The organism is Bacillus sp. FSL K6-3149 (assembly GCF_038630515.1).
In the GTDB taxonomy this organism is placed as follows: domain Bacteria; phylum Bacillota; class Bacilli; order Bacillales; family Bacillaceae; genus Bacillus; species Bacillus pumilus.
The window spans coordinates 2,593,811-2,651,481 of record NZ_CP152034.1 but is presented as its reverse complement, the minus strand read 5'-3'; the positions used below and the strand labels follow the sequence as shown (position 1 = coordinate 2,651,481).

The 57,671-nt window shown below is 41.1% G+C and carries 49 protein-coding genes (2 of these 49 running past the window's edge); 5 read left to right on the top strand and 44 right to left on the bottom strand.

What is annotated here, in order from left to right:
• Window positions 1-120, top strand: partial view of a multidrug efflux SMR transporter gene (locus tag MHB83_RS13350; protein WP_003211368.1) — the 3' end only. It extends 198 nt beyond the left edge of the window; 120 of the gene's 318 nt are visible here — the last part of the coding sequence; the start codon falls outside the window, past its left edge; it ends in the stop codon at window positions 118-120.
• A 15-nt stretch (window positions 121-135) separates the two neighbouring features.
• Window positions 136-504, top strand: coding sequence for a multidrug efflux SMR transporter (locus tag MHB83_RS13345; protein ID WP_034662159.1), 369 nt, complete (start codon window positions 136-138; stop codon window positions 502-504).
• 47 nt (window positions 505-551) lie between these two features.
• On the opposite strand, the gene MHB83_RS13340 is transcribed toward MHB83_RS13345, so the two are convergent.
• On the bottom strand, window positions 552-1,001 hold the full coding sequence (locus MHB83_RS13340; protein ID WP_342496389.1) for an OsmC family protein: 450 nt from the start codon (window positions 999-1,001) through the stop codon (window positions 552-554).
• Between the two features lie 77 nt (window positions 1,002-1,078).
• A complete protein-coding gene (locus MHB83_RS13335) occupies window positions 1,079-1,813 on the bottom strand; it encodes a poly-gamma-glutamate hydrolase family protein (protein ID WP_003211920.1) in 735 nt (244 codons plus the stop codon).
• Between the two features lie 585 nt (window positions 1,814-2,398).
• On the opposite strand from MHB83_RS13335, the gene MHB83_RS13330 reads away from it, so the two are divergent.
• Window positions 2,399-3,724 (top strand): S8 family peptidase, encoded by a 1,326-nt coding sequence (locus tag MHB83_RS13330; RefSeq protein WP_050944956.1) that lies wholly within the window; start codon window positions 2,399-2,401, stop codon window positions 3,722-3,724.
• 91 nt (window positions 3,725-3,815) lie between these two features.
• Here MHB83_RS13330 and MHB83_RS13325 read toward each other — a convergent pair whose 3' ends face one another.
• The 3 genes from MHB83_RS13325 to MHB83_RS13315 all read right to left on the bottom strand — a co-directional run bounded on the left by MHB83_RS13325 (window position 3,816) and on the right by MHB83_RS13315 (window position 6,665).
• On the bottom strand, window positions 3,816-4,964 hold the full coding sequence (locus MHB83_RS13325) for a Rap family tetratricopeptide repeat protein (RefSeq protein ID WP_003211287.1): 1,149 nt from the start codon (window positions 4,962-4,964) through the stop codon (window positions 3,816-3,818).
• 165 nt (window positions 4,965-5,129) lie between these two features.
• Entirely contained in the window at window positions 5,130-5,879 is a 750-nt protein-coding gene (locus MHB83_RS13320; protein ID WP_253622592.1) for a poly-gamma-glutamate hydrolase family protein, read from the bottom strand.
• 312 nt (window positions 5,880-6,191) lie between these two features.
• The gene (locus MHB83_RS13315) at window positions 6,192-6,665 is read right to left on the bottom strand and encodes a CarD family transcriptional regulator (RefSeq protein ID WP_050944959.1); all 474 of its coding nucleotides are present in this window, start codon (window positions 6,663-6,665) and stop codon (window positions 6,192-6,194) included.
• A gap of 567 nt (window positions 6,666-7,232) precedes the next feature.
• Between MHB83_RS13315 and MHB83_RS13310 the strand changes: the two genes are divergently transcribed.
• Both MHB83_RS13310 and bslA read left to right on the top strand, forming a co-directional pair.
• A complete protein-coding gene (locus MHB83_RS13310; RefSeq protein WP_342496388.1) occupies window positions 7,233-7,631 on the top strand; it encodes a hypothetical protein in 399 nt (132 codons plus the stop codon).
• Between the two features lie 125 nt (window positions 7,632-7,756).
• Window positions 7,757-8,293: a biofilm surface layer hydrophobin BslA gene (gene bslA / locus MHB83_RS13305; RefSeq protein WP_050944961.1), complete on the top strand. Its 537-nt coding sequence runs from the start codon at window positions 7,757-7,759 to the stop codon at window positions 8,291-8,293.
• Between the two features lie 208 nt (window positions 8,294-8,501).
• Here the strand turns inward: bslA and mutL are convergent, their stop codons facing one another.
• The 39 genes from mutL to MHB83_RS13110 form a co-directional block, all read right to left on the bottom strand.
• Window positions 8,502-10,403, bottom strand: coding sequence for a DNA mismatch repair endonuclease MutL (gene mutL / locus MHB83_RS13300; RefSeq protein ID WP_050944963.1), 1,902 nt, complete (start codon window positions 10,401-10,403; stop codon window positions 8,502-8,504).
• A 20-nt stretch (window positions 10,404-10,423) separates the two neighbouring features.
• Window positions 10,424-13,000, bottom strand: a complete 2,577-nt coding sequence (gene mutS, locus MHB83_RS13295) for a DNA mismatch repair protein MutS (protein WP_212045874.1) — start codon at window positions 12,998-13,000, stop codon at window positions 10,424-10,426.
• A 124-nt stretch (window positions 13,001-13,124) separates the two neighbouring features.
• Entirely contained in the window at window positions 13,125-13,670 is a 546-nt protein-coding gene (gene cotE / locus MHB83_RS13290) for an outer spore coat protein CotE (protein WP_003212450.1), read from the bottom strand.
• Window positions 13,671-13,935: 265 nt separating this feature from the next.
• Complete coding sequence (locus MHB83_RS13285; protein ID WP_003211238.1) at window positions 13,936-14,370, bottom strand: RicAFT regulatory complex protein RicA family protein; 435 nt, start codon at window positions 14,368-14,370, stop codon at window positions 13,936-13,938.
• 1 nt (window position 14,371) lies between these two features.
• Window positions 14,372-15,898 (bottom strand): tRNA (N6-isopentenyl adenosine(37)-C2)-methylthiotransferase MiaB, encoded by a 1,527-nt coding sequence (miaB, locus tag MHB83_RS13280; RefSeq protein ID WP_012010025.1) that lies wholly within the window; start codon window positions 15,896-15,898, stop codon window positions 14,372-14,374.
• Window positions 15,899-15,988: 90 nt separating this feature from the next.
• Window positions 15,989-17,095: a DUF3578 domain-containing protein gene (locus tag MHB83_RS13275; RefSeq protein WP_342496387.1), complete on the bottom strand. Its 1,107-nt coding sequence runs from the start codon at window positions 17,093-17,095 to the stop codon at window positions 15,989-15,991.
• 110 nt (window positions 17,096-17,205) lie between these two features.
• Window positions 17,206-18,387, bottom strand: a complete 1,182-nt coding sequence (locus MHB83_RS13270) for a glycine C-acetyltransferase (protein ID WP_342496386.1) — start codon at window positions 18,385-18,387, stop codon at window positions 17,206-17,208.
• Window positions 18,384-19,448, bottom strand: coding sequence for an L-threonine 3-dehydrogenase (gene tdh, locus MHB83_RS13265; RefSeq protein WP_106035501.1), 1,065 nt, complete (start codon window positions 19,446-19,448; stop codon window positions 18,384-18,386). The genes MHB83_RS13270 and tdh overlap by 4 nt, the downstream gene beginning before the upstream one ends.
• A gap of 174 nt (window positions 19,449-19,622) precedes the next feature.
• Entirely contained in the window at window positions 19,623-22,667 is a 3,045-nt protein-coding gene (locus MHB83_RS13260; RefSeq protein WP_342496385.1) for an efflux RND transporter permease subunit, read from the bottom strand.
• Window positions 22,668-22,869: 202 nt separating this feature from the next.
• Window positions 22,870-23,130: a stage V sporulation protein SpoVS gene (spoVS, locus tag MHB83_RS13255; RefSeq protein ID WP_003211281.1), complete on the bottom strand. Its 261-nt coding sequence runs from the start codon at window positions 23,128-23,130 to the stop codon at window positions 22,870-22,872.
• Window positions 23,131-23,331: 201 nt separating this feature from the next.
• On the bottom strand, window positions 23,332-24,126 hold the full coding sequence (locus MHB83_RS13250; protein ID WP_003212177.1) for a TIGR00282 family metallophosphoesterase: 795 nt from the start codon (window positions 24,124-24,126) through the stop codon (window positions 23,332-23,334).
• A gap of 88 nt (window positions 24,127-24,214) precedes the next feature.
• Window positions 24,215-25,777 (bottom strand): ribonuclease Y, encoded by a 1,563-nt coding sequence (gene rny, locus MHB83_RS13245; protein WP_003211958.1) that lies wholly within the window; start codon window positions 25,775-25,777, stop codon window positions 24,215-24,217.
• A 233-nt stretch (window positions 25,778-26,010) separates the two neighbouring features.
• Window positions 26,011-27,186, bottom strand: coding sequence for a serine hydrolase domain-containing protein (locus MHB83_RS13240; RefSeq protein WP_335355776.1), 1,176 nt, complete (start codon window positions 27,184-27,186; stop codon window positions 26,011-26,013).
• A 141-nt stretch (window positions 27,187-27,327) separates the two neighbouring features.
• The gene (recA, locus tag MHB83_RS13235) at window positions 27,328-28,365 is read right to left on the bottom strand and encodes a recombinase RecA (protein ID WP_050944976.1); all 1,038 of its coding nucleotides are present in this window, start codon (window positions 28,363-28,365) and stop codon (window positions 27,328-27,330) included.
• A gap of 176 nt (window positions 28,366-28,541) precedes the next feature.
• Window positions 28,542-29,792: a competence/damage-inducible protein A gene (locus tag MHB83_RS13230; protein WP_034620034.1), complete on the bottom strand. Its 1,251-nt coding sequence runs from the start codon at window positions 29,790-29,792 to the stop codon at window positions 28,542-28,544.
• Between the two features lie 16 nt (window positions 29,793-29,808).
• The gene (gene pgsA, locus MHB83_RS13225) at window positions 29,809-30,390 is read right to left on the bottom strand and encodes a CDP-diacylglycerol--glycerol-3-phosphate 3-phosphatidyltransferase (RefSeq protein ID WP_003211136.1); all 582 of its coding nucleotides are present in this window, start codon (window positions 30,388-30,390) and stop codon (window positions 29,809-29,811) included.
• Window positions 30,391-30,465: 75 nt separating this feature from the next.
• The gene (locus MHB83_RS13220; protein ID WP_003212257.1) at window positions 30,466-31,377 is read right to left on the bottom strand and encodes a helix-turn-helix domain-containing protein; all 912 of its coding nucleotides are present in this window, start codon (window positions 31,375-31,377) and stop codon (window positions 30,466-30,468) included.
• 23 nt (window positions 31,378-31,400) lie between these two features.
• Window positions 31,401-32,192 carry a DUF3388 domain-containing protein gene (locus MHB83_RS13215; protein WP_003211480.1) on the bottom strand — a complete coding sequence of 264 codons (792 nt, stop codon included), beginning with the start codon at window positions 32,190-32,192 and terminating at the stop codon, window positions 31,401-31,403.
• A 131-nt stretch (window positions 32,193-32,323) separates the two neighbouring features.
• Window positions 32,324-32,581, bottom strand: coding sequence for a DUF3243 domain-containing protein (locus MHB83_RS13210; RefSeq protein WP_003211590.1), 258 nt, complete (start codon window positions 32,579-32,581; stop codon window positions 32,324-32,326).
• A 73-nt stretch (window positions 32,582-32,654) separates the two neighbouring features.
• Window positions 32,655-33,383, bottom strand: a complete 729-nt coding sequence (locus MHB83_RS13205) for an SDR family oxidoreductase (protein ID WP_137054613.1) — start codon at window positions 33,381-33,383, stop codon at window positions 32,655-32,657.
• A 31-nt stretch (window positions 33,384-33,414) separates the two neighbouring features.
• Entirely contained in the window at window positions 33,415-36,534 is a 3,120-nt protein-coding gene (locus MHB83_RS13200; protein ID WP_050944982.1) for an MMPL family transporter, read from the bottom strand.
• Window positions 36,512-36,988 (bottom strand): MarR family transcriptional regulator, encoded by a 477-nt coding sequence (locus tag MHB83_RS13195; RefSeq protein WP_003212512.1) that lies wholly within the window; start codon window positions 36,986-36,988, stop codon window positions 36,512-36,514. The genes MHB83_RS13200 and MHB83_RS13195 overlap by 23 nt, the downstream gene beginning before the upstream one ends.
• 152 nt (window positions 36,989-37,140) lie before the next feature.
• The gene (locus MHB83_RS13190; protein ID WP_106028935.1) at window positions 37,141-38,433 is read right to left on the bottom strand and encodes a pitrilysin family protein; all 1,293 of its coding nucleotides are present in this window, start codon (window positions 38,431-38,433) and stop codon (window positions 37,141-37,143) included.
• Window positions 38,430-39,710, bottom strand: coding sequence for a pitrilysin family protein (locus tag MHB83_RS13185; protein ID WP_342496384.1), 1,281 nt, complete (start codon window positions 39,708-39,710; stop codon window positions 38,430-38,432). Before MHB83_RS13185 ends, MHB83_RS13190 begins: the two co-directional genes overlap by 4 nt.
• Window positions 39,711-39,855: 145 nt before the next feature.
• The gene (locus tag MHB83_RS13180) at window positions 39,856-42,972 is read right to left on the bottom strand and encodes an MMPL family transporter (protein ID WP_321998952.1); all 3,117 of its coding nucleotides are present in this window, start codon (window positions 42,970-42,972) and stop codon (window positions 39,856-39,858) included.
• A 317-nt stretch (window positions 42,973-43,289) separates the two neighbouring features.
• Window positions 43,290-44,522: an MFS transporter gene (locus MHB83_RS13175; protein ID WP_342496383.1), complete on the bottom strand. Its 1,233-nt coding sequence runs from the start codon at window positions 44,520-44,522 to the stop codon at window positions 43,290-43,292.
• A 99-nt stretch (window positions 44,523-44,621) separates the two neighbouring features.
• Window positions 44,622-45,347: a GntR family transcriptional regulator gene (locus tag MHB83_RS13170; protein ID WP_050944992.1), complete on the bottom strand. Its 726-nt coding sequence runs from the start codon at window positions 45,345-45,347 to the stop codon at window positions 44,622-44,624.
• A gap of 164 nt (window positions 45,348-45,511) precedes the next feature.
• Window positions 45,512-47,884: a DNA translocase FtsK gene (locus tag MHB83_RS13165; RefSeq protein WP_003210839.1), complete on the bottom strand. Its 2,373-nt coding sequence runs from the start codon at window positions 47,882-47,884 to the stop codon at window positions 45,512-45,514.
• Window positions 47,885-47,994: 110 nt separating this feature from the next.
• Window positions 47,995-48,231, bottom strand: coding sequence for a YlzJ-like family protein (locus tag MHB83_RS13160; protein WP_003211099.1), 237 nt, complete (start codon window positions 48,229-48,231; stop codon window positions 47,995-47,997).
• Complete coding sequence (locus MHB83_RS13155; protein WP_003212436.1) at window positions 48,228-48,956, bottom strand: ClpP family protease; 729 nt, start codon at window positions 48,954-48,956, stop codon at window positions 48,228-48,230. The genes MHB83_RS13160 and MHB83_RS13155 overlap by 4 nt, the downstream gene beginning before the upstream one ends.
• Before the next feature lie 119 nt (window positions 48,957-49,075).
• The gene (gene rnjB, locus MHB83_RS13150; RefSeq protein WP_003212233.1) at window positions 49,076-50,743 is read right to left on the bottom strand and encodes a ribonuclease J2; all 1,668 of its coding nucleotides are present in this window, start codon (window positions 50,741-50,743) and stop codon (window positions 49,076-49,078) included.
• 171 nt (window positions 50,744-50,914) lie between these two features.
• The gene (gene dapA, locus MHB83_RS13145; protein WP_003211660.1) at window positions 50,915-51,781 is read right to left on the bottom strand and encodes a 4-hydroxy-tetrahydrodipicolinate synthase; all 867 of its coding nucleotides are present in this window, start codon (window positions 51,779-51,781) and stop codon (window positions 50,915-50,917) included.
• 30 nt (window positions 51,782-51,811) lie between these two features.
• Window positions 51,812-53,026 carry an aspartate kinase gene (gene dapG / locus MHB83_RS13140; RefSeq protein ID WP_050944998.1) on the bottom strand — a complete coding sequence of 405 codons (1,215 nt, stop codon included), beginning with the start codon at window positions 53,024-53,026 and terminating at the stop codon, window positions 51,812-51,814.
• A gap of 92 nt (window positions 53,027-53,118) precedes the next feature.
• Complete coding sequence (gene asd, locus MHB83_RS13135) at window positions 53,119-54,138, bottom strand: aspartate-semialdehyde dehydrogenase (RefSeq protein WP_003211715.1); 1,020 nt, start codon at window positions 54,136-54,138, stop codon at window positions 53,119-53,121.
• 139 nt (window positions 54,139-54,277) lie between these two features.
• Window positions 54,278-54,871 carry a dipicolinate synthase subunit B gene (dpaB, locus tag MHB83_RS13130; protein WP_050945000.1) on the bottom strand — a complete coding sequence of 198 codons (594 nt, stop codon included), beginning with the start codon at window positions 54,869-54,871 and terminating at the stop codon, window positions 54,278-54,280.
• Complete coding sequence (gene dpaA / locus MHB83_RS13125; RefSeq protein WP_003212195.1) at window positions 54,868-55,770, bottom strand: dipicolinic acid synthetase subunit A; 903 nt, start codon at window positions 55,768-55,770, stop codon at window positions 54,868-54,870. The genes dpaB and dpaA overlap by 4 nt, the downstream gene beginning before the upstream one ends.
• 123 nt (window positions 55,771-55,893) lie before the next feature.
• Window positions 55,894-56,166: a YlmC/YmxH family sporulation protein gene (locus MHB83_RS13120; RefSeq protein ID WP_012010001.1), complete on the bottom strand. Its 273-nt coding sequence runs from the start codon at window positions 56,164-56,166 to the stop codon at window positions 55,894-55,896.
• A gap of 70 nt (window positions 56,167-56,236) precedes the next feature.
• Window positions 56,237-57,160, bottom strand: coding sequence for an aminoglycoside phosphotransferase family protein (locus MHB83_RS13115; protein WP_050945002.1), 924 nt, complete (start codon window positions 57,158-57,160; stop codon window positions 56,237-56,239).
• A 73-nt stretch (window positions 57,161-57,233) separates the two neighbouring features.
• Window positions 57,234-57,671 carry the final stretch of a pitrilysin family protein gene (locus MHB83_RS13110; protein ID WP_050945004.1) on the bottom strand. The gene runs 792 nt beyond the window's last position, so the window shows 438 of its 1,230 coding nt (coding positions 793-1,230); its start codon lies off the right edge, out of view; its stop codon occupies window positions 57,234-57,236.

Sequence of the window (57,671 nt, the reverse complement as noted above, 5' to 3'; positions counted from 1 at the left end):
GTTGGTACAGTCCTCACGGCTATTTTTGGCGTGCTTTTTTTCAAAGAAACCTTGAACCAAAGAGCAATCATTGGGATGGCGATGCTTGTCTCAGGGGTCGTACTTTTAAATATGTCATAAAGGATGTGAGAGATCATGAAAGGAATGCTCTATTTAACAGGGGCTATTTTGACAGAGGTTTTTGGCAGTACGATGCTGAAGCTTTCACAAGGTTTTTCGCAACTGCTGCCGAGCATTGGGGTCCTGATCGGATTTGGGTGTGCCTTTACCTTCCTCAGTCTGGCACTTAAAACGATTGACCTTTCGTCTGCTTATGCAACATGGTCTGGCGTTGGAACAGCACTCACTGCTCTTATCGGACTCGTGCTGTTTAACGAAACCATTCACATAAAAGGCTTCATCGGTCTTGCACTAGTGATATGCGGCGTGATTGTCTTGAACCTGTCAAAAAAACAAAAGGAAGAAAACAAAGAACAAATCGATCAAACCGAATGGACGTCATAAAAAAAGTCATTTTCTCCATTTCATTAAGAGAAAATGACTTTTTGTTTTTACCCGCCGACTTCAATGGTTTCTTCTAAGGAAATGTCCACATTTCCTTGAACAGCTCTTGAGATCATACATGAGCTTTCGGCTTTGTGCGCGAGCTTGCGGGCCAGCTCAATATCTTGCGGAGAAGCAGAGGCTTTGAGGATGATGACAGGCCGGTGAATGATTTTTTCATATGTAAACACACCATTTGTCACATCTACGACAGCCTCAGAACTCATTGTGAGATCCTCTTTTTCTAATTGGCTCCGCTCCATCATAGCGGCAAGTGTAATAATATAACACGTAGCCGCTGCACCTAAGAGCATCTCATCTGGATTTGTTCCGATGCCGGGACCGTCCATTTCTTTTGGAATTGAAATCTTCGTTTTTAACTGTTCGCATGAGATTGTACCCACATCGTTACGCAGGCCAGGCCAGCTCGCCTGAAGATGAAAATGATGACGCGCCATATTCGTCTCTCCTTTTGTTATCACTTTTTATAGTGTAACAAGAATTCACGCTGCTTGTCTTAACATGTGCACCATCTTTATGTATATTCCTCATCCAGCACTGTCCGAATCGCCCTGACATACCGGTAGAACGTCTCGTTTTTTGTACTCGACCGCCGCCGAAAGTCAAAACTGTCAAATAAAGCTTCACGCTGACTTCTACTAATCTCTAACTGTACACTTTGCCCTGTTTTAGTAAGATTATTAATATTATGATTGCTTGTTCCACTCAGGGTTGCGTGTGCGACAGCCAGTTCAGCAGAAAATCCGTTCCGCTCTAATGAGTTCACTATTTTTTCTGCACGGTCGTAATCTGTTCCGCCAACGAGCGTATGGTCAATGCCTTCCTCACCTTTGTATCCATGCACTGCTAAGATATAATCGTGTGCTTTTGCCTGCGCGACGCCGACTGGCTCATCAAAGTTTGTACTTGTCACATGAAGTTCTGACGCATTCTCTCTTAAACCTTCAAACAAATACGTAGAGAAATCATTATCGAAAAAATGGACGATCTCACTCACGCCGCCTTCAATTCTCCCGCCATGGGGTGACATCACAAGAAGACGGCTTCCAGGCACTGGGTTGGCTGTAATTTGATAGCTGCTTGTTGATTCGTTTTCTTCCAGTTCTTTAAAATTGCGATAAATATCATTTGAACCGCTTTCGTCTTCCCCACCTGATGACAATGGCTCATCATGTTCCTGTGCTTGCATTGTATAATAAACGCCCCATCCGATCGCAAGCAGGAGAAGCAAAGCAAAAAACTTCTTCATTCCCGTTCTCCTTTAACAGATTTCTAAGCCGTTTCTATGATTTATATTGAATCATCATTTCTTTTCATTTTTTCCACTTTTTCTCTTCAAATTTGATCATAACACTCTAGATCATGAGATTCCTCAAAAATAAGATAATTGCATTTATATACACAGAAACGCCTCTCGTCTTTGAAAACAGAGTTAGAATAGTATGACAGACAAACGAAGTTATGTTTAAAATGACCTAGTTCTATCCAGTCTGTTTTCTTTAATTCGGCTTGTTTTTATATGGATTTGATTTTTTTCCTCTGTGACAAGTCACATTTGTATGAGCATTGACCCTGTCTAACCCCTCCTTTTTTTCTGCAAAATCGTTTGTTTCACCGGTTCTCTAAGAAGAACTCTCCCACCTATCATCGGCTGATTCTACATGTTTTCCACCTTTTTCTATTATTTTACAAAATGTAAGCGCTTTTCTTTTTCATCAGAAATGAGTAAGCCGCCAATATGAAGAAAAGAAGGGACAAGAATCCGAACAAAGCAGCTCTCATTCTCATAACGTAAGAGTGTACAAGAATGGATAGCTAGAATGGAGGGCATCACATGTTTGGATTTTCTATGGTGCAAATGGTCAGGACACATGCTAGTAAACTAGATCAGCCTTTAAGAGAGACCGTCCTTCACCTTTATAAACCTTTTAAATGGACGCCATGCTTTCTTCATCGTTTCTTTGAAGGAAGATTAAAGAAGAGAAAGAAGCTTCGTGTAATTATTGAATTTAAGGAAGACGCGGTCGAAGCAGGGATTCAAAGCACAAAACAGCTCATGAAAAAAAGTAGAAAAACAAATATCAAACGGCACTTTTCACATATCGACTGCTGCGCTGCAGACATAACACCGGCCGCTTTAGAGGAGCTGTTAGCAAATGGTGAGCATATTCGTAAAATTTATTTAGACCGGAAAGTTCATGCACTTCTGGATGTGGCCACACAAGCCAGTCACGCGGATGAAGTCTTCCGCAACGGTACAGCCTTAACAGGGGAAGGCATTACGGTCGCTGTCATTGATACAGGAATTTATCCGCATGAAGATTTAGAAGGAAGGATTCGCGATTTTGTGGACTTAGTCAAGCAAAAAACAAAGCCTTATGATGATAACGGGCATGGTACTCATTGCGCTGGAGATGTAGCTGGAGACGGAGCGGCCTCAGATGGCTTGTACAAAGGACCTGCTCCAAAAGCTCATTTAATTGGCGTAAAAGTGTTAAATAAACAAGGGGCTGGATCGCTTTCTACTATTATAGAAGGGGTTGAATGGTGCATCCAGTTCAATGAAGATCACCCTGATGATCCGATTCATATTATGAGTATGTCACTAGGCGGAGATGCTCAGCGTTATGATGACGAACAGGACGATCCGATGGTGCGTGCTGTCAATGCTGCTTGGGATCAAGGCATTGTAGTATGCGTCGCAGCCGGAAACTCTGGTCCTAACAGTCAAACGATTGCGAGCCCTGCCGTCAGTCAAAAAGTGATTACGGTTGGCGCTTTTGATGACCGGAATACACCAGAATCAAACGATGATATCGTGGCACCATTTTCAAGCAGAGGTCCTACTGTTTATGGTGAGACAAAGCCTGATATCCTTGCACCAGGAGTAAACATCGTCTCTCTCAGATCACCAAGATCCTTTCTAGATAAACTCGACAAATCAAGCAGAGTCGATGATGATTACACGACGTTATCTGGCACATCTATGGCAACACCGATTTGCGCTGGTATTTGTGCTCTTCTATTAGAGCATTCACCAGATTTAACGCCCGATGAGGTCAAAACCCTGTTAAAAGAAAATACAAGCAAGTGGTCTGGGGATGACCCGATGATTTACGGGGCAGGTGCCATTGACGCAGAAAAAGCCATCAAAGAATAAATAAAAAAGCCCTTTACGTTGATTCGTAAAGGGTGTTGTTTTTGTCTGTTATTACGTGTGAAGTCTTTCATCTACTTGATCAGCTGACATGTTATGCTTCGTTCTCATACATCTCATCTCCTTTTTGAATGTGCGTACGCGCTTCGATCACAATCTCAAAAAAAGTGGAGGATTCCTTGTACATGTCGCGTTCCTTATAATAATTAGCCGCATCAAGTGCTAATTCCTCTAAATCAGCAAACATTTTTTTGCTTCGCAGTCCAAATAGTGCCGATCTTAATTGCTCACAGCTGTCTTTTTCTATATAAAGCGCCTGTAAAAATTGAAATTTCAACTGATAAATTTCATCTTCCAATAAACAAGCCTCGTTCATTCCTTTACGTATAGCCTCACCCGCCCGCTCGATATCTCCGAGTTTAAACCAGGTAAGAGCAAGTGAAAATAATGATTTGATCATCGTGGATGCTTGATCTTTTTGATAAAGGGAAATGGCTTGTTCAAAAAAGACTGTCGCTGTATGGTACGTTCCCATACTATAATGACAAGCTCCTAAGTTATTAAGAGCCATCGCTTTAAAATAAGATGTGCACTCTTTCCGCTCCATCGCTTCACAAACCTTTAACGCTTTTTCTAAGTAAGGAAGCGCTTTTTGGTGCTGACTCACATCAATACAATTACCTGCCATGACAAAATCACATTGAATGCTTCTTTTTCCATAAAGCTGATGTTTCTTATAAATGTCTCTCGCCTTTTTAGCATAATGCATGGAGAAATAAGTTTGTTTCATATGATAGTATACTTCAGCGATTTTATAGTAAAATTCCGCTTTTTCAATCTCATCTGTCACTAAGATCAGTTGATGTTCCGCATGCTTGTAATAGGAAATGGCCTCGATGTATCGGCGCTGGATAAACGCATACATTCCATGAAAAAAATGAAAGTAATAGCCAAGTAAGCCTGTCATCTCATCTTCTCCATCTTCCATTTCTTTCGGAAAAGACACGGCTTGAAGTGTTTCACTCCCTGCATGGACTGGCGTTAAATGCTGAAGCATCAGTTGATGGCGAAAATCCATTAGAGAATAATATAGAAGCAAATCTTGATCCTCTTCCATCTCATGAATTTCTTCTTCAACAAGGCGCTTCATATCGTTTGCTTGTTCGACTTCAAATTTGCAAATATGCGTGTACCATTGATTGATCTTTACACCTACTTCGGAAGATGGTATTTTATGTGCCATCCACTTCAGCCCCATTCTATCATATCAAACTGATAACTATTATTTTACATAATTTATGTTTTTAAGGCAAATTGTAATTTATTGCATGATTTATGTTCATTTCGCATATTTCTATCTTTTTTACCAAGTTTAAATGGAGTACTTTTACCCATCAAAACGATTTTACTACGAAGTTGGGTCAAATTCTCTTAATACTTCTTTTAAAGCACGGATATAACGTCTGAATGCTTTTTTCTTTCCTTTTCTCGTATCAAAATGGTCGAAAAAAGATTCTCTCTGCGCCGTACTAATTTCTAGCTGAACGCTTTCACCACTTGCATTTCGATTATTAATATTTTTAGGATCTGTTCCTGAAAGCCGTTCGCCTTCTTGCACCATTTCTGCAGAAAATCCTCGATCTTTTAACTCTCGTACAACTGCTCTTTTCATTTTTTCGTTTGTCCCGCCAACTAGCGTGTGCTTTTTATCACTTTTATAGCCGTGGATGGAAATGGAGAAGGGATACGTTTTAATCATTTGGACCAATATCGGTTCATCAAACTTGGTGCTTGTAATATGCAAATCACGATTGTTGTCTTGTTTCGTTCCTTCAAACAAATACGTCGAGTATCTTTGTTGAAATGCTTCTACAATTTCACTTGTTCCTGGTTCAATTTCCCCTCCATGAGGAGAAAAGACGAGTAAATCACTTCCGCCCTTTTCGTGAAATTCTATTTCATACCCTTTTCTTTCATGCCGAATAAGCTGTTTAAAACTGTCGTATCGATCCCCTTTTTTTCGCTCTTTTTGATACTTTTCTACCTCTTCTTGATGTTGCTTTTGCTCTTTTTTTTCTTGAACAGAATGGCTGCATTTCACCATTAAAAGAGCACATAGGATCAGAAAGATGAATCCACATATCAGTAGCCTTTTCATTTCACCGCTCCTTTTCATTCTCTTAGGTGTCATCTTATCGCATAATTTTACTATCAATGGCTAACAGAATTCAAAGGTTGTCCGGCTCATTTAATTGAATCAGGAGAACTTTCCTGTTTTTTTATGCCGCTCTAGGTATTTCTGACTTCTTTGAATCATTCGCTGCTTGAATAAAAACTGCATCGTATGACCTTATTTTAGCTTTAGTTAAAATCACCTACAAAAATGGACATGTTTTTCTGATTTCAAACAAAAAAGCCGCAAACAAAAGGGATGCCCTTCTGTTTACAGCCAATTATTGTATATCCATCATTAAATTCTTAGTTCATTCTCTAAAGCTGAAAGGACTTCATCTTGTGAAAGCCCTTGTGCAAGAGAAATTTCACTCACTAACATGCCTCTAGCATCTTCAAGCATCTTCTTTTCACTTGAATTTAATGCTTTCTTCTGATTTCGTCTCATCAGATCTTTGACAACGTCTGCACCGTCTTCGATCGCACCTGTTTTTAGTTTTTTCATATTTTCATCATATCTTTGCTTCCAAGTAAGCGTGTCGTCGTTTGTTTCTTCTGCAAAATTGTTCATCACAACTTTCAGCGTTGCTTGATCTGCTACCTGACGAATACCTAGTTGATTGATTCTGCCTCTTGGGATCATCATCTGCATATTCGGCATTTGAATCAGAAAATATTCCTCCGTCTTACCTAAAATCTCTTTTTCTTCCATTCCTTCAATCACACCGGCACCATGCATAGGATAAACAATTTTATCACCTATTTGAAACAAATCCGCCACCTCCGAAAGTATTCACAATTTGATTATAACACATTTCATGGTTGGATAAAAATTTATATTTTATCATGTTATTTTAGCACTAGTCAATTCTTTTCATTTGAATTTTGAGAAAAAGCCTTTTTTTAGAGAAGATGCGCCACCATCCAGTCCCCTTGTCTTATTCGTGCATATACTAGCATTGAGTCACATTTAGGAGGGATGACAATGTGCAAATGCAAGTGCAAACATTCCCACTCAAACTGTTATAAAAAGCATGACGATCATTGCCATGAGGACCCATGTAAAGAAAAAAAGTTTCATCATAAAAAAGATGATTGGTTTGAGAGCGATTTCTGGGATACTTCTAGAAGCTACGATCCCTATTATTACCCTAAAAGTGTCTGCAGCAGTTGTAAGAAGCGTCGTAGAAGAAGACATGGCTTCTCATATTAGCACCTGACGCTTTCAACTGCTTTTTGTTTTCCCGGCTGAAAAGCCGGTTTTTTTCATATGGATAGGCTCATGAAACGGATCATGCTCATAGGATATGGCAACCTGACATAAAGGATGAGATATCAAATGAACAATATGAATAGCCAAATGAATTATCATCACGAAGAAAATCCGTACCATACGTTTGAGAATGTGTATACAGCCAATCATGAGCATGTGGTCGCGCCAAACATGCATGATCATATGAATATGCCAAACCATTATCATACCGGTAAAAAGGATAAGTACAGCGGACATTATCCGCATCATCATTCAGCCTATCCGCCTTTTCCAAATCAGCATGACCCCTTTTCGCATGTTCCAATGAAGGATCACCATCATCATGGCCACTATGGTGGATATGGAATGATGCCATATCATCCATACGGATATCAAGATATGCATATGATGATGCCGAATCAGCAAATGCCAGGCTTTGGTTACGGAATGAACCAACCAAATGCGCATTTTCCCCGTTATTACTAAACAAAATGACAAAATAAGGGTATAATATACCATTTAATACCATGTAGGGATATGGTAACATTATAGGTAAATAATGGGTGTAATCATCTATTATTTACCTATATTCAACAAGGGGGAAGGAAGAAATGAAAAAAACATGGACGATGATCATGATGGGGATGCTCACATTGGTTATGGCGCTGTCAGTACCGCTTTCTGCATCTGCTGAAGGAGCCAAAACAGAGGAAAGCAAAGCATCAACCAATGCAAAACCAGCTGCCCTTTACGCAAAAATTACAGGTACAAGTAAGCAGGAATGGTCTTTTTCTGACATTGAACTAACGTACAGCCCAAATTCTATTTTAAGTCTTGGTGCGGTTGAGTTCACACTGCCAAAGGGTTTCCAAGCAACAACTAAAGACATTATGAACGGTAAAGCATTAAAAGACAGCTACATTTTGAACAACGGACAAACCGTCCGTATTCCGCTTAGATTGGATTTACTTGGAATTTCCAAATATACATTAAAGCTTTCACATAAAGTACTCCCTGCCGCAGGTACATATACGTTCCGCGCAGAAAATCGAGCAATTAGCATCGGTTCCACATTTTATGCAGAAGATACGATTGATATTAATACACGACCAGTTGTGGTCACACCGCCAGATCCGTGTGGATGCTAAATAAAAAAGCGCTCTAATAAGAGCGCTCCAAATGACAAAGGGCAAAATGATGTTTATTTTAGCCCTTTGTCTTCTTTTCAGTGTGATAGAAACCTTTGTAGCTTAGGAAGGACGAGTTCTGGCGCGGATTAGACATTCGTGAGCACCAGCTCGCGCAATAGTTTGTCTACACGCTGAGGTGCCTTAATAAGAGCGCTTTTTTATTTGATCACATGACCCGTTTAAACATTTTCTCCATTTCATATGTCGAGTGATGAATGATGATCGGCCGGCCGTGCGGACAAGTGAAAGGGTCCTTTGTCTGCCTGAGTTCATCTAATAGGGCTTTGATTTCATCATTTCGCAAATGACGATTTGCTTTGATAGAGCCTTTGCAGCTCATCATGATTGCCGCTTCTTCTCTTAATTTTTTGATATCTACACGTTTCTCATCCAGCACTTGCTCAATAATCTCTTCGATCAGTTCAGCCTCTTCTCCTTTTGGAAACCACTGCGGATGCGACCGTACAATGTAGCTTCCTGAACCGAAAGGCTCTAAGAAGACACCCACTTTCGTTAGTATCTCTTTATGCTCTTCAATAATCAGCATATCGTTTTTCGAGTAATGGAATGTTAATGGGACGAGCATTTCTTGCACTTCCTGTTTGATCTCTCCTACCTTCTCACGATAATACTCATACTTGATTCGCTCCTGGGCCGCATGCTGATCAATAATATAAAGCCCACGTTCATTTTGAGCCAAAATATATGTGCCGTGCATTTGTCCGATGGGATACATCACAGGGACGCGTTCGTTTTCTGAAATGGCTTCTACAGCATCTTCTCTTAGTTCTGACTCTTCATATTCTAGTGAAGCGGCGGATTCCTCTAACTGAACTCGCTCAGATGAGGCTTCTTCATAAAATACTGGTGATGATGGTTCCGTCTTCTCTTGATTAGGCATTCCGTATGCTTCGGTATGGCTTGTCTCATATAAGACCGATTCGAGCGGCTCCGGCTGATAGGATAGCGGCGTTTCCACCTCGCTTGTGTTTCCTTTTTTCGCATCAAAGGTTAAGGATTGCTGCTCATTTTTGATCGCTGGCATTGGTGCTTTCTTTGGCACCGAAGCACTTGGAATGAGCTGCTGCTTTTGAAATACGTCCTTAATTCCTTGCTTAATTAACTCATGAAGTTCCTGCTCTTTACTAAGTCTCACTTCAAGCTTCGAAGGATGAACGTTCACATCCACTAAAATGGGGTCCATCTTCATCTCTATAAATGTAATCGGATGGCGGCCAATCGGTAGCAGCGTGTGATACCCTTCATGGACCGCTTTCACGAGCGGAAAATGCTTAACATATCTGCCGTTTACAACAGAAGACATATAATTCCGTGATGCCCTTGTCACTTCTGGCAAGGAGATATATCCTTTCACTTCAAAATCAAGTGATTGCACGTGAAGCGGCACCATTTTTTTCGCAACAGCTGTTCCGTAAATGGCCGCAAGCACATGCCGCACATCCCCGTTTCCATTCGTCTGAAGCAGGACTTTTCCTTGATGACGCAAGCGAATCGATACTTCTGGGTGAGCCAGCGCAATTCGATTGACGACATCTGATATATTGCCAAGCTCCGTATGAACGGTTTTCATGTATTTTAGGCGGGCCGGTGTATTGTAAAATAAGTTGGTAACGACGATCTCGGTACCGCGGCGACTAGAGGTTTTTTTCTCTGAAATGATCTTTCCGCCTTGCAGCACCAGGTGCGTTCCAGCTCCTTCACCAGTACTTGTTTTCATTTCTAGATGAGAGACAGATGCGATACTTGGCAGCGCCTCTCCCCTGAAACCGAGCGTTCTGACACGGAACAGGTCATTTTCATCTTTGATTTTACTCGTTGCATGGCGCTGAAAGGCGAGCTTACAATCTTCAGCATCGATTCCAACACCATTATCAATCATTCTAATAGAAGAAAGACCTGCTTCTTCTACATCGATTTCAATCACTGTACTACTTGCATCGATTGCATTTTCCATAAGCTCTTTTACGACAGAAGCTGGACGTTCGACTACTTCACCTGCAGCAATTTTATTGGATAGGTCATCGGATAACTGAATAATCTTTGCCATTTTGCTCACCTCACCTTACATTATAATTTCTTTTGCAATTCATATAGCTTAGTCATCGCTTCGAGCGGAGTCATATCCATTAGATTGAATGACTTTAATTCCTCGATCACCGCTTGATCTTTCTGTTTTAGAACTGGTTTGGTTTGCGGTTTTTCTTCTACTTCAAAGAAAGAAAGCTGCTGCTTTTCCTCCGCCTTTTCTGTTTTTGGAGCTGCAGATACGTGCGGGGTCACTTCATGTGATCCGCTCTCAAGCTCCGTCAAAATGGTCTGGGCCCTATCGATGATCGCATCAGGCAATTCAGCAAGCTGCGCTACATGAATACCATAGCTTTTATCAGCTGCACCCTCTTTGATTTGATGTAAGAAAACGACCGTGCCCTCATGCTCTTCAGCACGTACATGGACATTTTTCAGCTCGCTTAATTGAGATTCAAGAACTGTCAGCTCGTGATAATGTGTGGAAAAAAGCGTTTTGGCACCAATATGATCGTGAACAAATTCAATGATCGCCTGCGCAAGAGCCATTCCATCATAGGTGCTTGTCCCGCGTCCAATTTCATCAAATAAAATCAAGCTGTTTTTCGTTGCATGCACCATCGCATTTTTTGCTTCGAGCATCTCTACCATAAAAGTACTCTGACCAGAAATCAAATCATCTGCCGCCCCAATGCGTGTAAAGATTTGGTCAAAGATCGGAAGAGTCGCCTTCGATGCCGGCACAAAGCAGCCAATTTGCGCAAGAATGGAGATAAGCGCCATTTGTCTCATATACGTACTTTTCCCTGACATATTTGGTCCAGTAATGAGTAAGGTTTGCCGGCCATTTCCCATATGGCAGTCATTTGGTACATACTCCTGGTGATCCATCACTTTTTCAACGACTGGGTGACGACCATCTATGACATCTACCTCATCCTCTGAGAATTCTGGACGGATATAACGGCGTTTTTCACTGACAGTCGCAAAGCATTGAAGCGCATCCAGCTCACTCATTTGTTTTGCAAGCAGCTGTAATCTAGGAATATAACCTTTCACTTGCTCCCTGAGAGCTGTAAATAGTTCATATTCCAATTCGTTGATATTTGATTCTGCTTCAAGTATCAGTGCTTCTTTTTCTTTTAATTCAGGTGTGATATACCGCTCTGCATTGGCAAGCGTTTGTTTTCTTTCATAACGGCCTTCCTCCAGCAGATGTGTATTTGCGCGTGTCACTTCGATATAATAACCAAACACTTTATTAAACCCGACTTTTAAGGAGCGAATGCCGGTATATTCTCTTTCCTGCTGTTCAAGACGTGCAATCCAGTCCTTTCCGTTTCGGCTGGCATCACGGTATTCATCTAATTTTGCATTGTAGCCATCTTTAATCAAATTGCCTTCTTTTATCGTCATCGGCGGATTTTCATAAAGTGCATCTTCTAATAAATTAAGCAAGTCACCACAAGGATCAATCGCATTCGCTCTTGATTTTGCCATTTCCTCTGGCAGTGAGTGCACAAGCTCTTTAATGGCTGGTACTTGTTTTAAGGATTCCTTTAACTGAATGAGATCACGGGCATTTACGTTGCCAAATGCGACGCGGCCCGCTAAACGTTCGAGATCATATACTTGCTTTAACCGTTCACGCAGATCCTCTCGTTCAAAGAGATGGTCCATGAGAATTTGCACCATTTCCTGGCGTTCTTTAATGTGCGAAAGACGAATTAACGGCCGATCGATCCATTGCTTGAGCAGCCTTCCACCCATCGCTGTTTTTGTTTCATCTAACAGCCATAACAAAGAGCCCTTCTTGCTTTTTGAGCGGATCGTCTCTGTTAATTCAAGATTTCGTTTTGAGTAAAGATCAATTTTCATTGTTTGTTCGAGCTCAAACACTTGAACTTGCTGAAGGTGATCGAGGCTTCTTTTTTGCGTTCTTCTTAAATAGGCATATAATGTCAAAAAGGCCGATCTTAGTTGCTCGCTCAGGCGGGACACGAGCCGCTCAGCTTCATCGATCAATTCATCACTATCTTCGTATGAAATGGTCGCTTGGCACCGATCCTTTAAGGTCTTGACTGTTTCCTCATCCAGCTGCTTTGACACCACAATTTCTTTTGCACCGACAGAATAAATTTCAGACACGACTTCATCTAATCGATCAATGAAAGCCGCCATGTTTTCACCAGTAGATAAATCGGAAAGTGCAAGTCCATATCCATTTTCAAACTTTGTCACAGAGGCAATGAAGTTGTTTTCATTTTCACTTAAGCCTTTACCATCCATCACCGTACCTGGTGTAATGAGTTGAACGACTTCTCTTTTGACTACACCTTTTGCCGTTTTAGGATCTTCCACCTGCTCACAAATCGCGACCTTGTAGCCTTTTGAAATCAATTGTTCTATGTATGCAGAAGCAGAATGATAAGGAACACCGCACATTGGTATGCTCCCGCCATCTCTGCTTGTTAGCGTGATTTCTAATTCTTGTGACGCTTCTTTTGCGTCATCAAAAAACATTTCATAAAAATCGCCTAAGCGAAAAAATAAAAAGGCATCTTGATACTCTGCCTTGATTTTTAAATATTGCTGTATCATGGGCGTATAACTTGCCATATTTCTAATCCCTCACTATATTACATTCGAATTCATACCATCTTTCATTATAGCATAAAAAATCACCTTTTTTCTCCTAGATAGGACACAAAAAAACTAGGGGGATATGCGCCCTAGTCATCAATTACTCTTCTGGATCACCCGCTAGGAATTCTGGATGAATATCCTCTAACTCCTCATCCACCTCTTCTTCCCACTCATGATCATCTTTTTCTTTCCAGCTTGAATTGACCTCTACAACAATTTTTGTTTCTCCTACCACTTCAGCAATGAATTCACGCTCTGCCTGAACGATAATTTTATTGCCGTTTGGAGAAATGGTCACTTCTAGACAATTCGGCTGCTGCAGCACTTTTGCAATCACTTCGTGCTCATCATCAAGGAAATTTTTATCTTTATATCTTAGTTTGATGATGTCTACATATTTCACCCGTTCTGTGACGACTTCTGTTTTTGTGTTATCAGCATAAGAATACCATACGTTAATATCAAAGGTTCCTTCAATCTCAACAGTTTTACCGACCTTTTCAGCATCATACTTATGATTAATGATCCAACCACCTAGGATGCTGGTTGGTTTTTGCGATGGAGAAATGGTGTGTGTGCTTTGGGTGAATTTCCTCCCTTTTGCAACCACCGCTTTTGTAATAATTTCTCTGTATTCAGACATTCCGGCATGCCTCCTTGTTCTTGATCGTTTTATCTTATGCTGGGCATTCGTCTAGTGTGTCACGATTTTGAACTTCATGTTCAATTAAATTCATTTCTGTTTCAGTGTATGCATGGTCGCCCATAAACTTGCCTTGAAAATTGGAAAAGTTGGAGAGTGAGAGATTTTGGGGTGACGAAACAAGAAGTAGAATGGGAAGTGTGATTTTTGTTCTTTCAAAAAATGATGATAGCAAAACAAAAAACCCCGCATTTGCGGGGTTTTCTCATTTAATGGAGCAACTTGGTGATGAGTTTTTCACTTTTGAACCGGTTTCTCCTAATAAGAGGTCACCGCCGGTTGAAAGAATGATTTCATCTGTTACTTGATTAGAAATCGTATGCGCTACGAGCTGAAGCAGGGAATTGACTTCCACTTGTGATTCTTTGAATTCTTGAATCACCGGGATTTCATCCAGTTCTTCTTGCAGGGCATCGATTTTTTCTTCGACTTGCTTTAAGGCTTCATGTTTGCCGTAATGCTTTAAATTCACAGCTTGTTTTTGAAGCGCCTTAATTTGATTAATAATCGTTGAAATTTTTGTATTTTCATTGATTTGCGCTTCTGCTTTCTTGAAGAAATCAACTTCTTCTGTTTCAGAAATCATTTTAGCGAGCTCTCTTGCGCGCTCGACAATCTCTTTTTTTGAATAAAGTGTCATTTTAATTCACCTCGATAGCTTCTCCAACCATTTCTCCGTCAAGAGACCAAGTTTTGGCTTGTGTGATTTTCACTTTGACGATGTTGCCAATCGCTTCTTTTGGTGCTTTAAAATTCACAAGCTTGCTTTTACTTGTATATCCGGCTAGGATTTCAGGGTTGTTTTTACTTTCACCCTCTACTAATACTTCGACAGTCTGCCCTTCATATTCCTTCATTTTTTTCGCAGAAATTTCATTCACGAGGGCATTCAGGCGCTGCAGACGTTCTTTTTTCACATGCATTGGCACGTTGTCTTGCATTTTCGCTGCTGGTGTTCCTTCTCTTGGAGAGTAAATGAACGTATAAGCAGCGTCAAACTCAACCTCGCGATAGAGGGAAAGTGTTTCTTCAAACTGCTCATCTGTCTCATTTGGGAACCCAACAATAATATCCGTTGTTAATGAAGCATTTGGCATCGCTTCTTTGATTTTGCGCACAAGATCAAGGTAACGCTCACGGTCATATTTTCTCGCCATAAGCTTCAAGACAGAAGAACTGCCGGATTGAACTGGCAAATGAATATGATCGAGAAGGTTCCCACCCTTAGCAAGCACTTCAATTAAGTGATCGTCAAAGTCACGCGGGTGGCTTGTTGTAAAACGGATACGCGGAATATCGATTTTACGCAGCTCATCCATCAAGTGTCCAAGACCATATTCCATGTCTTCAAAATCTTTTCCGTACGCATTCACGTTTTGACCAAGAAGGGTAATTTCCTTATATCCTTCTGCCGCTAAACGTCTGACCTCTTGAATAATTTCATCAGGGCGGCGGCTTCTTTCTTTACCGCGTGTGTAAGGGACGATACAGTATGTACAGAATTTATCACAACCGTACATAATATTCACCCAGCCCTTAATTTTTCCTTGGCGGGCTCTCGGAAGGTTTTCAATGACATCGCCTTCTTTTGACCAAACCTCAATGACCATTTCTTTTGAAAGATAGCATTCAGATAACAGCTCTGGCAGGCGGTGAATGTTGTGTGTACCGAAAATCAAATCAACAAATGGATGTTTCTTCAAAATACGGTTGACGACAGATTCCTCTTGAGACATACATCCGCAGACTCCTAAAATTAAATCTGGCTTTTCACGCTTTAATGCTTTTAAATGACCAAGCTCTCCGAACACTTTGTTTTCCGCATTCTCACGAATTGCACAAGTGTTTAATAAGATGACATTTGCATCCTCCGTTGAGTTTGTCGGTTCATAACCAAGCGCCATAAAAATACCAGCCATCACTTCTGTGTCATGCTCATTCATTTGACAGCCATATGTGCGAATATAAAACTTGCGCCCGTTTCCTAACCCTTGAAAACGCTCGTCAATTTGAAATTGATTGTATTCGACTTCTTCTTTACCCCGTTTTTTTGCATCTTTTAAGGAAGGCGGAATGTACACAGCTTCAAAATACTGGCTATAGTCCTTCTCGGATTTTTTGTCCGATGAACTTACTTGTCCGCTCGCTTTTCTCTGCTCTTCATTCATGAATTTGTACTCCTTTCAAACCAAGCTCCACCCTACAGTATAGACTATTTTGTGATGAATTGAAAATAAATTCATACGTGCCACCACTTTTCAATCCACACGAATTTTGCATGAATATTGAGTAGGTTTCAGATGTAGATCGTCTTTACCTAAAGGGTTTTGTATTTCTTTGACAATCTTCATATGCTGTGTCCCGACACTCTCAACTAAAGTAATCACATATGATTCTTTTTCCTCTTCTGCTACCATTCTTTCTTGTTCAGATAAGAAGAATGGAAAGTCTTGGTGAGTCAGTTTAGATCCTTTTACTTCTATGAGCTTCTCTTTTCCATCGGGGTAATAAGATTTGATATCAAATCCATGACCATCTTCCGTCTCAGCCACCCAATCGACAGCTTCCGCTAATTGTTCCCGACCCACTGCTTTTAATTGCTCTACTTCCTTACGATAAACAAATTTCTCTGCTATTCTACCTGTCTCTTCGTTTTGCTTTGCTCTTTCTTCTCTTAATTGTTTATAAACATCTCTATGAATGATTCTTTTTCGTTTTATACTCTTTTTAATTTTTGTGTCTATAAAAAGATCAGGACTCGAATAAATTTCGAAAATAAAATCGTAAAAGAATTCATTCAAGTTATATATATCCTTTAAAAATTTTTGTTGATTAAATGTATTGATATTATACCTTTTAAAAACCAATGAACCTGCTGCGTACTTTATTGGCCTATCAGATTCTCCTAGGTAAAAATCACCTATTTCAAATCCTTTTAAATTAGGACTACTCTCCAATTGTGGTATTAGTCGTTCTCGCCAAACTTCGGCTTCATATTTAATCTTTTTGAGAGATAAATTTTCAGTACCTAATCCAATCGATAAATAAAAGTCTTTGCCGTTATTAGCGAATAAAATAACTATATATAATCCTTTTTGTGTTGTTGTTTTATTAGTTTTTTGATTCTTTGTTAATAGCTGATCTAGAAATGCTATCCAAATAGATTCTGCAACTTTTCCATTTCCTGTAGATGCTTTAATATCGATCCTATCCAAATTCCTCATATGACGTTTTTCTAATTCATAACGAATGTTGTTTGGGATTTCTTTATTAAACATGTTGTGAAAAGGGTGATTCTTATCTGTTCTCCCTTTGTTCTTATAATCTAAAAATTGCTCATAAAAATTTTCTTTATTAAATAACATTTGTCTCACCACTTACCTCAATAGATCTTTTTACATACATTATACATAACAAACGGTAGATTTGATGAAATATGGAAAGAATAGTGCAAAAAAAGAGAGCCTGCGCTCTCTCAATCAAGTATGTTCAGTTTTTTTGCTTCTTCTTCGATGATCGTCAGTGCACGGTCCAGTTCTTCTTTTGTGTGCTCTGCTGTGATGATGGCTCTAATTCTCGCTTTTCCTTTTGCTACAGTTGGGAAAGCGATGCCCTGGGCAAACACGCCTCGGTCTATTAAAGCCTTTGAAAAGCGAAACGTAAGAGCTTCGTCTCCAATCATAATTGGAATAATTGGTGTTTCTGTCGGAGCAACTTGAAATCCAAGGCTGACGACTTTTTCTTTGAAATAGGCGGCGTTTTCCCAGAGTGTGCTAATTCGCTCTGGTTCGTCTAACAGCACTTCAATCGCTTCTTCACACGCTCTAGTCACAGCTGGCGGATGCGAGGTGCTGAATAAAAACGGTCTTGCTTTATGCTTTAAATAATCAATCAAAACGGCTGATCCCGCTACATAGCCGCCGAGCACTCCGACAGCCTTACTAAGTGTCCCAACCTGAATATGCACTCTGCCGTCGAGCTTGAAATGGTTGACTGTCCCGCGGCCATTTTCACCAAGCACGCCCGAGGCATGTGCATCGTCTACCATCACAAATGCATCATATGCTTCTGCGAGCCTGACAATCTCAGGAAGTGGCGCAATATCTCCATCCATCGAGAACACACCGTCTGTGACGATGAGACGAACGCGGTAATTCATAGATTTCTTTAAAATTTTCTCAAGCTCTTCCATATTGGAATGACCATATACTTTTTTATCTGCTTTTGTTAACCGAATGCCGTCAATGATTGAGGCATGATTCAGTTCATCTGAAATCACAATATCATCTTTTGTCAGGATACTTGATAAGACCCCTTGATTGGTCGTAAAGCCTGATTGGAATACAAGGGCTGCCTCGGTCTTTTTAAATGCAGCGAGCTTTTTTTCAAGACGTTCGTGCATCGTCATTGTGCCAGCGATTGTTCGTACCGACCCCGTACCAGCACCGAATTCATCAATGGCCTCTTTTGCCGCTTTCATCAGCCTTGGATGTGAGGTGAGGCCTAAGTAGTTATTTGAGGAGAGCTGTATGACAGGTTGTTCATTTAATGTCACAGTGGATGATTGTTTTGAGTCAATCTCTTTCAATGTTTGGTGAGTGCCTTGCTGCTTCATTGTTTCCAATTCATCTTGTAAATACGTGAATTCTTTCATCATTTCTTCCCCCTTTGATTTGATGGCATCATCAGTACGACCTTTCCGCACATCCCATTTCTCATGAGTTCAAATCCCTTTTCGAACTGTTCAAATGGTAGTGTATGGGTGACAACTGGCTTGACATCGATGGTATTTGTTCTTAATAACTCAGATACTTGACGCCACGTTTCAAACATTTTTCTCCCCGTGATCCCTTGCACGGTTAATCCCCTAAAAACAATTTGATTCGTAATGTCAATTGTCACTGGTCGTTCTGGCAAGCTTAGTATATTGATTTTCCCTCCATTTGCACAAGCTTCGAGAGCTTGATTAATGGCAACTGGATGTCCTGACATCTCGCATATCACATCTGCCCCCTCCATCCGCGTGAACTGCTTAATCACCTCAACAGGATCATCTTTTCCAATATCCACGATATGGTCTGCTCCCATTTCCCGGGCAAGATTCAGCCTGTATTCGTTTTGATCGACAGCAAACACTTGGACAGCACCGGAAGCTTTCGCGACGGCGATCGCCATTAAACCGATTGGTCCGCAGCCAAAAATCGCCACTGACTTACCTGAAACAGGTGTGTGCAGCACTGTATGAACCGCATTGCCAAGCGGCTCTTGAATAGACGCAAGCTCTACTGGCATTTGAGCTGGATTGTGCCACACATTTTGTTCAGGTACTTTGACATATTCAGCAAAACAGCCGTCAATGTCTACTCCTAAAATTTTCGTTTCATTGCACAAGTGCTGTTGACCTGTTAAACACATAGAGCACTGATTACATACAACATGTGTCTCTGCCGATACAAAATCCCCTACTTTTGCACGTGAGACTTGTTTCCCCGTCTTGACAACTTCCCCTGTAAATTCATGTCCAAAAATGTAGGGCGCTTTAACTCTTCCCTTTGCCCAGTCATCCCAATTATAAATATGCACGTCTGTTCCGCATATCGAAGTGGCTTTCACCTGAATCAATACTTCATGATCATTGATTTCTGGAATCGGCATCTCCATCAGCACCGCTCCGTAAGCGCTTTCTTTTTTAACAATTGCTTTCATCGTTCCACACATGACGTACAACCCCTTTGTTAAAAAACTTCTCCCAATGAGATTTTAACACGTCTTTTTTTCGTCGTAAATACCATTGTCTACTGTAAAAAGACAAATGAGCACTCCACATATTTTTTTGGATATTTTTCTAAAAAAAAAGCAAATCCCCATAGAAAAGGAGATTTACTTTTTGACTCACCGTCTTTTTGAAACGGCAATATATAAGGCTGGCACAATTAATAGTGTCAAAATTGTTGAGAAAAAGACACCCGATACAATGCAGATTGCCAGCGGCTTAAAGAGCGGATCATTACTTAATGCTACAGGCATTAGGGCAACAAGTGCCGTAAATGCTGTTAGTAAAATTGGCCTAATCCTTGCTCTTCCCGCTTCAATGACAGCTGTCTGTTGATCGAATCCCTGCTTACGCCGCTGCTCAATAAATTCGAACAAGACAACCGCATTTCGGACCACGATACCAGCTAATGAGACAATTCCCATTGTTGCCATAAAGCTGAACGGCGTTTGTGTGACAAATAGTCCGATAACAGCTCCAGATATCGCTAAGTAAACCGTTCCTAGAACTAATAGTGGAAGCATCAATGAATTGAACTGGAAAGCGATGGTCACATAAATGAGAAGCAAGACAACCCCAAATAAGAGACTAATTTCAATAAAGAACTTGGTTTGATCTTCATTTTCTCCGCCTTGAGAAATAGCTAGATCCTTCGCTGCATCTGTTTTTCCTACTTGATCGACGACTTCTTTCATGTCGTCTTTAAACGACTCTGACGTGCCAGGGTACGCCTTCAGCGTAATGGTCGGAATTCCATTTTCATGTGGAATGCTTTCGTACTGCTCTGTTTCTTTTTCTTTTACATATCGGCTAAGTGGCTCGAGTGAAGGCATACCGCCTTCATTTGAATTGACAGGCACTTTTATTTTGTTTAGCTTTAATCCATTTTGATGTGTACCTACATCCTGTTTGACCACTAAATCGATATCTTTTGTTCCTTGTTTAAAGCTGCCTAATGGCATGCCTTCTGTCACAAGACCGAGCTGTCTGCTGACAAGCTGAGCGCTGAGGCCATCCTCTGCCATTCGGTCACGGTTTAGTTCAAAGGAGATCGTTTTTACCGGCTGATTGACATCGTCAGTGATCAAGCTCGCTCCTTTTTCTTTCATTTCACTTGTGAGCGTTTCTTTGACATCAATGAGCTTTGCAAAAGAGTCACCCGCAACGGTTACTGTCACAGGTGCACCAGTTGGAGGTCCTTGAACAATGGTTTTCATAAAGATATCAGCATCTTTAAATTTCTTACGCAATGGCTCTGTCATACGATCGATCAATTGTTTACTCGTCATCTGATCATTGTCTACTCTCACGACAACCTGACCAGTATGATCACTTGCATTTGAGATACTTTCATTAAACAGGTTCGGTACACCGCCGCCTGCAAAGATCGCCGTCTCTTCAATGCCTTTCTGCTGTTTTATCTCTTGTTCTATTTTCTCTAATGTTTCATTTGTTTTGTCTAATGTTGTTTCACTTGGAAGTGTGACAGTGACAACCACTTCTTTCTTATTCGCTGCAGGGAAAAATTCAAATGGTGTGACGAAAATCAATAAAAAGGCAAGCGTTGCAACAAGCAAACCACTTAAGCCAATAAGCAGCGGACGCTTCACAATGTTCGTCAGCACACGGTCTGCATAAAAATCAGCTAATTTTTTTAACGGTTTGCCTAGGAATCCTGGCTCTTTTTGAATTTTCTTGTTCTGTCTTTTTCGGTTCACAGTATATTGATAGACTGGCACTAGTGTCAGAGAAATTACCATAGACGCAAGTACAGTCGTTACGAGGACAGACGGTAATGCTCGTATAAATGAACCGTTTGCACCTGATAGGAAAACAAGTGGCAAGAAAGCAAACACAACCGCAAGTGTTGAGGTCAAAATAGACCCTGCAACTTCTTTGACCCCTGCAATCGTTCCTTTCAGCGGACTTTCATATTTTTTCATCTGCCTTAAAATATTATCGTTGACGACAATGGCATCATCGACAAGTATTCCTAGGGCAATGATAAATCCGATAATCGATATCTGATTGAGGTCCACTTGTAAAAATGGCAGCGGAATCGTTCCGATTGTGATTGATAATGGGATGGCAAGTGAAACGATGAACGCACCGCCAATGGTCAGACCAAGTGTGGTGACAACAATAACAGCGATGACCGCAACAATGGCTTCTTTTATCAAATCATTAAAAATGGCATCCACTTCACTTTTTTGTGAATAGTAGTTTACCCACTCGACACCACTTGGAAGCTGCTTCTCTTTCTCAATAACATCACTGACTTTGTCATACATTTTAGGAATATCAAGCCCTGGTTTGATATTGACTGTAAATGAATAGGCAGGCTTTCCGTTATACGACACAATGTCACTTTTCTCTTTTTCTACTTCTTTTAAGCTGCCAAGCTGACTGATTGTGACCGGTTCACGGTTCGTTTTGGCGAAAAGCTCAAGCTTTTTCACTTGATTCAAACGGTCGTAGGCATCGATGGACAGCTTAACCTTCTCGCCGCCTGTCCGAATGTCGCCTAGTGGAGATGTGTCAAATTCCTGATTGATGGCATTTGTGACATCCGTTACACTTAACCCTTCATCCTCCAGTTTACTTGAATCTAAGTTTAATACCGCTTGTTTGTCATTGAATCCTTTGATGACGACACTGTCTACCCCATTGATGTCCTCAACCTTTTCCTTCAACGCACGCAGCGATTCCTGACTTTTTGCTAAGTCTGCTGATTGACTTGCCACAGCCATATAAGAACCAACCGGCACGCTGCCAAACTCATCCTTTACATCAGGCTCCATCACTCCATCAGGAAAGGACGACGCAGCACTTGTGGTTTCGTTCTTAATTTGACTTGCCACCTTTTGAAAGTCGGCTTGATCATCAATTTCAAGCACAATATTTGAAAACCCAATGGCAGAAACAGAGCTCGTTTTCTCTACACCATTGATATCAGATATGGCTGATTCGAGCTTATTGGTTACATCACTTTCCACCTGTTTTGCATCCGCACCTGGGAACACGGTGGAAATCGTGATGATATTCGCTTGGAATTCTGGCAGTTCTCGCTTAGGAAGCTGTGTAAATAAATAGCCGCCAGCAATGAGAACAATAAAAAATAAAATAAAAACAAGCTTTCCTCTTTTCAAAAAAGCTTCAACCATTATTTCACCTACTTAAATATTTATTTTTGATGAAGTATTTTTAACTTAATCTTAATTTATCATCATGGTGAAAAAATGCAAGCTCTAATATGTCATTTTTATCTATTTCATGAACTGAATATGTTATATAAGAAATGTATAGTGGTAAACAAAAACAACCTGCTTACATGATGTAAGCAGGTTGAAAATAATAAAATTAGAATTATCGTGGCTCAACAATCAATTTGATGGCTGTTCTTTCTTCTCCATCGATAAGAATGTCAGTAAAGGCTGGAATGCATATCAAATCCACTCCACTTGGTGCAACAAATCCCCTTGCTATGGCTACAGCCTTGACCGCCTGATTCAGCGCTCCAGCGCCGATTGCTTGTATTTCCGCTGCACCGCGTTCACGTAAAACGCCTGCTAATGCTCCTGCTACTGAATTCGGATTTGACTTTGCTGACACTTTTAAAATTTCCATTTCTGCTCCCCCTTAAATTTACAATGGATAAGTGAGTGTTCATTAGAACAATCTTTGTTAGATGATGCTATTTTTTGAAAATCCATCCCCAAAATGTTTTTCAAAAATAGCAGGCTACCTACCATTTTTACTATATTCACGATAGAGGGCGCATATTCCTTCTTTCTGATTAATATTTTTCTGAAATAAATATGTGAACATTTATTCAAAGAAAATATGGTCATCATTTATCAAAATTCGATCAATTTTGACAGCTTTTTTCGACTGTTCGTCAATTTCTACGATTACTGCACTTAATGTCGTGCGTCCTTCCGCAATCTCAAAACGGACTGGAAGACTCGTTTTGAATCGTTTAATAATCGTCTCCCGATCAACACCTAAAATGCCATCATAAGGTCCTGTCATCCCCACATCTGAAATATACGCAGTTCCTTTTGGCAAAACGCGGTTATCTGCTGTTTGAACATGTGTATGCGTTCCAACGACACATGATGCACGGCCGTCTGTATACCAGCCCATCGCTAGCTTTTCACTTGTGGCTTCACCATGAAAATCAATAAAAATGAACGGTGTACGTTTAGATGCTTCCGCAATTAACTCGTCTACTTTTTGAAATGGGCAGTCAAGTGGGGGTAAAAAAGTACGTCCTTGCAGGTTGATGACGGCTAATTCTTTCCCTTGTTTTTTGATAAACGTAAGACCTTTACCAGGTGTACCTTCTGGGAAGTTCGCCGGACGAACCATGTTGGCTGCGTCATCAATGAAATCAAAAATGTCTCTTTTATCCCATGTATGGTTGCCCATTGTGAGCACGTCAGCTCCTGCTTGCAGCAGTTCATGATAGATTTTTTCAGTGATCCCTTTTCCATGAGCAGCATTTTCTCCATTGACAATGGTAAAGTGGGGCTGATATTTCTTCTTTAGCTTTGGCAAGTATTCTTTCAGTGTGTCTCGTCCAGGTGAACCGACAATATCTCCAACAAATAATATTTTCATGCGCTTTGAACCCTTTCTCTTATAAATTGACTTCTTATCAGTGTTGCATATTTACACAAAAAAATAAAGCGGCGCTAAGCGCACCGCTCTATTTTGCATACTCTACTGCGCGAGTTTCTCGAATGACCGTCACTTTAATGTGACCAGGGTAATCGAGCTCGTCCTCAATCCGCTTACGAATATCCCTTGCTAGACGGTGAGCTTCAAGATCATTAATTGAATCCGGCTTCACCATAATACGTACTTCACGTCCAGCCTGTATCGCAAACGATTTTTCAACACCTTCATAAGATTCAGAGATATCTTCTAATTTCTCAAGTCTCCGAATGTAATTTTCAAGCGTCTCACTTCGTGCACCAGGGCGTGCTGCAGATAATGCATCTGCTGCCGCAACAAGAACAGCGATAATAGATGTCGGTTCTTGGTCACCGTGGTGAGAGGCAATACTGTTGATGACAACAGGATGCTCTTTATATTTCGTCGCAAGCTCAACGCCAATTTCTACGTGGCTTCCTTCTACTTCATGATCAATGGCTTTTCCAATGTCATGCAGAAGACCTGCTCGTTTTGCAAGCTTTGCATCTTCTCCAAGCTCTGAAGCCATGAGACCTGCAAGATGTGCAACCTCAATTGAATGCTTCAGGACATTTTGTCCATAACTTGTACGGAATTTTAAGCGACCGAGAATCTTGATGAGATCCGGATGCAGACCGTGAACTCCGACTTCGAATGTCGTTTGCTCACCCATCTCACGGATATAATCATCGACTTCACGGCGTGATTTTTCCACCATTTCTTCAATTCGTGCAGGATGAATGCGGCCATCCTGGACTAGCTTGTCCAGAGCTATCCTCGCTGTTTCACGTCTAATCGGATCAAAGCCCGATAGGATAACAGCTTCAGGTGTATCATCTATGATCAAGTCAATACCTGTTAACGTTTCTAACGTACGGATATTTCGTCCTTCACGTCCGATAATACGACCTTTCATCTCATCATTTGGAAGATTGACTACAGATACCGTCGTTTCAGCTACATGATCAGCTGCACAACGCTGTAACGCAAGTGAAAGAATATTTTTCGCCTTTTTATCAGCCTCTTCTTTCGCTCGGTTTTCAGATTCTTTCGTCATGACTGCAATGTCGTGGGAAAGCTCATTTTCAACTTGATCCAGAATGATTTGTTTCGCTTCATCTCGAGTTAAACTTGAAATACGTTCCAACTCTGCTTTCTGCAAACGAATCATATCATCCACTTTGCTTTCCATCTCTTCAATATGTTGTTGTCGTTCATTCAGAGAATGATCTCTCTTCTCCAACAGGGACTCCCGTTTATCTAAAGATTCATCTTTGCGATCAAGATTTTCCTCTTTTTGAAGTAAACGGTTTTCTTGTCTTTGAAGCTCATTACGTCTTTCACGAACTTCTTGCTCCGCCTCTACACGAAAGGAATGAATTTCATCTTTCGCTTCCAAGAGCGCTTCTTTCTTCAATGCTTCCGCATCACGCTTTGCATCCTCAACAATTTGTTCGGCCATGTTTCTTGCGCCGGATATTTTTGCTTCTGCAATGGTTTTACGAACAAAGTAGCCAACAACTAAACAGATTAGGCTCAGCAAAATGGAGATGATCGTAAACATCGTAGGCGACATATTTTCACCTCCTCTTGCTATGAACTTGGTTTTACAAATAAAGTGTCGGCATGTACATTGTTTTGTGTCTCAACATACAGGGCCTTCACAGGGAATGAGATCCTCACTGCCCTTGTCAAGTTTAAATTAGTTATCAATCATGTTAAGAAAAACAAGTGATACATTTCCATTGTAATTGTGTCGGAAATACTTGTCAAGCTTGCTATCTTAACGTTTGCAAAAGCAGATCAGAATTATTCTTGATTCAGCAGCTGATATATTATATTGTTCACTTGGCCCAGTTTCGTGTTATTTTGAATGTTTGACAACAATACAACAATGGTTTGTCCAGATTTGCTAAAGCTGTTCAAAATGTTGAAACCCGGCATGACACCATGGTTTGAATAGCTGCCGGGAGCAACATAAAATCCCATTCCGTATGTGGAGCTGCTTCCTGGCGTAAACATCTTTTTATAGCTCTTCTGCGAATACAGTTTGCCGTCTATCAGTGCTTGGTCAAATTTGCACATATCTATAGCACTCATATAAATATCTCCAGCACCATACAGCTGAGATAGATCAGGCATATACGGTGTAACCATTCTGCCGCCTTTCAGTTTATACCCTACAGCAGGATAAGGGTTTTTTTCATATGTTTTGTAAAAACCTGCATGCGTCATTCCTGCCGGTTTAAAAATATGATTCGTTATATATTGTTCATAGGACTCACCGCTTACTTTAGCAACAATATAAGCAAGAACAGAATAGTTGGAATCCTTGTATTCCCATACGCCCGGCTGACGATTAATTCCCTGACGTTCTATATCTTTTATTAAATTGTCCGGAGTAATTGCGCCGTTTCCTTCAATATGTCCGTTTATTCCCGATGTATGTGTAAGTAGATTTTTCAAGGTAATCTTTTGTCCGTTAGGGAAATGAGGTAAATACATGCTTACCGGATCACTTGTCTGAAGTTTCCCCTTTTCCTCAAGCTGCAAAATAGCGGTTGCTATCAGCGCTTTTTGTGACGAACCGACATAAAAAGATGTCAATGGATTATTTTGAATTTTTTGTTTACGGTCTGCATAACCAAAACCTTTATTTGTTACGATTTCTCCATTTTTAACCATCATGGCTGTTCCGCTGAAACCGATCTCATTTAAATAGCTGCTGATATTTTGATTGCGGTCTACTGTTTTGATTTGTTCCTCTGATTTTTTGACGGTTTTCTTTTTGACTTCTTTTTTCTGGCTAGTACTTGAAGCTGCTGCAGTTTGTTGAAACGGGTTGTTCTCTTCACTATTTCGATGAAGCACATTCCACATCGCTAAGTAAATCATCGCTGCTAAAAAAACAAGCACAAGTTTTCCCCTCTGATTTGGTTTTCTCTGTCTGCGTTTTGCAGTTCTACTGCGGGTTGGGCTTGTCATTACCTTTTCCTCCCAAAATAAATCCCATTTTATATTTTAGACGGATGAAGTACTGAAAAAGTTGTCGAAAGTTTTTTGCAAAATAAAAAAGGCTGAGTTTTTTCACCCAGCCTTTTGTATCATTTCATACTGATTTTATTTTTATTCTAATTCTTCTAGCGCCTCTTCAGCTTCCTGCTGCGCTACTCCGTTATTATCCAAGCCGTAATGTTCGCGAATTTGCTCCTGAATCATTAGCATGATATCTTTGTTTTCTTTCAGGAACTGTTTCGCATTTTCGCGGCCTTGTCCAAGACGTTCCTCTTGGTAAGAATACCAAGCACCGCTCTTTTGTACGATATCTAGTTCGCTTCCAAGGTCGATGATTTCGCCCTCTTTTGAAATTCCTTCACCGTACATAATGTCTACTTCTGCAATACGGAATGGCGGTGCTACTTTGTTTTTCACTACTTTAATTCTCGTTTTATTCCCCATAATGTCATTGCCCTGCTTCAGCTGTTCAGCACGGCGCACTTCTAAACGAACAGATGAATAGAACTTCAGCGCACGTCCACCTGGCGTTGTTTCAGGGTTACCGAACATGACCCCAACTTTTTCACGAATTTGGTTAATAAAGATGGCAATGGTTTTTGATTTATTAATGGCACCAGATAGTTTACGAAGTGCTTGGGACATCAAACGTGCTTGTAGACCAACGTGTGAATCACCCATGTCTCCTTCAATCTCTGCTTTTGGTACAAGAGCAGCTACTGAGTCAATAACAACAATGTCAACTGCACCACTGCGGACAAGAGCTTCTGCAATTTCAAGTGCTTGTTCTCCTGTATCAGGCTGAGAAAGTAACAACTCATCAATATTGACACCTAGTTTTTGAGCGTAAACTGGATCGAGCGCATGCTCTGCATCAATAAATGCAGCTTGTCCTCCCTGCTGCTGAACCTCGGCAATGGCATGAAGTGCTACTGTCGTTTTACCAGAACTCTCTGGACCATATACTTCAATAATACGGCCACGAGGATATCCACCTATTCCTAGTGCAGTATCAAGTGCTAACGAACCACTCGGTACTGTTGAAATACGTGTATCTGTTCGCTCTCCTAGTTTCATAATAGAGCCTTTACCAAACTGTTTTTCTATTTGTTTAAGAGCCATATCTAAGGCTGCTTGACGATCACTCATTCTATTGTTTCCTCCTTTATCAATTCCACTATCTATACTATACCTTGTTTCACCTCATTTGCCAAGAAAAAAACGAACACATATTCGATTTTTTCTTAGCAGATTTTTAAGAAAAGAGTGATTTCTATTAGAAAAAACACTCTTTTATAAAGGAGTAAACCTAACAAAAAACAAAATTAACTTTCTTTTAATAAATTCAGCAAGTGATGCAGTCCGTATTTCACAGCGCGCTTTCGAATGCCCGACCGGCTTCCTGTAAACATCCATTCAAACACGTCTGTATGGTCTTTCGTAGATAGCCCGATGAACACTTTTCCGACAGGCTGTCCCTCGTGGGTATCAGGGCCTGCTACACCCGTAAAGCTAATGCCAATATCACTTCCCGTAAGCTTTCTAGCACCTTCAGCAAGCTCTAAAGCACACTCTTTGCTAACAGCACCATGAGAAGACAATGTTTCCTCACGGCAGCCAAGCACCTGCTGTTTGACTTGGTTTGTATAACAAACGATACTGCCGCTTAAAATCGACGATGCACCTTCAAGATCTGTCAGCCATTCAGAAAACATTCCGCCTGTCAGGCTCTCAGCCGCTGCCACTGTTTTCCCGTGTTCGTGCAGAGCCTTGGAGGCTTCACGGACAAGTGATGTATCACCATACCCGTAGAAGTACTCTCCTACACGCGCTAAAATTTTCGCTTCCGTCTCTTTTAACAGACGCTCCGTTTCTTTTTCATCCTTATGCTTAGCCGTGAGCCTAAGTGTCACTTCACCGTCAGATGCGAGAGGTGCAATCGTTGGGTTGGTTTGAGCATCAATTAAATCTTCTAGGTCTGTTTCAAGCTGTGATTCACCGATTCCGAAAAAGCGAAGAACAACAGACACGATTTTTTCCTTCAAATCCAGTTTCTCAGATATCAGCGGCTTCGCCTCGTTCTCAAACATTGGATGCAGTTCACTTGGCGGACCAGGAAGAAGCATATAAAACGTATCGTTTTCTTGAATAAACATACCTGGAGCCATTCCAAACCGGTTCACGAGCACATCAGATCCTTCTAGGACGAGTGCCTGCTTCCGGTTATTCGGTGACATGTCTCGTCCAGTCTTTCGAAAGTATTCTTGAATGGATTCAAATGCTTCTTCATTTAGCACGAGCTCTTTTCCAAGCGTACTCGCGATGGTTTCTTTTGTTAAATCATCTTTCGTTGGTCCAAGACCACCTGAGAAGATAATAAAATTCGATCTTTCCTGCGCCACTTGAATGGCCCTTTTTAAACGCTCTGGATTGTCACCAACTGCTGTATGGTAATAAACATTCACACCAATTTCAGCCAGCTGTTTGCTGATGAATTGTGCATTCGTATTCGTAATTTGCCCTAGCAAAAGTTCGGAACCGACTGCAATAATTTCTGCTTTTCTCTCTGACTTCAAAGCGTACACGTCCTTTTTAGTTAGCATTCTTTAAAGCTTCCCAGTTTTTCACAAAGTAATCCCAGCCTGACACAACAGTGAAGAACACTGCTACCCACATCGCAAGGTCACCAAATGGGAATGATACAAGTTCGAACGGCAGGTTATGCAATAGAAGAGCTGAAATCGCAATGATTTGCGCCCATGTTTTCACTTTTCCAAGCATATTAGCTGCTACCACTTCACCGCCTCCAGCTAGTACAAGCCTTAGACCAGTTACAGCAAATTCACGGCTAATGATCACAATCGCCATCCATGCCGGCGTGAGGTTGTACTGAACAAGTATAATTAAAGCAGCTGAAACAAGCAATTTATCTGCAAGCGGATCTAAAAATTTACCAAAATTCGTCACTAAGTTCAGTTTACGCGCATAGTACCCATCAATCCAGTCCGTTGTCGAAGCAACAATAAACAGGATTGCTCCAACAAGATGTGTCACTTCGATGCTGACGTGACCAAAACGCGCAACGCCCCAATCTAAAGGTGCAAGCATAATAATCATAAAAACAGGGATCAAGGCGATCCTAGAAAGAGTTATTTTATTCGGTAAGTTAAACATGAATTTCAATCCTCCAATAAGCCATTTTTTTATGTATATATAATAGTAGGAACAAAAGAAAAGTCATCTACTTGCTTAAGATGACTTTTCCTTTCCTTTATTCACAATCACAATGTTTTGTGTCATGGTGTTCTTAGGGTCTAATTCGTACTTAAGCGTCTCGTCATTCACCTTAATATCAATTCCAGTCGCATTGCCTAGACGGATATCGACCTGAGAGAGCTCAGACAAGTCTGTTTTAAACGATTCGCCATCTTTAAGTTCACCCATTTTCAGCACTTTTCCAGATTCGTCTCTGACGCGCAGCCAAGAAGCTTTTGTAGCAGAAATGGTTAACTCCATCTCATCTGCGCCTGACACTTCATACGTTGTCGTTGAGCCTTCTGTATTCGCTGCCTTCAAAGAGACCGTTTCATCGTCTTTGGATGAATCCTTTGATGAGTCATCTTTTTTAGATGATTTTTCTTGATCATCTGACGAAGCTTTTTCTTTTTTCTTTTGATCCTTGGCAAGAGATGAATCCTCAGATACTTCATACTTAGATTCTGACTGCTGAGGAGCCGTCTGGTTGTTCTTCTGTCCGCTATCATGATTGACCGCCTGCACGATGACATAAATGATCGCGATGACCACAAGGACGCCTCCAATAATCAAGATGGTCGGCAGCAGCTCAAGCACCTTCGAGGCAGGCTTAGGCAGCTCTCTTTGCGGCTTAATATTTGATAATTTATCAGATACTTCATCGTTATATGTGCTCGGCACATCTTTACGAAATTCTTCGAACAATTGTTCAGGATTTAGTCCAACGGCTTCGGCATATTGTTTAATAAATGCTCTGACGTAAAATTTACCTGGAATAATATCATAGTTTCCTTGTTCGATTGCTAGCAAGTAGCGCTTTTGGATTTTGGTCACCGTCTGAAGATCCTCCAGCGACATCCCTTTTTCCTCTCTGGCCTCAATGAGCCGTTTTCCCAATTCAGTCAAAACAAACACCTACCATTACCATATTAAAAATCGAAGCCAGAAAAACCAGAATGATCAAACACTTGTGGTTCTTCAGCGTGCTCATATGTAATCTCTTCGTCTGCACTATTACGCAATTCAATGATATAGTCGAAATCATCCATTGTATATTCTGAATTTTGAATAAAGATGTCTGGATGCTCAACTACTTTTGTTGCCGGCAGTCTCATAATTTCTCTTAAAAGCTGCAAGTGCTTCTCAGAACCTCTTCGCGTCGACACAATACCATCAATAATAAAGACGTTATCTGGGCTGTATTCATCCGCAATCAGCTGACTTCGGATCGTCTGTTTCAAAAGAGTCGACGATACAAATAGCCATCTCTTGCTGGCACATACACTTGAAGCCACAATTGATTCTGTTTTTCCGACACGCGGCATCCCGCGAATCCCAATCAATTTATGTCCTTCTTTTTTAAATAGTTCTGCCATAAAATCAACAAGAAGACCAAGCTCGTCCCTTTCAAATCGGAACGTCTTTTTGTCATCTGCATCACGCTGAATATATCTGCCGTGACGAACCGCTAAGCGGTCACGAAGTTTTGGCTGTCTTAATTTCGTTACTTTTATCGTTTCCATTGTATTTAAAATTGATTCAAGGCGCTTAATTTGATCTGTATGGTCACAGCGCAAAAGCATTCCGCGTCTTGATACATCAACACCATTAATTGTCACAATATTAATTGAAAGCATCCCCATTAGAGATGAAATGTCTCCTAAAAGTCCGGGACGGTTTACCTGTATCTCATATTCAAAATACCATTCGAGCTTTGCCAAATGATATTACCCCCTTCATTGTGGCAAATTTTTACCTTCCTATATCATAAAGCATTTTCACATTTTTAGAAAGCACAATGTTGTGAAACAGTTAAAATAAAAAGAGAGGCACAAACGACCCCTCTTTTTGTTTAGTGCGAGCTATTATTTTCAACCAGTTTGACCATCATATTGGCAATTGCGCGCTGCTCATCTTCTGATGCAACGCTCCAAAGGTCAGCAAGTACTCTTTCTTGCTCGTTCTTTGCTTCAACTTCGTTAGCTAAATATCCGCCAATTTCATACGCAAGGTTATTGATGGTATCATCTTTTAAGCCTTTATCCTGCGCATGATTTAAGCGGTCACCTAAAAAGTTTTTCCAATGGTCCCAGTTCTCAAGTACTGACATGTCGATTCCTCCATTCGAAAAGATGAATTACAGCCATAGCTTTTGTCATGGAGTTACGAATTATACACGTTATTTAACAGTACCAGCCTCCATTAACGGATAAAATTTGACCTGTCATATAACTTGACTGCTTTGAGGCGAGAAACCAAATGACATCTGCAATCTCCTCAGGTGATGCAAGCCGGCCAAGCGGGATTTCTTCCTCCAGCATGTCAATATCTTCTTGTGTGAAGCTTTTCATCATGTCTGTATGGACAGCACCTGGCGAAACAGCATTTGCTCTAATTCCACTTGGGGCAAGCTCTTTTGCCAGACCTTTAATAAACGCATTTTGCGCCCCCTTTACCATGCTATACAGCACTTCACACGATGCACCTGTTTCTCCCCATATTGAGCTTACCGCAACAATATGACCTGCTTTTTTTTGAATCATGGCTGGCAATAGGTGCTGGGTGAGCTCATATGGACTTGTGACATGAAGCTGCACCATACTGGCTAATACGTCTTTTTCTGTATCTGTCACTAATCCGACATGACTCTTACCGCTATTTAATACAAGAATATCTGGACATACAGGCAGACGGCTGACGAGCTCATCTGCTCCGCCCGTTTTAGCTAAATCCGCTTGAACGACATGCGTCTGAATATGACATGTTTCTTCCAGCTCAGCGGCAAGCTGAACGGCTGTCTGTTCATTTTTGTGATAATGGATTATCACATGGCAGCCTTCCTGGGCAAGCTTTTTTGCCGCAGCCTGCCCAATCCCGCCACTGGCTCCTGTTATCAGCGCCCAACGACTCATCACATGGATTCCTACTTTCTATTTGAAATATCTATTCTTTTCGTTTAAATGGGAACCAGTTCGCTGATCCGAACAATTTCACCATCACAGGTACGAACAATGGTAGCACAACGAGTGCGTACAGCAAAAGTCCTGTGAGAACAAGTGTTGCAATCTGCAGGAGAGACAGCACTCCTGAAGGAAGCATGGCTGCAAATGTTCCTGCCAAAATAACAGCAGCAGACATAATGACAGAGCCCATATTCTTCATTGATTCGGTCATCGCAAACTGAATGTCTTTTGTTTTGTATTCATTGAACCTCTCCATTAAGAAAATCGAATAATCGACTCCGAGCGCCATTAATATGACAAATCCAAAGAATGGAACCGCCCAGTTAATGCCCGGATATCCGAAGAAATGAGTGAAAATAAATTCTGTCATTCCGATAGCTGTAAAGTAAGTCAAAATAAGTGAACCTACCAAGTACAGCGGCATCACAAGCGAACGGAACAGGATCACCAGGATGAGGAAAATACCGATCATCATGTAAAGAACCGTCTTATTGAAATCTTGGTCTGACAGCTGTTTTAAATCAGCGTTCATACTTGATACACCTGAAACGCCGAATGATGCATCTTTTAAATTCGTTTCAGGAAGTGCCCGCTCGACAGAAGCTTCTACTTGTTTGATCGTCGACATGGCTTCGTTGCCATATGGATTTTTTTCTAAAATGACATCAATCTTTGTCATCTTGCGGTCATCCGACATGTATGAATCAAACACTTGCTTGAATGCTTTGTTTTTCAGCACGTCTTTTGGGATAAACCAGCCGGCCATGTCTTGATCTGGTGCATTTTTCAGTTCGTCTAAGTAGTCACCTGCACCCATTAATCCGCTTGAAATTTTCTCTAAGCCATCGACGCTTTTGTTCAGCCCATCTGTCAGTTTGGTCAGGTTATCACCAAAGCCGCCAATCTTTTCTTTCATTTGTTTTTGACCATCAATCACTTGCCCGGCACCATTAGCAAGCTTTGGCATATTATCAGCTATTTGCCCTTGACCTTTAGACGTTTTATCCAATCCAGTTTCAATTGCATCTAAGCCAGCAACGAGTTCATCGATTTGACTCGTCAAAACTTTTTGCTGCTCTCTAGCTTTTGCGATAAAGGCATCCGCTGCTTCAAGCTGTTTTCTAGCTTCTTTCGCTTGTTTGGCATAGCTGTCTGCCTGTTTCGCCCCTTCTTGCAAGGTCGTAGAAAGTTCATTATATGAAGCTTTGATGGCTTGATACGATTGATTTTCTTTCACTTGCGGAATTTGTTTTTCAAGTGTACTAAATTGTTTATTTGCTTGTGTGATTAATGCTTTTACATCTGCTGCGGCAGAGGAGGACGTATCCACCTTCGCTAATGCTGCCTTTAATTCTCTGGAAATGCTTTTATATAGCGACACTTGCTGATTTACTTGTGCGACTTGAGTCGTTAATTCTTTTTTCGCACCTTTAATTTTTTCTTTAATCTGTGCAACACCGTTTTTGTTTTGAGCGATTCCGCCTTGTAAATCTCTTAACGATTTTTCGATGTTTTGAATGCCTGTTTTCACTGATTCTGTACCAGAAATCAATTTGTTAATGCCTTTTCCAGATGATTTGATTTGCGGCGTTTGATCCTCAATGGATTGACTCATTGTCGTCAGTGCATCTTGGATTTTTTTCAAGCCTTCATTACTTTTATCAAGTCCGGTATTTAGTTCTTTTGCTTGTGATTTCACGTATAGATCACTCAGCCCTTTACCGACAGGACGTGTCGCACTTCTCACTTTACTTACGCCATCTGTTTGTTCAATTGCACGGCTGAGTTTTTCAACAGCAATCAGCCCTTTATTGTTGTCTAACAGATCAGCTGATTTCACGACAATCGTTGCAGGTAGAGCTTCTCCTGGCCCAAATTTGTCGGAAATCGTATTGAATGCATTGACTGATTCATATTTATTACCGATTTCATCTAAGCTGTTATAAGAAAGCGTTCCTTTATACATGAGAATGGGCGGAAGCGTAATGATTCCTACGATTAATAAACTGAAAAGTGGTTTTTTAAATGAAAAGCGTCCTGCTGTTTCCCACATTTTTGACTGCGGATGCGCAATATCACCTTTAATCGGCCAAAATAACACTTTACCTAAAACCGCCATAAAGAACGGAACAATCGTGAGAAGCGCCACAATGAGCACAGCAACACCAACTGCTACTGCAACAGCTGATTTATAGAGCTGAAACTGTGCCAGGCCAATACATGTAAAACCGATGAGCACAGCAATTCCGCTGAATAAAACAGTCTTTCCTGCTGTTTTATACGTAATGAGAATTGCCTCAATTTTATCTTTACCGTGTGCGATTTCTTCTTTAAAGCGGCTGAGAAGTAGAATGCAGTAGTCCGTTCCTATTCCAAACATGATCGCGACCATGAAAATTTGGGTAAAGGTCGAGAGCGGGAAGTCGAGATATTTAACTAAATAAGCCACGATGGATTGACTCACCAAGTAAGACAGAGCTACTGCGACTAATGGAACGAAAGGCGCCACAGCTGATCTAAAGACAAGGACAAGAACGATGAGAATAAACCCAATCGTAATGAACTCTGTTTTCTTCAGACCTTCTTGCGAGCTTGTGATCACGTCATCATCAATTAACGGCTGTCCTGTCATTTCATATGTTAGATTTAAGCTCTTCAGCTTTTCATTGACTCTTTCTTTAAAATCGGAAGCTTTGATTTTGTTTGAGTCATATGTAACTGGAACAAGGAGCGTCGTGCGATCTTTAGAAAGCATCTGTTTTTTGATATCTTTATTGGCGTCAAAATAAGAAGTGATGTCCTCGACATGTAGATCTTGGTCCTTTTCTAAAATCTCCATTGCCTTTTTTAAAGATGTTTCTCTTTCTTTGACGATGTTCTTTTCTTGAAAGACAATGACAATTGATTTTTCTGTATCACCGTTTTCAGACATTTTCTTTAATAACTGATTTGCATATGAGGACGGATAGCCGTCTGGTACTGAAATTTGCCCTTTTTCTTTTGTTAATTGCGCCATATTAGGGGCGGTGATGAGTAACACTGCCGCTAATACGATCCATAAAATCGTGATCAGCCATCTACCCTTTATGATTGCTCTCATTAGTACTTTGTGCCTCCTCTTCGATGATTACTTGATAGATCTTTTCATATGTTTGAATAAATGATTCCATTTCTTTTTCTTCCAGCTTTTCAAAATAAGATCGAACGAGATCCTGAAGCTGCTTTTCCATTCGGCTGACCACATCTTTGCCCTCTGGCGTGACGTAAAGGTGAACATTTCTTCGATCGGCTTTATCGTGCTCACGGACAATATAGTTTTTTGTAAAAAGACGATTGGTCATGGAGGTTACCGCACTTTTATTCACATTGCATACATTTGCAAGGTCAGTAGACGTACATCCAGGATGTAAATTGATGTATCGAAGCGAGTAATACTGATCAAGCGTCAGCTCTTTATCAAGCTTTTCCGTGATCATACTCGATACCTTTTTTTCCATCATAAGATAGACGTCTGCATATCTCTGAATGAGCTGTGCAATTTTATTTTGTTCCATACGCTGCTCCTTTTTTAGTTTAAGTGTTTAACTATTAAAGAGTTTAACTAATGAACAAAATGATTGTCAATGAAAATCCATACAAATCACAGGCTTTTATTCATTAGAGACAAAAAAGACAAACTCATTTATCTGAGTTTGTCTCTCTTTATTTATTTGGTTTTCGGGACGACTTTGAAAACGGACATCCGTTCTTCATCAATTTCTTCCTCTAAAATTTGCTGAATGTCGGTTAATTGGATCTGTTCCAGCATAGTCACGACATCAAATAAGCTCATGTCTAAAAATGCATATCGGGTAAATTGGTTTGCAATGTATTCAGGAGAGTTCATCGCTTTTAAAAAGCTTCCGATTTTCTTCTTACGCGCGAGCTCAATTTTCTCTTCTGAGATCAAGTTCTTTGCTTGAAGAAGGGTTTCTTTTAATACTTTCGCCAGTTGATCAGGATCATTTGTGTCTCCGCCAACTGACGTGAAGCCAAAGCCGCCTTCTTCCGTATAATCGTAGCTGAAGGTCTCATCAATTAAACCTTTTTCATACATTTGTTCATATTGTAAGGAGCTTTTACCAAACAGTGTCTCTAAAATGAGATTCATTCCGAGCTCATGTTTTAGCAGCTCATTTCCTTTTTTATGAGGATTCTTTGTTTTCAAACCGAACATACATTTCGAGCCTTGTACGTTCATTGGAAGTTCGTATTCTTTTCGGTACACACCTTCAGGCTCATTGATGTCTTTTCGTTTGATCTCTGGCTGGTCTGTAAATGGCTTTTTCGCCTGATTTGCTCGAACTTGATCTAATATTTGCTTCGGATCAACGGGACCGACAACAAATAGAAGCATATTGCTCGGGTGATAGAACGTTTCATAGCATTCATACAAATGATCTTTTGTAATCGGAGCAATGCTTTCTACTGTTCCAGCTATATCAATTCTCACGGGGTGCTCTTGATATAGATTTTCAATCAGACCGAAGAATAAACGCCAGTCCGGATTGTCATCATACATGTTAATCTCTTGACCAATGATGCCCTTTTCTTTTTCGACCGTTTTTTCAGTAAAATAAGGTTCTTGAACAAAATCAATGAGTGTCTCAAGATTTTGTTCGACATTTGAGGTGCTTGAGAATAAGTAAGCTGTTCTCGTAAATGTCGTAAAAGCATTTGCGGATGCTCCTTGTTTACTAAATGTATGAAATACGTCTCCGTCTTCTTTTTCAAACAGTTTATGCTCTAAGAAATGGGCAATTCCGTCAGGCACTCGAATCATGTCTTCTTTGCCAAGCGGCACAAATTCGTTATCGACAGAGCCATATTTGGTTGTAAAGGTCGCATAGGTTTTGTTAAACCCTTGCTTTGGGAGCACATAGACGTCAAGTCCGCTCTCCATTTTTTCGTGATAGACCGTTTCTTGCAGCTGGTCGAATTGAATTGTTTTCACTGTCATGAAGCACCCTCCGTTCCTTTAAGAAAATAGGTCGTATCCCATTCGATTTTCTGACCCACTTTGATGATATCCTCTTTTGTCACTCGGTCAAGTGCTTCTAAAAAGGAATCAAGCGTTTCCCCTGTTGGCACAACGGCATGCTGATACAGGTATTCCGCTGTCCCATAAGATGTATCGATCGTTTCAAGCAGCTGATTTTTGACGACAGCTTTTGTTTGGTCAATCGCTTCATCTGAAAAATCACCTTTTTGCATCGCTTCAAATTGTTCTTTTATGATGTCTACTGCCTGCTGATAGTTGCCGACTTCAATCCCTGACATGACCATCATCAAGCCTTTAAAGCTCTCAAGTCTAGACACAGCGTAGTACGCAAGACTTGCTTTTTCCCGAACATTGATGAATAGCTTCGAGTGTGAGAAGCCGCCGAATATGCCATTAAACAAATGCAAAGCCGGATAATCGTCATCTGCAATCGTCGTATGCGTGCGAAAGCCGATATTCAGTTTGCCTTGCTTCACGTCTTCTTCGTCGATGACTTCTTTTGCTTCTCTTTGCGTGCTTGCTGTTTCAGCGTGTTGTTTGACCGGTTCTCTATTACTTGTTTTGAAGTATTGAGAGACCATTCGGCTGATGTCTTGTTCGTCTACATCTCCCACAACATAAAGATCAAGCTGATTTGTTTGAAGCGCATGCTTATATGCTTCAAACAGCGATTGAGCTGTGATCGTTTCGATATCTTCCATTTCTCCATTGACGTGCAGTGCATACGGTTCACCTTTGCACATTTCCTGCACAAGCCTTAAGTTCGAGTAACGCATTTTATCATCATACACTGCTTGAATTCGCTGTTTTAAAGTACGTTTTTCTTGATCTACATATAATTGACTAAACGCTCCATTTTCAACATACGGATGGAATAGTAGATCAGATAGTAAGGCAATCCCTTTTTCTAGTAAAGGGGTTTGATCCTTTAAATATTTCTCATTCGCCATTTCCAGGCGGAAGGTAATGATGTGATTCTCCCCTTTTTTCGCCATGTCTGCTGAAACCGTAGCACCATAAAGCTCATCAAAATAAGCACGCAATTCTCCTGTTTTCGGCATTTTTTCTGTTCCTCTTAACAGCACATGCGGGAAAAGTGAACGCATGGTGACGTCATCTTTCGATAGAGGCGCAAGCATTTTAAAAAGGATTGTGACCGTTTTAAATTTTTCTGTTTTGACAATATGAGTATGAAGACCAGGTGTGTCTAGTGTCTTCTCTTGTAAGTACGTCATGAGAAACCTCCTTTGTTCATCCTATTTATTATGTATTAGAACATAGCTGATATATACGTAAAACAGCCATTTAATAGACATTATATCAATCAGAGGAAAGGATAGGAAATAAAAACGCCTCTGCTATAAGCAGAGACGCCGGTCGTTATTTCATTCTAAAAGGCCACCAATTCCATTTACCGAAAATACGAACCATGACCGGGATGAAGAGCGGTAATACAACAAAAGCATATAATAAAAGCCCAATGAGTATGACCGTTGCAATTTCAACAAGTGATAATACACCGGACGGCAGCATAGCAGCAAAGGTCCCCGCTAATATCGCGACTGCTGAAATAATGACGGAACCCATATTTCTCATCGCTGATATCATTGATGCTTGCACATGCTCTCCCTTCCATTCATTAAAGCGATCCATTAAGAAGATCGAATAATCAATGCCAAGGGTGACAAGAATGACAAAGCTGAAAAATGGGACAGCCCAGCTGAGACCGTCGTAGCCAAAAAATGTTTTAAAGATCCATTCTGTTAAACCGACGGATGTAAAATACGTTAAAATGAGTGAAAGTGTTAAGTATATCGGCATGACGATTGACCGTAATAATATAATTAAAATGATAAAGATGCCAACTAGCATGAAAATGACCGTTCGAATAAAGTCACCATCAGATGTTTCTTTTAAATCTACATTTAAACTTGAGATACCAGACACACCGTAATTTGCATTCTTTAACCCGCTGACAGGTAAATATTGATCAAGGGTGTCCTCAATTTTCGCAACGCCTTTCATCGCTTCATTGCTGTATGGATTCACATTTAAAATAACTTCAAAGGTTGTTAATTTACGATCTGGAGACATATACGTATGAAAGATTTGCTTAAATTCATGGCGTTTCAGCACTTCTTCTGGAATAAACCAGCCTGTTATTTCTTCATCTGGCGCTTTCTGAAGCTGCTTTAAATAGCCGTCCGCCTCTGTGAAGCCGCTTTTGACCTGCTCAAGCCCTTCAATACTTTCATCTAAACCATCTGTTAACAATGTGAGTTTTGATGAAAGCTGGCTAAATCCTTTTTTGATGGCTTTTTGACCGTCTGTCAGCTGGTCTGCGCCATCTTCAATTTTAGGCATTTCTTTAATCAATTGTTTTTGACCCTCATTTGTTTGATCAAGACCGGCATAAATTTGATCCAGTCCTTCCATGAGCGCTTGTACTTGACGTTTTACTTCTTTTTGCTTGCTTGATAGGCTTTGAATCACTGAATCTGCTTTCTTGATCTTTTCTTTAAAGACAGAGGCTTCCTCTTCATACAGACTCATTTGGTCCCCTGCTTGATCAAGCATTCCTTTTGTGTCTTTGAAAACTTTCTTTATTTCTTTATATTCATCCATATCTTTTACTTCTGGAAGCCGTTTTTCAAGTGCTTCAAACGATACATTTTCATACGAACTTTTTACTTTTTTAATGGTGGTTATTAGCTGCTGATTTGATTTCGCATGACGTTCCAGCGTACTCACCATTCGTTTAAGCTCTTGAATCATCGCTTCACTGCTTCGATATTCTTGCTCTAATTCCTTTTTTGCTTCTTTGATTTTACTTCGAATGGTTCCGACGCCATCTTTACTGCGCCTCACCCCATCTTCTAAAGAGATCAGGGACACCCTTACTTCTCCAATGCCGCTTTTGATCGCTTTTGTTCCATCAATCAGCTGATCAATGCCTTTAGCGGATTCTTGAATTTTTGGTTTTTGTTTAAGAAGGGCAAGATTTGTTTCGGTCAAACCATCTGAAATTTTTCCGATTCCTTCATGGCCTTTTCCTAATTCTCCGCCCAGCTCTTTTGCTTGAGAGGTGACGTAAAGCTGACTTAGCCCGTCCCCAACAGGCCGAGTGACACTGCGAACTGTTTTTACTTCGTCAATGTCATTTAATTTACGGGTCAGTTTTTCAATTATGACAATCTTTTCTTGGTTATCTAACTTATTGTCACTTTCAACAAGTACATTCAGGGGCAGCGCTTCCCCAAAGCCAAATTGCTCTGATATCGTATTAAATGCAGACACTGATTCATACTTTGTCCCAATCTCATTTAAGCTGTTATAAGAAAGAGTCCCGTCGTACATCAGAATAGGAGGCACCGTAATGAGTGCAACTAAACCTAGGCTGATCAGCGGCCTTTTAAATGAAAAACGCCCAGCCCATTCCCACATTTTACTTTGCGGGTGGCGAATGTTTTCTCTTTTAGATGGCCAGAAAAGGGATTTTCCAAAAACAGACATAAAAAAGGGAACGATGGTGACAAGGGCGATCAGCAGGATACCAACTCCAACAGCAACACTAACGGCTGATTGATACAATTGAAATTTGGCAAACCCAATGCTTGAGAAGCCGACTAACACGGCTAAGCCACTGAAAAGGACCGTTTTCCCTGCACATTTATATGTGATGATAATCGACTCTTTGACATCACGACCTTGACCGATTTCTTCTTTAAAACGGCTTAACAGCAAAATACAATAATCTGTTCCTATACCGAACATAATCGCTACCATAAAAATCTGAGTAAAATTAGATAGAGGAAATTGCATATATTCTACTAGAAAAGCCACAATACACCGGCTGACAGCATAAGAAATGCCGATCGTAATGAGCGGAACAACAGGTGCCAAAATCGATCTGAAAACAATGATTAAAATAAAGAAAATAAAAATGATCGTTATAAGTTCAGTTTTCTTCAGACCTTGTTGAGAGCTTTGAATGACATCTGAATCCACAAATTTTTGTCCCGTCATTTCATATGAGACATGATAGGGCTTTAAAACTTCCTCAATTTGTTCTTTAAGCTTCACAGCTTTTGTTTCGTAGTGGTCGAATTTGAATGGAACAAGAAGTGTACTTTTATCCTTTGATAAAAGTTGTCTTTGAATGTCCGGATCTACATGAAAATACGAAGTAATTCCGTCAACGTGGAGGTCTGGAGCATGTGTCATGAGTGCAGATAAAGCCTTTTTTAATTCCTGCTCTTTCTTTGGGAACAGATGTTGTTCGGAGAATACAATGACACCCGTATCTTTTTTCCCGTTTTGATCTGTGAGCTTATCCAATAAGTGAAGTGCCTCAGCTGTTGGTGTCCCCTCCGGAACCTTTAATTGCCCTTTTTCTCTTGTTAATTCCTCTAAATTGGGCGCAGTAATAAACAGAATCACAGCTGTTATCATCCACACCACTAATACAATCCATCTTGCTTTAATTATTTGCAACATAGCTGCTTCAAGCTCCTTCTAGTTCATCAATCAATTTGCTATATTTGAGCGTGTCTGAAGTGCTGACTGCGTCTCCTTCAACGTGCTAATGGCAGGATGACCTATTCAATTGTCTTTTCGTGTTGAAGAAACACACATTCATCATCACCACGCGAACTCAATTTCCGCCTAAAGAAGGACAGAAAATGAATATTTTTGAACACCTCCCGTTTGGAATAATTTAAAAGATATTACTATACATTAGTTTAACTATCAAAATTTTACATGTCAATTTATAAAAAAGAAAAAAGATGGCAAAATACCGTCTTTTTTCTAGATTAAACCGTTTTTAATTGTTCACTTTCATCCTCTTCATCTGGCTGGATGAAGAAGAGAACCAAAAATAGAGAAATAAGACTGCAAATGGTCGAGAGAATAAAAACGATGGAGTCCCCTTTATCCATGAGATAAGCATAAATCGGAGGTCCTAAAGCGACACCGATAAAACGCATACTGCTGTAAAACGACGTAATGGTTCCACACTGCTCTTTTTCAATTCCTTCTGTGATCAGGGCATCAAGTGCAGGCAGGACAATACCGATGCCAACACCGCCAATGCTTAAGCAGATAAACAATACATAAAAGCTGTGATTCCACCATAAAAGCATATAGGAAAGTGATAACAAGGCCATGCCTACGATTAAAAAGATTCTCATTCTCCCTTTTTCTTTTCCAATTGTTTTCCCAGCAACGTATGAGCTGATGGATAGAAAAAGGAGCGGAATGCTAAGCAGGAGCCCTTTTTTGACACCCTTAATTTGATAAGCTGCCTCCAGGTTATCAGATAAGTAAAAAAGCACACCAAAAAGAAGAAACATAATAAAACCGCCAATTGCAAAAATGGCATAAAGCCAGCGTCCCTCATGCTTAAATATGGTCTTTGTTGATTTTAAAAATTCTTTGAATGAAGGTGGGTCCTCCTCTTTTTTCGCGGATTCTACCATGAACAGTACCATGAGAAAGCTGATGATTGAGAAGAACGGAATAAACCAAAACGGCACAAACCAAAACCATGAAGCCAAAAGCGCCCCAATAATCGGGCTCAATACCTTTCCAGCTGTGTTAGAGGTTTCAATGGCGCCTAGTCCCGCACTGACTTCTTCATCATCATGAAACAAATCTCCAATAAACGGCATCACGACAGGTGCTGCCCCGGCTGAGCCAACACCTTGAAGGACCCTGCCAAATAGAATCCACATGTACGGTTCTTTCATGATCGTTGAGGCAACTGCTGCCACAGCCCCTCCAAATCCTGCGATTAACAGACACGGCAGGAGTACCTTTTTTCGCCCGATTCGATCTGATAAATAGCCGGCGATCGGAATACATAAGATCGCGACAACGGAGTATACCGTAATAATGAGGGAGACTTGAAAGGAAGTAATGGAGAGTGTCTTTTCTATCTGTGGCAATACGGGAATAAGCATCGAGTTCCCAAGTGTCATGATTAAAGGCACTGATGATAATGCAATAATATTCTTTTTACTGACTGTTTTCTCGCCCAACATCATTCACCCAATTCTATATACTGTTACGTATTAGTGTGGCAAGTTTTACGGGTATTATGTATGGGCAAACAAAAAGCAACCGCTTATGAAAGCGACTGCTCGTTAAAATCGTTTACGTATCACATGAAAGCTGAATTTATCCGCTCGAAAATAATTAAGCGAGTATAAGACCGGCTGATCATCCTGATCATAGTGCATTTGTTTCAGTAGTAATAATGCTGTTTCAGGGTCACATTCTAGTATCGGTGAAACCTGATCGTGGTAGCCGATTGGTTCAATGTCAGCAACTGCATATTTTATCCCGCTGTGTGGTTCTCTTCCAAATAGCTCAAAAAGAGACTCTTCTTCATGTGTAAAAGAAGCGGGAAGATGCTTGACCGGAATTTTATCTAAACAGTAAACCACGGGCTGTCCATCTGCCGTCCGAACGCGCTCCATTGAAAAAATCTCATCAGATTCATCACACTGAAAACGAATCACATCATTCTCTGTTGGTTCCCCTTCTTGGGAGGATAAAAAAATGGTTCCAGGCGTCATATTGACCTGCTCTATCATTTTCGTGACACTTGCCAGCTGTTCTATGCCTGTTGAAAAGAGTGGTCTTGTGTTGACGAACGTACCCACACCATGCCTTCTAATTAAATATTTCTCTTCTTCTAATATACGAAGGGCTTCACGCAGTGTCGCTCTGCTCACGCCTAAAAGCTTTGAGAGCTCAAACTCAGAAGGCAGCTTTTCTTTTTCGGCATATACGCCTGATTGTATATCTTCTTTAATACGGTCAATCACTTTCAAATATAAATGGCGATTGTCTGTTTTGGTCGACATGTTTTCCCTCCGTCTAATCAATGCAAATGATAAGATGAGAAATCTCTATTCCGAGATAAGTTGAACATAACTATATCATGTTTTTGCAAATAAATAAATAGTCTGACTTCCAGTTAACATAATCATACTATCGTTCACTTCTTTTTTAGAAAGCTCTCTTCGATTTATGAAGAGAGCTCATCATATTGTTCTTTTGAAAGCAGGACTTCTCTCGGTTTACTTCCTTCATAAGGACCGACAACGCCTCGCTCTTCCATTGCGTCAATCAGGCGGGCGGCCCGGGTATAGCCGATGCGGAATCTTCTTTGAAGCATAGAGACAGAAGCCGTCTGCATGCCGATGATGAGTTCCACTGCTTCATCATATAAATCGTCATCCACAGCTGTAAGCTGATCCTGCGTTTCTTCAGTTGGAATCATTTCTTCTTGATATTGCGCTTTTTGCTGAGTGATCACATGGTCAACGACATGCTCTACTTCTTCATCTGATAAAAAGGCGCCCTGCACACGAACCGGTTTGTTTGCTCCAACTGGCAGAAACAGCATGTCCCCTCTGCCGAGCAGTTTTTCTGCGCCCCCCATATCAAGGATCGTCCTTGAATCGGTTTGCGAGGACACGCTAAAGGCGATGCGAGATGGGATGTTGGCTTTAATGACACCTGTAATGACATCGACAGAAGGTCTTTGTGTGGCAATAATTAAATGAATCCCGGCTGCACGAGCCATTTGCGAAAGTCTTGTAATAGAATCTTCCACATCTGAGGAAGCGACCATCATTAAATCTGCAAGCTCGTCTACAATGACGACAATATAAGGAAGTTCTGGCTGTTTCGCCTCTTCTGATTGATTCATTCGTTTAATGTAATCATTGTACCCTTCAATATTTCTTGTCCCCGTATGAGAAAATAATTCATAGCGGCGTTCCATTTCACTGACGACTTTTTTCAGTGCCTGTGAGGCTTTCTTAGGGTCCGTTACAACGGGAGCGAGCAGATGCGGAATGCCATTATACACATTTAGTTCAACCATTTTCGGATCAATCATCATCATTTTCACTTCATGAGGTTTCGCTCTCATGAGAATACTTGTGATAATGCCATTGATACACACACTTTTTCCGCTTCCTGTCGATCCTGCTACAAGTAAATGCGGCATTTTGTTCATTTCAGCGAGCACGGCTTCACCCGAAATATTGCGGCCTAGTCCAATCAGCAGCTTCGCATTTGGACGGTCATTTTGCTTCGATTCTAATACCTCTTTTAAAGAAACCATCGCAATTTCTGCATTAGGAACCTCAATACCGATGGCTGATTTCCCAGGAATCGGCGCCTCAATCCGAATATCTTTTGCAGCGAGAGCAAGAGCTAAGTCATCACTTAGATTGACGATCTTACTTACCTTCACGCCAACATCTGGATAGACCTCATATTTGGTAACAGCCGGTCCTAAGTGAACCTGTGTAACTTTCGCTTTGACGCCGAAGCTTTGAAACGTTTTTTCAAGCTTTCTTGCATTTTCATATATATTCTTTTTGTCTGTTTGCTGTCCTGAGTGCTGCGGCTCTGCCAAAATATCCAGTGACGGCAATTCGTAATCTTTGTTTTCAAGTTCAGTAAACGTCATCGGCGGCGCCTCTTTTGGTTCATCAGCTGAATCTGATGGAGCCGGCGTACTTTGCACAGATTCTTGAAGAGGCGAAGTCTCTTTTGCCGCCTGCTCTTTTTGAACGAGCGGGGTGAGAATGTCATCTCTGTCAGCAAAGCTTGAGATAATCGGCTGACTATTGTCAGGCACTGGCGCTTCCTCTTCCATTATGATCTGATCATCTTCGTCCTCTTCTTGAATACGAGACCGTTTTTTCTTTTGGGCCGTTTTCTGAGAGGGCGCGCTCTTTTTCGCCTGCCTGATTCCTTTCATATCTTCAACAAACGCTTTCCACTGCTTCACCATAAATTGCGAGACAGGCAACGTCACTTTTTTCACCATTTCTTGAAGAGATCGATTTGTAATCAGCACAATTCCAATCAGCATCAGAACGATTGCCATGATTTGAGAGCCTGCTTGTGCAAATAAGAAATAAGAAGCAGCAAATAATACGGCACCGATCATGCCGCCTCCTAAATCAGGCGACCCCGTCTCACCTTTCATGTCCATCAAGAAAAGCTCAAATGTATTTCTGATCACACTTTGAGAGCCTATCGCACCCGCAGATGAAAGGTGCTGAAAGAGCTTCACATGAGACAAAAGCAAGATACTAGCAATGATGCAGTATAGCCCTGCTTTTCTTCTTGTCAACATATCTGGGATTTGTTTTTTCCAGAAGATGGTCACGCCAAAAAGAAATAATCCGATAAGGCAGAGAATGAACCATTCACCTGCAAAGAATCGGAATAAATGTACGAAGGTTTGTCCAACGACGCCTAGCTGTAAAATGGCGATGATCGCTATGGCAATACAGACTAACCCATTTAATTCATATTTCAGTTTTAGCTGTTTATTTTGTTTTTTTCTCGTTTTCCGTTTTCTCTTTTTAGCCATACTCATCACCTTACTACGAAAGAAAATATAACCTACCGAAAGATCAGAAAGAAAGCAGCCTGGTTTTGGCTGCATCTTGTTGTAAGTTTTCCCTTTATTATAGCATAGAATCATTCATATGAGTCGGTTTGATTGGAGCCTAATTGTAACTTCAATCGCTTGCCTGGTGCAAGCTCTTGATTCAAAAAGTCCATTGGATTGGTGCTCATGACCTGAACGATTTCTGCTTCATCCTCTTTCATTTCAACCATAACTGGCACGCCTTGGATGTTTACCTGCTGAAGTTTACGGTCTCCTTGTTCCTCTGCGTAAATAGCTTCATATGGCATAGGTGTGTATAAAATCATTGGATCAGCCCCTCGTTTTGAGATGCCCTTTCTCCAATCAGCTCGTTCAACTTTTTAATCGCTTGTCCTACACCGCCTACTTCATTCATGAGTCCGTATTCTGCCGCCTCATGACCAACAACATTTGTTCCAATGTCTCTTGTCAAATTGCCTTTTGAGAACATGAGCTCTTTGAACTTCTCTTCTGTAATATTGGAGTGGCTTGTCACAAAGTTAATGACTCTTTCCTGCATTTTATCTAAGTATTCAAAGGTTTGCGGGACACCAATCACAAGACCAGTTAAACGCACAGGATGAATGGTCATCGTGGCTGTTTCCGCAATATAGGAATAGTCACACGATACAGCAATCGGGACACCAATGGAGTGGCCGCCGCCAAGTACAATCGATACAGTCGGTTTTGATAAAGACGCAAGCATTTCTGCAATCGCTAGTCCCGCTTCAACATCGCCGCCTACTGTATTTAAGATGATCAAAAGCCCTTCAATCTTTGGGTTTTGCTCTACTGCTACGATTTGCGGTATGACATGCTCGTATTTGGTTGTTTTATTTTGTGGTGGAAGCTGCATGTGCCCTTCAATTTGTCCAATAATGGTGAGGCAATGGATATTTGTATCTTGCGGCAGCTGTGGTATGGCTGTTTCACCAAGCTGCTGTATTTTGCTCATAATGCTGTCTTTTTCTTCTGGCTTTCGCTCAGGCTGCTGTTCATTTTTTTCGTCCATTTGTCTCCATCCTTTCCTCAAACTCTCCTCCTATTATGAACAAGAAGGCCATATTCAATCCGCATTCCTCGCACCACATCAAAAAAGCCCAAAGAGCTTATGCTCCTTGGGCTTTCTCATTATACTTCCATAATAATTGGAATGATCATCGGCTTACGTTTTGTTTTTTCATATAGGAATTGATTGAGTACGTCACGCATGGATTGTTTCAATGTTGACCATTCAACAATTGAGTTTTCCGTTTGCTCTTTGACAATCCCTTTGACCATTTCTGTCGCTTTCACAATCAGCTCTTCAGATTCTCTGACATACACAAATCCTCTTGTGATGATTTCAGGTCCAGAAATTAATTGTTTCTTTTGTTTATCGAGCGTAATGACGACAATTAAGATACCATCTTGAGACAATAGGCGTCTATCGCGTAACACAATGTTCCCGATATCACCAACGCCAAGACCATCGATCAAAATATTGCCTTGGTGAACTTTCTCACCAATCTTGACGTTCTGTCCTCTAAACTCCACAACATCCCCTTTATCAATCAAGAAAATGTCACTTCGTTTCATTCCCACTTCTTCAGCAACACGAGAATGTGCTTTTTGCATACGATATTCGCCATTCACCGGAATTAAATACTTCGGCTTTAGTAAGTTCAGCATGAGCTTTAACTCTTCTTGGCAGCCATGTCCAGAAACATGCACACGTTTTTGTGCAAAAATGACTTGTGCGCCGCTTCTTGTAAGGAAATCCACTGTTTTTGAATAGGTAAGTTCTTGTCCAGGAAGAGGTGTAGATGCAATCACAACCGTGTCATCTTTTTCAATATGAAGCTGTTTGTGATTTTGTTTCGCCATTTTTGTTAACGCAGCTAAAGGCTCTCCGTGGCTTCCAGCTGTCAGGACGACCACATCGTTTTTCGCCATTTTCTTCACTTCTTGAACTGGTACAAATAATTCTTCGTCTGCTGTGACATAACCAAGTTTGATCGCCAGCTGAAGAGTCGTCATCATATTCTTTCCTGCTACGGCAAGCTTACGGCCATTTTGATTTGTTGCATTAATGATCTGTTGCACTCGGTTAATATTAGATGAAGATACAGCCACAATGACACGATTTTCAGCATTGTACATCGCATTTGAGATTTCGTCTTGGACGAGCGCCTCAGAAGGTGTATAGCCTGGTTTTTCAGCATTGGCACTGTCTGAAAGAAGTGCTAAAACGCCATTGTTTCCAATTTTCGCAATCTCTCCGATGTCACAGGCTTGGTTAAGCGCTGGGGTTTGATCAAATTTAAAATCACCTGTGCATACGATTGAACCAAGAGAGGTTTTGAAGCTGATCCCAACTGAATCAGGGATGCTGTGATTCGTTCTAAAAAATGATACCTTTGTTGTTTCAAACGTAATGACTGATTTTGCATGTACCTCACGCAAATCAGCTTTTTGATTGAAGCCATACTGTTTTAATTTTTCTCGAAGTAACGCAAGGGTCAGCTTCGTTCCGTAAACTGGTACAGACAATTTGCTTAAGCAATGGAATACGCCTCCGATTGCTTCATCATGTCCGTGGGTAAGAAAAATTGCTTTCACCCGATCAGCACGTTCTGTTAAATAAGAGATATCAGGAATGACAACGTCAATGCCTAGCATTTCGTTTTCTGGATGCATCAAGCCTGCATCTACCACATATATGTCCGAATCAATTTCAATGACATATAAGTTTTTCCCGATTTCTCCAACGCCTCCAAGTGCAATAATTCTTACGTTCTCTGTATTTTTCTTTTTCAAAATTCTTATCCTCCTAGTCTCAAGCCCGTCCATCATCGCTTAATGCTATTATAACTGAATCTAATTTTAGAAAACAAGATGAAGTCACATTTTAAGAAAGTGTTTATGTATAAAAAACGGTCATACTCAGGGACATCTGAGAATGACCGCTTACGAAATCTTTTGTTTTGATCAGCTGTTTAAGACGCTGCTTAAATCCAGTCTCTCTTCTTCTGACAAAGGTAGAAGCGGAAGACGAACCGATCCGACATCTAGTCCTTTCAGCTGAAGAGCTGTTTTGACAGGCGTTGGATTTGGCGCTGAGAATAGCTGTTTCATGATTGGGAGCAGCTTTTGATGGATCAATGCGGCATTGGCCGTTTGACCTGAAGCATAGCTTTTCAGCATTTGCTGCATATCAAGCCCTACGATATGAGACGCCACAGAGACTACTCCTTTTGCACCAACAGATACAGCTGGAAGTGTTAAGCTGTCGTCACCTGAATAGACATCGAAATCCTCTGGTGTCTCTGCAATGATTTTTGTCATGGCATCAAGATCACCACTTGCTTCTTTGATTGCGACAATGTTAGGTATTTGCGCAAGCTTAATGGTTGTTTCTGGGGCTAATGACGCAGCCGTTCTCCCTGGTACATTGTAAAGCATGACAGGAAGAGATGTAGACTCGGCAATGGCTTTAAAGTGTGCATACATGCCTTCCTGTGATGGCTTGTTGTAGTAAGGTACGACAAGCATCACTGCATCAACGCCCGCTTCTTCTGCTTTTTTCGTTAGTTTGATAGACGCATTTGTATTATTACTGCCTGTTCCTGCAATGATTTTACAACGACCATTTGCTAATTTTACCGATTGCTGAAAAAGAGCGACTTTTTCCTCAGTCGATAAAGTTGGCGATTCGCCTGTTGTCCCTGCAACGACTAATGAGTCACTGCCGTTTTTTAACAAGTAATCAATGAGAATTGATAGCTTTTGGAAATCAATGTTGCCCTTTTTATCAAAAGGTGTAATCATAGCTGTTGCGATATTTCCGAAATTCATTTTTTTCACCTCATCATGATTCAATCACATTTATCTTGAAAGTTCAAACACTTCGTGCAGGGCATTGACAGCCGCTCTCATGTTTTCTTCGTTCACTAGCACCCAAATGGTCGTATGGCTGTCAGCCGATTGTAAAATCGGAATGTTTTGCTCGGATAGAGCCGATACAATTTTTGATGTGACACCTGGTACACCCATGATGCCTGCGCCAACAGCTGATACTTTCGCACAATTTGTTGTGACAATTGGCGTATAACCAAGATCTTTTAGGATCGAGGTTGCCTTTTCAGTCATTGCACCTGTCACGGTATACACAATCTCACTCGGTGTAATATTGAAGAAATCGACACTGATTTGTGCATTAGCCATTGCTTTAAAGACCTCTGTTTGGACGCTGTATTGCCCTTCTTTTGCCGGGACTTTGATTTGCGTCACATCATTGACATGTGCAATACCCGTAATGAGGCGGTCGTACACATCATGGCTCATTTTATCTGAGTAGTGTGACGTGACGAGTGTGCCCTCTTCATCAGAGTATGTTGAACGGACCCTCATTGGTACTTTTGCTTGCATCGCAATTTCGACAGCTCTCGGGTGAATGACTTTTGCTCCTTGATATGCAAGGTTGCAAATTTCTGTATAAGTCACGACTCTGAGCGGCTTTGCATTTTCAACAATGCGGGGATCTGCCGTCATGACGCCTTCTACATCTGTAAAAATATCAATAAAATCTGCCTGTAATGCGGCACCTAAAGCAGCTGCGGACGTATCACTGCCGCCTCGTCCAATTGTGGTCACGTCTCCATTTTTCGCGGCTCCTTGGAACCCAGCAACAACGACAACATCATGTTCAGATAGTGCCGCCTCGAGACGTTCGCACTTCATATCAATAATTTTCGCACTCGTATGTTCCTTATCTGTCACAAAGCCAGCCTGTGCGCCTGTCATCGCTACAGCTTTTAGCCCGTTTTCATTCAGCATGCTTGAAAACACAACAGCTGAAATATTCTCTCCGCAGGAAACGAGCAAGTCTTTTTCTCGATTTGTCATATGCTGCGCGCTGCCGTAAAGCAGACCAAGCAGCGTATCTGTCGCATAAGGATCGCCTTTTCGTCCCATTGCGGAAACGACGACAACCGACTTATAGCCTTTCTCTTTTGCCGATAAGATATGTGCAAGTGCCCTTTGTCTACCTTGATCATCTTTGACAGATGTACCGCCAAATTTTTGGACAATTATTTTCACTGTTTTCACTCCAAGTTCATTCTGACGTAACAGAAGAGAGCAGGCGAAAGATGCCTAACTCTCTTCTGTTCGTCCTCATCATCCATTGAATGTTAAACTAATTTTAATGCTTTTAAGCTTTCTGCAATTTGAACGGAGTTCCATGCAGCGCCTTTTAGCAGGTTATCAGATACAATCCACATATGGAACCCGTTTGGACGGTCCAAATCTTTCCGAATGCGGCCGACAAATACGTCGTTTTTCCCAACAGCATCTGCAGGCATTGGATAAATTTGCTGAGACGGATCATCTTGCAGTGTAATGCCTGGAGCATCTTTTAGAATGGACTTGACGTCTTCAACTGTTGCGTCGTTTGATTCTAGTTCGACGTAAACAGATTCTGAATGTCCTGTTTCAATTGGAAGTCTCACACATGTTGCCGCTACTTCCAGCTCTGGCATATGCATGATTTTTTTCGTTTCGTTGATCATTTTCATTTCTTCAAATGTATAGCCATTGTCTTGAAATTTATCAATTTGCGGAATCGCATTAAATGCAATTTGATAAGGCATGACTTCCGGTTTCACATCTTCTTTATTTAAAATGGCTTGTGATTGGCTATATAGCTCGTCAATGGCTTCATGTCCTGCACCTGATACGGCTTGGTAAGTGGACACGATGACTTTTTTCATGCCATACGCCTGACGAAGCGGTTCTAATGCCGCTACCATTTGAATCGTTGAACAGTTAGGGTTTGCAATGATTCCTTTATGGTCATGCAAGTCTTTTTCGTTTACCTCTGGTACGACAAGAGGGATGTTTTCGTCCATACGGAAAGCACTTGTGTTGTCTACAACAATCGCACCTCGTTTGACTGCTTCAGGAGCTAGCGCCTTGGAAACATTTCCTCCAGCACTGAATAATGCAATACTTACTCCTTCAAAGCTTTCAGGTGTTGCTTCCTGTACAGTATACTCTTGACCTCTGAATGTCACTTTTGTTCCAGCAGAACGTTTTGAGGATAGTAGAGTCAGTGTATCCATTTCAAAATCTCTGTCAGCTAGTGTTTTTAACATTTGTTGACCGACAGCTCCAGTCGCTCCAACTACAGCTACATGCAATCCTCTTCCCATCAGTAAAACTCCTTCCGACCCATCCATGATTCTTTTCTTTCGGATGGCCATCCTATGACTTTTTACATTTTATTTTACCATAGAAAAGCAAGGCTTGAAGCATCTTTTTTGAATCTTTCATGATTTTCTAGTGAATCTATTATTCGCTTGGTCCAATTAAAATTGGCTGAATTTGTCTATGCTGAAGTGCCTCTTCTACTGTTTGAGAAAGCAAATCCATGTTCGCGACCATGGAGGTCGGTTTTTTAAATGGATCATCCTGGCCAAATGGAATAAAGAAAATATTTTTTGTCGACATCAGCCTCATCAGATTTGTACCATTTAAGCCTAGCGCATCATTTGTTGAAATTCCTAAAACGACAGGACGATGATTTCGAATGGTTGCTTTTGCAGCCATTAAAACAGGGCTGTCTGTCATGGCATTTGCGAATTTCGCCATCGAGTTCCCTGTTAATGGAGCAATGACCATACAATCAAGTGGCAGCTTAGGTCCGAGCGGCTCTGCTTTCACGATTGAGTCAATCGCCTTAAAGCCAGTCAGCTTCTCGATCCGCTCAATCCAGTCCGCCCCATCTCCGAATCTTGTATTCGTGTTCTGGACCGTATATGACACCACTGGACGCACTTCTGCTCCTTCTTTTACAAGTGCTTCGATCTGCGGATAAACAGCTTCGTACGTACAGTGGGAACCAGTTAAGCCAAAGCCGATTCTTTTCCCTTTTAATGTTGTCATGATTCCATCCCCCTTTTTTCCTCTGCAAGTTCACATAAGAGCCCAGAAAGCACTTTTGCAATGATTTGCCCTGCTGTCTTTGGTGCGACAATCCCCGGGAGTCCTGGTGCAAGAAGCGCCTTCACCCCGTGTTTTTGTGCAAAGTCAAAGTCTGTTCCTCCTGGGCGGGAGGCGATATCCAAAATGAGTGTCTTTGGTGTCATGCTGACGATGACAGATGAATCTAATACAAGGCTTGGAATGGTATTGATGATGATATCTACATCGGTTACTTCTTCTTTTAACCGGTCCATTGAAAATGGATCGAGTCCCATTTCAAATGCCCGCGCTAAATGCGCTGTATCTGCTGCCCCTACTTTTACATCGGCACCGAGTGCCCGAAATGTGCGGGCAATGGTGAGTCCTGTTCTTCCGAGTCCAAGAACAGCGACACGTGATCCATGAATCGTATAATCCGTTTGCTGAATGGCCATCATGATAATCCCTTCAACTGTTGGAATAGAGTTATATATGGCAATATCATCTCGCTCAAACAGCTTCACAAGTTTTCGGTTCACCTGCTTTGCCAGATTGTCTAAGTACGTATTAGAAATACCTGAGTACAGGGTACAATGGGCAGGGGTTCTTTCTAAATAAGTTGCTTCTAGTAACACCTGTTCATTTGAGAAAACTGTCGCGACAACACCTTCATCCGTTGCCCCTGATACTGGCAGGATCATACTGTCTACCTGTTCGAATGGAAGTTCTGACATTTTTAGCTTTTCAGCCCCAATAAATCCGTGATCCAGCTGATCAAATCCAACCAAAAACACTTTGGCATGCTGCTGTGACAGCTTGCGAATAATTTCAAGCTGCCTTGCATCTCCCCCGATCACCGCAACCGTTAAACCGCTCAACATACTGACCGTTCACCTTCTTTATTTAAAAAAGTCTGTAATATTTTCTGAATCTCCCTTTCAGCATATGAGGAGAGGATTCAGCCTGTGAACAAATCGAAGAGAGAAAAGAAAAAGAGCACCCATTTATGATGGATGCTCTTTTTCCCCGGGCGGCTGAAGTGCTTCAGGCACATCGAGAATGATCATATCTGATCCTATTTTTTGAATGTGATTCCACGGGACGCGGATGTCATTTCCTTGCTTTCGAAAGCCAAACCACTTCACGGAAGGTATGATGAGTGCTGTGATTTGACCGTCCTGTTCATTGATTTCAAGGTCGGTTTGTCCAAGCACGCCAAGCCGCTCCGCTCTTTTAATATCAACGATCTCTTTTCCTGACAGCTCGCTTAGCCTCAAAATCGCATCACTTCCCTTCCGTATCATATATGCAGCCACAAGAAGAAATAGACCGTCCCGCTTTTGCAAGTTATGCATGATGCCAATTTGAATACCAAGCTGGTTTCAGTTGATGAAAGTGATCATGGTCTGCCAGCATTCTCTCCACTCGGTTCACCATACCTTGTACATGTTCAGTGTCATAAGAAAGCGTCCAAACAATAGAAGAAAAGCAGCTCATTGCTGTATAGATAGAAAAAAGAAGCCAAAAATCGTCTGTGACCTGCGTATTTACATAGTGATCCAGTTGCCCTGCTGAAAACGGAATACTATTTTCTCGGCTAAATAAGGACAATTTATAAAAATCATGAACCGGGTCACCCCAGTCAGATTGATCAAAATCAATGACGCCGGCATACTCACCTTCTTGTATGATGATATTCCCCAAATGAAAATCATCATGCTGGAATTGATTAGGTCTCGCCTTTACCGCATCAGCATGTGATTTGATAAAATCTAATACGAATTGCTCTTTCGTAAAGGTCACTCCACTTGATTGATAGGCATGTACATACCGTTCATGTTTCGCCATGACTCTCTCATCCCATGGCGCGACATGAGAAGGTGCGGGACATGTATGCATGAAATTCAGCTCTCTGCCTGCCCGTCTTCCGATTTCATACTGCTCTTCATTTGTAAGCAGATGGATGGATGCTCTAGCGTTCTCTCCTTCAATAAAAGAGAAAATACGATAGGTACAGTTAAGTTCAGGATTCATTCCAACCTCCATGACTTCAGAACATAGAAGCCCTCGATTTTTAAACTTTTGCTGAACTGAAGCTTTTCTTTTAAAATTAGTATACGTTTTGAGATTTGATAGCTTGAGCACCAGCTTTTCACTTGAGGATGTTGTGACGAGGTAAGTACGGTTTCCAGAAAAGCCAGATGTCATCGGCTGAAAGGAGATGGCTTGTGTCAGAAGCGGAGAGAGGAGTTTCAGTTTTTCACGTTCCATGTAAGCAGTGCCCCTTTCTACTTGATATACAATAAACGGCAGACCTCATAAGAAGCCTGCCGTGTTGTTTACATTATGATGGCTGATCACCCGTAGGACTAATAAGCGAGAGCGCATAATCCTCAGTAAAGATTCGTTTTGATAAGTTATTCACACCGTCTAATGTGACTTTATTGATTTCTTCAATAATTTCATCAAGTGTACGATGTTTGCCAAGGAGCAGTTCATTTTTACCGTTTCGGCTCATCTTACTGTTTGTGCTTTCAAGACTGAGCATTAGGTTCCCTTTCATTTGCTCCTTAGAGTTTTCAAGCTCTTTTTGCGTAATTCCCTCACGCTTTAAGACGTCAAGTGTTTGTAAGATGGTTTCAGAGAGCAGGTTTAACTGCTTCGCTCCAGTCCCGCCATAAATCGTCAGCATGCCGTTATCTGCAAATGAACTGTGATAGCTGAAAACGGAATAGGCGAGGCCTTTGTCTTCTCTTACATCCTGAAATAAGCGGCTGCTCAT

Coding starts and splice junctions, on each gene's coding strand:
- MHB83_RS13345 (WP_034662159.1), top strand. CDS start 136: ATGAAAGGAATGCTCTATTTAACAGGGGCTATTTTGACAGAGGTTTTT.
- MHB83_RS13340 (WP_342496389.1), bottom strand. CDS start 1,001: ATGGCGCGTCATCATTTTCATCTTCAGGCGAGCTGGCCTGGCCTGCGT.
- MHB83_RS13335 (WP_003211920.1), bottom strand. CDS start 1,813: ATGAAGAAGTTTTTTGCTTTGCTTCTCCTGCTTGCGATCGGATGGGGC.
- MHB83_RS13330 (WP_050944956.1), top strand. CDS start 2,399: ATGTTTGGATTTTCTATGGTGCAAATGGTCAGGACACATGCTAGTAAA.
- MHB83_RS13325 (WP_003211287.1), bottom strand. CDS start 4,964: ATGGCACATAAAATACCATCTTCCGAAGTAGGTGTAAAGATCAATCAA.
- MHB83_RS13320 (WP_253622592.1), bottom strand. CDS start 5,879: ATGAAAAGGCTACTGATATGTGGATTCATCTTTCTGATCCTATGTGCT.
- MHB83_RS13310 (WP_342496388.1), top strand. CDS start 7,233: ATGAACAATATGAATAGCCAAATGAATTATCATCACGAAGAAAATCCG.
- bslA (WP_050944961.1), top strand. CDS start 7,757: ATGAAAAAAACATGGACGATGATCATGATGGGGATGCTCACATTGGTT.
- mutL (WP_050944963.1), bottom strand. CDS start 10,403: ATGGCAAAGATTATTCAGTTATCCGATGACCTATCCAATAAAATTGCT.
- mutS (WP_212045874.1), bottom strand. CDS start 13,000: ATGGCAAGTTATACGCCCATGATACAGCAATATTTAAAAATCAAGGCA.
- cotE (WP_003212450.1), bottom strand. CDS start 13,670: ATGTCTGAATACAGAGAAATTATTACAAAAGCGGTGGTTGCAAAAGGG.
- MHB83_RS13285 (WP_003211238.1), bottom strand. CDS start 14,370: ATGACACTTTATTCAAAAAAAGAGATTGTCGAGCGCGCAAGAGAGCTC.
- miaB (WP_012010025.1), bottom strand. CDS start 15,898: ATGAATGAAGAGCAGAGAAAAGCGAGCGGACAAGTAAGTTCATCGGAC.
- MHB83_RS13275 (WP_342496387.1), bottom strand. CDS start 17,095: ATGTTATTTAATAAAGAAAATTTTTATGAGCAATTTTTAGATTATAAG.
- MHB83_RS13270 (WP_342496386.1), bottom strand. CDS start 18,387: ATGATGAAAGAATTCACGTATTTACAAGATGAATTGGAAACAATGAAG.
- tdh (WP_106035501.1), bottom strand. CDS start 19,448: ATGTGTGGAACGATGAAAGCAATTGTTAAAAAAGAAAGCGCTTACGGA.
- MHB83_RS13260 (WP_342496385.1), bottom strand. CDS start 22,667: ATGGTTGAAGCTTTTTTGAAAAGAGGAAAGCTTGTTTTTATTTTATTT.
- spoVS (WP_003211281.1), bottom strand. CDS start 23,130: ATGGAAATTTTAAAAGTGTCAGCAAAGTCAAATCCGAATTCAGTAGCA.
- MHB83_RS13250 (WP_003212177.1), bottom strand. CDS start 24,126: ATGAAAATATTATTTGTTGGAGATATTGTCGGTTCACCTGGACGAGAC.
- rny (WP_003211958.1), bottom strand. CDS start 25,777: ATGTCGCCTACGATGTTTACGATCATCTCCATTTTGCTGAGCCTAATC.
- MHB83_RS13240 (WP_335355776.1), bottom strand. CDS start 27,186: ATGACAAGCCCAACCCGCAGTAGAACTGCAAAACGCAGACAGAGAAAA.
- recA (WP_050944976.1), bottom strand. CDS start 28,365: ATGAGTGATCGTCAAGCAGCCTTAGATATGGCTCTTAAACAAATAGAA.
- pgsA (WP_003211136.1), bottom strand. CDS start 30,390: ATGTTTAACTTACCGAATAAAATAACTCTTTCTAGGATCGCCTTGATC.
- MHB83_RS13210 (WP_003211590.1), bottom strand. CDS start 32,581: ATGTCAGTACTTGAGAACTGGGACCATTGGAAAAACTTTTTAGGTGAC.
- MHB83_RS13205 (WP_137054613.1), bottom strand. CDS start 33,383: ATGAGTCGTTGGGCGCTGATAACAGGAGCCAGTGGCGGGATTGGGCAG.
- MHB83_RS13200 (WP_050944982.1), bottom strand. CDS start 36,534: ATGAGAGCAATCATAAAGGGTAGATGGCTGATCACGATTTTATGGATC.
- MHB83_RS13195 (WP_003212512.1), bottom strand. CDS start 36,988: ATGGAACAAAATAAAATTGCACAGCTCATTCAGAGATATGCAGACGTC.
- MHB83_RS13190 (WP_106028935.1), bottom strand. CDS start 38,433: ATGACAGTGAAAACAATTCAATTCGACCAGCTGCAAGAAACGGTCTAT.
- MHB83_RS13185 (WP_342496384.1), bottom strand. CDS start 39,710: ATGACGTACTTACAAGAGAAGACACTAGACACACCTGGTCTTCATACT.
- MHB83_RS13180 (WP_321998952.1), bottom strand. CDS start 42,972: ATGTTGCAAATAATTAAAGCAAGATGGATTGTATTAGTGGTGTGGATG.
- MHB83_RS13175 (WP_342496383.1), bottom strand. CDS start 44,522: ATGATGTTGGGCGAGAAAACAGTCAGTAAAAAGAATATTATTGCATTA.
- MHB83_RS13170 (WP_050944992.1), bottom strand. CDS start 45,347: ATGTCGACCAAAACAGACAATCGCCATTTATATTTGAAAGTGATTGAC.
- MHB83_RS13165 (WP_003210839.1), bottom strand. CDS start 47,884: ATGGCTAAAAAGAGAAAACGGAAAACGAGAAAAAAACAAAATAAACAG.
- MHB83_RS13160 (WP_003211099.1), bottom strand. CDS start 48,231: ATGATTTTATACACACCTATGCCATATGAAGCTATTTACGCAGAGGAA.
- MHB83_RS13155 (WP_003212436.1), bottom strand. CDS start 48,956: ATGGACGAAAAAAATGAACAGCAGCCTGAGCGAAAGCCAGAAGAAAAA.
- dapA (WP_003211660.1), bottom strand. CDS start 51,781: ATGAATTTCGGAAATATCGCAACAGCTATGATTACACCTTTTGATAAA.
- asd (WP_003211715.1), bottom strand. CDS start 54,138: ATGGGAAGAGGATTGCATGTAGCTGTAGTTGGAGCGACTGGAGCTGTC.
- dpaB (WP_050945000.1), bottom strand. CDS start 54,871: ATGACAACATTAAAAGGGAAAAGAATCGGCTTTGGCTTAACTGGTTCC.
- dpaA (WP_003212195.1), bottom strand. CDS start 55,770: ATGTTGAGCGGTTTAACGGTTGCGGTGATCGGGGGAGATGCAAGGCAG.
- MHB83_RS13115 (WP_050945002.1), bottom strand. CDS start 57,160: ATGGAACGTGAAAAACTGAAACTCCTCTCTCCGCTTCTGACACAAGCC.